At 54.5% G+C, this 56,995-nt stretch carries 56 protein-coding genes (1 of these 56 cut by a window edge); 29 read left to right on the forward strand and 27 right to left on the reverse strand.

Going from position 1 to position 56,995, the window contains the following annotated elements:
* Positions 1-266: 266 nt before the first annotated feature.
* Both mobB and mobA read right to left on the reverse strand, forming a co-directional pair.
* Positions 267-776, reverse strand: coding sequence for a molybdopterin-guanine dinucleotide biosynthesis protein MobB (gene mobB, locus AC22LX_RS23290; protein ID WP_049059986.1), 510 nt, complete (start codon positions 774-776; stop codon positions 267-269).
* Positions 773-1,354: a molybdenum cofactor guanylyltransferase MobA gene (gene mobA / locus AC22LX_RS23295; protein WP_047078394.1), complete on the reverse strand. Its 582-nt coding sequence runs from the start codon at positions 1,352-1,354 to the stop codon at positions 773-775. Before mobA ends, mobB begins: the two co-directional genes overlap by 4 nt.
* 71 nt (positions 1,355-1,425) lie before the next feature.
* Between mobA and AC22LX_RS23300 the strand changes: the two genes are divergently transcribed.
* From AC22LX_RS23300 to dsbA, 3 genes are all read left to right on the forward strand, one after another.
* Entirely contained in the window at positions 1,426-1,695 is a 270-nt protein-coding gene (locus AC22LX_RS23300) for a YihD family protein (protein WP_015368982.1), read from the forward strand.
* Between the two features lie 75 nt (positions 1,696-1,770).
* On the forward strand, positions 1,771-2,757 hold the full coding sequence (locus tag AC22LX_RS23305) for a serine/threonine protein kinase (RefSeq protein ID WP_045395243.1): 987 nt from the start codon (positions 1,771-1,773) through the stop codon (positions 2,755-2,757).
* Positions 2,758-2,783: 26 nt separating this feature from the next.
* On the forward strand, positions 2,784-3,407 hold the full coding sequence (dsbA, locus tag AC22LX_RS23310; RefSeq protein ID WP_045395245.1) for a thiol:disulfide interchange protein DsbA: 624 nt from the start codon (positions 2,784-2,786) through the stop codon (positions 3,405-3,407).
* Between the two features lie 44 nt (positions 3,408-3,451).
* Here dsbA and yihG read toward each other — a convergent pair whose 3' ends face one another.
* On the reverse strand, positions 3,452-4,354 hold the full coding sequence (gene yihG, locus AC22LX_RS23315; protein WP_045395247.1) for a 1-acylglycerol-3-phosphate O-acyltransferase, YihG family: 903 nt from the start codon (positions 4,352-4,354) through the stop codon (positions 3,452-3,454).
* A 396-nt stretch (positions 4,355-4,750) separates the two neighbouring features.
* Here yihG and polA point away from each other — a divergent pair, with 396 nt between their 5' ends.
* Positions 4,751-7,531 (forward strand): DNA polymerase I, encoded by a 2,781-nt coding sequence (polA, locus tag AC22LX_RS23320; RefSeq protein ID WP_049060478.1) that lies wholly within the window; start codon positions 4,751-4,753, stop codon positions 7,529-7,531.
* 165 nt (positions 7,532-7,696) lie between these two features.
* The gene (spfP, locus tag AC22LX_RS23325; protein WP_071892919.1) at positions 7,697-7,744 is read left to right on the forward strand and encodes a small protein SpfP; all 48 of its coding nucleotides are present in this window, start codon (positions 7,697-7,699) and stop codon (positions 7,742-7,744) included.
* A 134-nt stretch (positions 7,745-7,878) separates the two neighbouring features.
* Here the strand turns inward: spfP and yihA are convergent, their stop codons facing one another.
* Positions 7,879-8,511, reverse strand: a complete 633-nt coding sequence (yihA, locus tag AC22LX_RS23330; RefSeq protein WP_045395252.1) for a ribosome biogenesis GTP-binding protein YihA/YsxC — start codon at positions 8,509-8,511, stop codon at positions 7,879-7,881.
* Positions 8,512-9,092: 581 nt separating this feature from the next.
* Here yihA and yihI point away from each other — a divergent pair.
* Both yihI and hemN read left to right on the forward strand, forming a co-directional pair.
* Positions 9,093-9,599, forward strand: coding sequence for a Der GTPase-activating protein YihI (gene yihI, locus AC22LX_RS23335; protein WP_045395254.1), 507 nt, complete (start codon positions 9,093-9,095; stop codon positions 9,597-9,599).
* Between the two features lie 188 nt (positions 9,600-9,787).
* Positions 9,788-11,161: an oxygen-independent coproporphyrinogen III oxidase gene (gene hemN / locus AC22LX_RS23340; RefSeq protein WP_049061662.1), complete on the forward strand. Its 1,374-nt coding sequence runs from the start codon at positions 9,788-9,790 to the stop codon at positions 11,159-11,161.
* Positions 11,162-11,215: 54 nt separating this feature from the next.
* Here hemN and glnG read toward each other — a convergent pair whose 3' ends face one another.
* From glnG to glnA, 3 genes are all read right to left on the reverse strand, one after another.
* Positions 11,216-12,625: a nitrogen regulation protein NR(I) gene (glnG, locus tag AC22LX_RS23345; RefSeq protein ID WP_015368973.1), complete on the reverse strand. Its 1,410-nt coding sequence runs from the start codon at positions 12,623-12,625 to the stop codon at positions 11,216-11,218.
* 8 nt (positions 12,626-12,633) lie between these two features.
* Positions 12,634-13,683 (reverse strand): nitrogen regulation protein NR(II), encoded by a 1,050-nt coding sequence (gene glnL, locus AC22LX_RS23350; RefSeq protein WP_015368972.1) that lies wholly within the window; start codon positions 13,681-13,683, stop codon positions 12,634-12,636.
* 188 nt (positions 13,684-13,871) lie between these two features.
* A complete protein-coding gene (gene glnA / locus AC22LX_RS23355; RefSeq protein WP_015368971.1) occupies positions 13,872-15,281 on the reverse strand; it encodes a glutamate--ammonia ligase in 1,410 nt (469 codons plus the stop codon).
* Between the two features lie 376 nt (positions 15,282-15,657).
* On the opposite strand from glnA, the gene typA reads away from it, so the two are divergent.
* The 8 genes from typA (at position 15,658) to fabY (ending at position 23,768) form a co-directional block, all read left to right on the forward strand.
* Positions 15,658-17,481 (forward strand): ribosome-dependent GTPase TypA, encoded by a 1,824-nt coding sequence (gene typA / locus AC22LX_RS23360; RefSeq protein ID WP_045378776.1) that lies wholly within the window; start codon positions 15,658-15,660, stop codon positions 17,479-17,481.
* Positions 17,482-17,686: 205 nt separating this feature from the next.
* Positions 17,687-18,397, forward strand: a complete 711-nt coding sequence (locus tag AC22LX_RS23365; protein ID WP_020077565.1) for a GntR family transcriptional regulator — start codon at positions 17,687-17,689, stop codon at positions 18,395-18,397.
* A 7-nt stretch (positions 18,398-18,404) separates the two neighbouring features.
* The gene (locus AC22LX_RS23370) at positions 18,405-19,385 is read left to right on the forward strand and encodes a sugar phosphate isomerase/epimerase family protein (RefSeq protein WP_487334236.1); all 981 of its coding nucleotides are present in this window, start codon (positions 18,405-18,407) and stop codon (positions 19,383-19,385) included.
* A gap of 97 nt (positions 19,386-19,482) precedes the next feature.
* Entirely contained in the window at positions 19,483-20,742 is a 1,260-nt protein-coding gene (locus AC22LX_RS23375) for an MFS transporter (RefSeq protein ID WP_487334237.1), read from the forward strand.
* A gap of 152 nt (positions 20,743-20,894) precedes the next feature.
* Entirely contained in the window at positions 20,895-21,494 is a 600-nt protein-coding gene (gene yihX, locus AC22LX_RS23380; RefSeq protein ID WP_032715399.1) for a glucose-1-phosphatase, read from the forward strand.
* A complete protein-coding gene (locus AC22LX_RS23385) occupies positions 21,488-22,348 on the forward strand; it encodes a virulence factor BrkB family protein (RefSeq protein ID WP_015368968.1) in 861 nt (286 codons plus the stop codon). The genes yihX and AC22LX_RS23385 overlap by 7 nt, the downstream gene beginning before the upstream one ends.
* The gene (gene dtd, locus AC22LX_RS23390; RefSeq protein WP_015368967.1) at positions 22,345-22,782 is read left to right on the forward strand and encodes a D-aminoacyl-tRNA deacylase; all 438 of its coding nucleotides are present in this window, start codon (positions 22,345-22,347) and stop codon (positions 22,780-22,782) included. Before AC22LX_RS23385 ends, dtd begins: the two co-directional genes overlap by 4 nt.
* Positions 22,783-22,826: 44 nt before the next feature.
* The gene (gene fabY / locus AC22LX_RS23395; protein ID WP_015368966.1) at positions 22,827-23,768 is read left to right on the forward strand and encodes a fatty acid biosynthesis protein FabY; all 942 of its coding nucleotides are present in this window, start codon (positions 22,827-22,829) and stop codon (positions 23,766-23,768) included.
* Positions 23,769-23,784: 16 nt separating this feature from the next.
* On the opposite strand, the gene AC22LX_RS23400 is transcribed toward fabY, so the two are convergent.
* The 5 genes from AC22LX_RS23400 to fdnG all read right to left on the reverse strand — a co-directional run bounded on the left by AC22LX_RS23400 (position 23,785) and on the right by fdnG (position 30,475).
* Complete coding sequence (locus AC22LX_RS23400) at positions 23,785-24,702, reverse strand: alpha/beta hydrolase (protein WP_063447505.1); 918 nt, start codon at positions 24,700-24,702, stop codon at positions 23,785-23,787.
* A gap of 249 nt (positions 24,703-24,951) precedes the next feature.
* Positions 24,952-25,881, reverse strand: a complete 930-nt coding sequence (gene fdhE, locus AC22LX_RS23405; RefSeq protein WP_015368963.1) for a formate dehydrogenase accessory protein FdhE — start codon at positions 25,879-25,881, stop codon at positions 24,952-24,954.
* Positions 25,882-25,886: 5 nt separating this feature from the next.
* Positions 25,887-26,513, reverse strand: coding sequence for a formate dehydrogenase cytochrome b556 subunit (fdoI, locus tag AC22LX_RS23410; protein WP_015368962.1), 627 nt, complete (start codon positions 26,511-26,513; stop codon positions 25,887-25,889).
* Positions 26,510-27,412: a formate dehydrogenase subunit beta gene (fdxH, locus tag AC22LX_RS23415; protein WP_015368961.1), complete on the reverse strand. Its 903-nt coding sequence runs from the start codon at positions 27,410-27,412 to the stop codon at positions 26,510-26,512. The genes fdoI and fdxH overlap by 4 nt, the downstream gene beginning before the upstream one ends.
* Before the next feature lie 12 nt (positions 27,413-27,424).
* Positions 27,425-30,475, reverse strand: a complete 3,051-nt coding sequence (gene fdnG, locus AC22LX_RS23420) for a formate dehydrogenase-N subunit alpha (protein ID WP_113771572.1) — start codon at positions 30,473-30,475, stop codon at positions 27,425-27,427.
* 157 nt (positions 30,476-30,632) lie between these two features.
* Here fdnG and fdhD point away from each other — a divergent pair, with 157 nt between their 5' ends.
* Both fdhD and AC22LX_RS23430 read left to right on the forward strand, forming a co-directional pair.
* Entirely contained in the window at positions 30,633-31,469 is an 837-nt protein-coding gene (gene fdhD / locus AC22LX_RS23425; RefSeq protein WP_049059551.1) for a formate dehydrogenase accessory sulfurtransferase FdhD, read from the forward strand.
* A 128-nt stretch (positions 31,470-31,597) separates the two neighbouring features.
* Positions 31,598-31,810: a YdgH/BhsA/McbA-like domain containing protein gene (locus AC22LX_RS23430; RefSeq protein WP_015368957.1), complete on the forward strand. Its 213-nt coding sequence runs from the start codon at positions 31,598-31,600 to the stop codon at positions 31,808-31,810.
* Between the two features lie 44 nt (positions 31,811-31,854).
* On the opposite strand, the gene AC22LX_RS23435 is transcribed toward AC22LX_RS23430, so the two are convergent.
* Together AC22LX_RS23435 and AC22LX_RS23440 are read right to left on the reverse strand one after the other, a co-directional pair.
* A complete protein-coding gene (locus AC22LX_RS23435; RefSeq protein WP_045395272.1) occupies positions 31,855-32,178 on the reverse strand; it encodes an AzlD domain-containing protein in 324 nt (107 codons plus the stop codon).
* Positions 32,178-32,837 (reverse strand): AzlC family ABC transporter permease, encoded by a 660-nt coding sequence (locus AC22LX_RS23440; protein WP_045395274.1) that lies wholly within the window; start codon positions 32,835-32,837, stop codon positions 32,178-32,180. Before AC22LX_RS23440 ends, AC22LX_RS23435 begins: the two co-directional genes overlap by 1 nt.
* Before the next feature lie 100 nt (positions 32,838-32,937).
* On the opposite strand from AC22LX_RS23440, the gene AC22LX_RS23445 reads away from it, so the two are divergent.
* From AC22LX_RS23445 to AC22LX_RS23465, 5 genes are all read left to right on the forward strand, one after another.
* On the forward strand, positions 32,938-33,486 hold the full coding sequence (locus AC22LX_RS23445; RefSeq protein WP_015368954.1) for a helix-turn-helix domain-containing protein: 549 nt from the start codon (positions 32,938-32,940) through the stop codon (positions 33,484-33,486).
* 200 nt (positions 33,487-33,686) lie between these two features.
* The gene (locus tag AC22LX_RS23450; RefSeq protein WP_100279398.1) at positions 33,687-34,898 is read left to right on the forward strand and encodes a PfkB family carbohydrate kinase; all 1,212 of its coding nucleotides are present in this window, start codon (positions 33,687-33,689) and stop codon (positions 34,896-34,898) included.
* Between the two features lie 15 nt (positions 34,899-34,913).
* On the forward strand, positions 34,914-35,837 hold the full coding sequence (locus AC22LX_RS23455; RefSeq protein WP_487334238.1) for a dihydrodipicolinate synthase family protein: 924 nt from the start codon (positions 34,914-34,916) through the stop codon (positions 35,835-35,837).
* 13 nt (positions 35,838-35,850) lie between these two features.
* On the forward strand, positions 35,851-36,342 hold the full coding sequence (locus AC22LX_RS23460; protein ID WP_047041910.1) for a NanQ anomerase/TabA/YiaL family protein: 492 nt from the start codon (positions 35,851-35,853) through the stop codon (positions 36,340-36,342).
* Positions 36,339-37,610 (forward strand): MFS transporter, encoded by a 1,272-nt coding sequence (locus AC22LX_RS23465; protein WP_045395280.1) that lies wholly within the window; start codon positions 36,339-36,341, stop codon positions 37,608-37,610. Before AC22LX_RS23460 ends, AC22LX_RS23465 begins: the two co-directional genes overlap by 4 nt.
* A gap of 45 nt (positions 37,611-37,655) precedes the next feature.
* Here AC22LX_RS23465 and rhaM read toward each other — a convergent pair whose 3' ends face one another.
* The 5 genes from rhaM to rhaB all read right to left on the reverse strand — a co-directional run bounded on the left by rhaM (position 37,656) and on the right by rhaB (position 42,775).
* Positions 37,656-37,970 (reverse strand): L-rhamnose mutarotase, encoded by a 315-nt coding sequence (gene rhaM, locus AC22LX_RS23470; protein WP_045389360.1) that lies wholly within the window; start codon positions 37,968-37,970, stop codon positions 37,656-37,658.
* Positions 37,967-39,115, reverse strand: coding sequence for a lactaldehyde reductase (gene fucO / locus AC22LX_RS23475; protein ID WP_032712970.1), 1,149 nt, complete (start codon positions 39,113-39,115; stop codon positions 37,967-37,969). Before fucO ends, rhaM begins: the two co-directional genes overlap by 4 nt.
* 30 nt (positions 39,116-39,145) lie before the next feature.
* Entirely contained in the window at positions 39,146-39,970 is an 825-nt protein-coding gene (gene rhaD / locus AC22LX_RS23480) for a rhamnulose-1-phosphate aldolase (protein ID WP_015368947.1), read from the reverse strand.
* 82 nt (positions 39,971-40,052) lie between these two features.
* Positions 40,053-41,312: an L-rhamnose isomerase gene (gene rhaA / locus AC22LX_RS23485; RefSeq protein WP_045395283.1), complete on the reverse strand. Its 1,260-nt coding sequence runs from the start codon at positions 41,310-41,312 to the stop codon at positions 40,053-40,055.
* Entirely contained in the window at positions 41,309-42,775 is a 1,467-nt protein-coding gene (gene rhaB, locus AC22LX_RS23490; protein ID WP_487334239.1) for a rhamnulokinase, read from the reverse strand. The genes rhaA and rhaB overlap by 4 nt, the downstream gene beginning before the upstream one ends.
* Positions 42,776-43,086: 311 nt before the next feature.
* On the opposite strand from rhaB, the gene rhaS reads away from it, so the two are divergent.
* Together rhaS and rhaR are read left to right on the forward strand one after the other, a co-directional pair.
* The gene (gene rhaS, locus AC22LX_RS23495) at positions 43,087-43,923 is read left to right on the forward strand and encodes an HTH-type transcriptional activator RhaS (protein WP_045395289.1); all 837 of its coding nucleotides are present in this window, start codon (positions 43,087-43,089) and stop codon (positions 43,921-43,923) included.
* 72 nt (positions 43,924-43,995) lie between these two features.
* Positions 43,996-44,844: an HTH-type transcriptional activator RhaR gene (rhaR, locus tag AC22LX_RS23500; protein WP_487334240.1), complete on the forward strand. Its 849-nt coding sequence runs from the start codon at positions 43,996-43,998 to the stop codon at positions 44,842-44,844.
* Positions 44,845-44,851: 7 nt separating this feature from the next.
* Here rhaR and rhaT read toward each other — a convergent pair whose 3' ends face one another.
* A complete protein-coding gene (rhaT, locus tag AC22LX_RS23505) occupies positions 44,852-45,886 on the reverse strand; it encodes an L-rhamnose/proton symporter RhaT (RefSeq protein ID WP_032706783.1) in 1,035 nt (344 codons plus the stop codon).
* Positions 45,887-46,177: 291 nt separating this feature from the next.
* On the opposite strand from rhaT, the gene sodA reads away from it, so the two are divergent.
* A complete protein-coding gene (gene sodA, locus AC22LX_RS23510; protein ID WP_015368940.1) occupies positions 46,178-46,798 on the forward strand; it encodes a superoxide dismutase [Mn] in 621 nt (206 codons plus the stop codon).
* A 72-nt stretch (positions 46,799-46,870) separates the two neighbouring features.
* Positions 46,871-47,545: a 6-hydroxyaminopurine reductase gene (gene yiiM, locus AC22LX_RS23515; protein ID WP_045395291.1), complete on the forward strand. Its 675-nt coding sequence runs from the start codon at positions 46,871-46,873 to the stop codon at positions 47,543-47,545.
* A gap of 62 nt (positions 47,546-47,607) precedes the next feature.
* Here yiiM and cpxA read toward each other — a convergent pair whose 3' ends face one another.
* Both cpxA and cpxR read right to left on the reverse strand, forming a co-directional pair.
* On the reverse strand, positions 47,608-48,981 hold the full coding sequence (gene cpxA / locus AC22LX_RS23520) for an envelope stress sensor histidine kinase CpxA (protein ID WP_015368938.1): 1,374 nt from the start codon (positions 48,979-48,981) through the stop codon (positions 47,608-47,610).
* Complete coding sequence (gene cpxR / locus AC22LX_RS23525) at positions 48,978-49,676, reverse strand: envelope stress response regulator transcription factor CpxR (protein ID WP_015368937.1); 699 nt, start codon at positions 49,674-49,676, stop codon at positions 48,978-48,980. The genes cpxA and cpxR overlap by 4 nt, the downstream gene beginning before the upstream one ends.
* A 149-nt stretch (positions 49,677-49,825) precedes the next feature.
* Here cpxR and cpxP point away from each other — a divergent pair, with 149 nt between their 5' ends.
* The 3 genes from cpxP (at position 49,826) to pfkA (ending at position 52,550) form a co-directional block, all read left to right on the forward strand.
* Entirely contained in the window at positions 49,826-50,329 is a 504-nt protein-coding gene (gene cpxP / locus AC22LX_RS23530) for a cell-envelope stress modulator CpxP (RefSeq protein WP_015368936.1), read from the forward strand.
* A 158-nt stretch (positions 50,330-50,487) separates the two neighbouring features.
* Complete coding sequence (gene fieF, locus AC22LX_RS23535) at positions 50,488-51,384, forward strand: CDF family cation-efflux transporter FieF (protein WP_045395293.1); 897 nt, start codon at positions 50,488-50,490, stop codon at positions 51,382-51,384.
* 203 nt (positions 51,385-51,587) lie between these two features.
* Positions 51,588-52,550, forward strand: a complete 963-nt coding sequence (gene pfkA, locus AC22LX_RS23540; RefSeq protein WP_015368934.1) for a 6-phosphofructokinase — start codon at positions 51,588-51,590, stop codon at positions 52,548-52,550.
* 67 nt (positions 52,551-52,617) lie between these two features.
* Here the strand turns inward: pfkA and rraA are convergent, their stop codons facing one another.
* The 5 genes from rraA to ftsN all read right to left on the reverse strand — a co-directional run.
* Positions 52,618-53,103 (reverse strand): ribonuclease E activity regulator RraA, encoded by a 486-nt coding sequence (gene rraA, locus AC22LX_RS23545; protein WP_015703948.1) that lies wholly within the window; start codon positions 53,101-53,103, stop codon positions 52,618-52,620.
* A 92-nt stretch (positions 53,104-53,195) separates the two neighbouring features.
* Positions 53,196-54,122: a 1,4-dihydroxy-2-naphthoate polyprenyltransferase gene (menA, locus tag AC22LX_RS23550; protein WP_045395332.1), complete on the reverse strand. Its 927-nt coding sequence runs from the start codon at positions 54,120-54,122 to the stop codon at positions 53,196-53,198.
* 67 nt (positions 54,123-54,189) lie between these two features.
* On the reverse strand, positions 54,190-55,524 hold the full coding sequence (gene hslU, locus AC22LX_RS23555; protein WP_045395296.1) for an ATP-dependent protease ATPase subunit HslU: 1,335 nt from the start codon (positions 55,522-55,524) through the stop codon (positions 54,190-54,192).
* A 9-nt stretch (positions 55,525-55,533) separates the two neighbouring features.
* Positions 55,534-56,064 carry an ATP-dependent protease subunit HslV gene (gene hslV / locus AC22LX_RS23560; RefSeq protein WP_015368930.1) on the reverse strand — a complete coding sequence of 177 codons (531 nt, stop codon included), beginning with the start codon at positions 56,062-56,064 and terminating at the stop codon, positions 55,534-55,536.
* A gap of 91 nt (positions 56,065-56,155) precedes the next feature.
* A protein-coding gene (ftsN, locus tag AC22LX_RS23565; protein ID WP_072048011.1) for a cell division protein FtsN crosses the window boundary here: on the reverse strand, positions 56,156-56,995 show its 3' portion. The gene runs 129 nt beyond the window's last position; only the last 840 of its 969 coding nucleotides appear in the window; the start codon falls outside the window, past its right edge; it ends in the stop codon at positions 56,156-56,158.

Raw genomic sequence — 56,995 nt, forward strand, 5'->3', positions numbered from 1 at the left:
TGCGGGGTTTTTTGCTGTGTGGCGTATAGCTCCCCCGGTGGCGCTGCGCTTACCGGGGCTACCAACCCGTAGCCCGGAAAAGGTGCGCAGCACCGCCTCCGGGGAAAGCCGCTGCCATATCAACGTAAACAAAGGCTCAGTCGGAAGACCGGGCCTTTTGTTTTGGTGTTTTATGGCCAGACGCGCCGCTATCTTCCCCGGTGGCGCTGCGCTTACCGCTCCTTCCCCGGGCTACACCGCCTCCGGGAAAACATCCTATCTCTAAACTACGATTGCTTTTCTAACCAACTCGCAATAAACGTCGCGATCTGTGGGATATTATTTAAATCCAACAGCGGAAGTGACGTCGCGATGGGCACATCGCTGGCCACGGCGATCGTATGTTCATCAATCACCAACTCTTCTACACGATGTCCGCTGTTTTGCCGGAAAAGAAGGATCTTCGGCACAGGTTCATGCTTAAAACCCTCCACCAAAACAAAATCCGACTTGTTCGAATCCATTCTACTTACCAGCCATTGAAGGTCTAATTCAGCCTCATCTGGGGTTTCTGTCATCAGCGCCCAGCGCTGCTTACTGGCGACAATGGTTTGTGAAGCGCCAGCTTTACGCAACTCATAACTATCCTTGCCCGGCTTATCGACATCCATATCGTGATGAGTGTGCTTAATCAACCCCGGCCGCAACCCTTTGGCGCAGAGTTCAGGAATAAGACGCTTTAATAATGTTGTTTTCCCGGTACCGCTCCATGCGGCGATCGCTAGTAAGGGGATCATGATGGCTCCTGCATTTGCTGCAACTCATCCAGCGTATTCACATTGATGAATGCTGATTTCACATCGCTGAAATTCACCGGGCGCCCACCTACCTGGCGCATAAAGACCATCACCCGGCGTTCTCCATGAGCAAGATAAGTCTCCAGTTCCGGGATGATTTGACGATGAACTAATGCAACGGCGGGATGATCGCGCTCGCCATCGTGTGCCCAAACCACCGATGACGAGGCTTTCTGTTGTACAAAACGCTCGACCAGAAAAGAGGGGATGAACGGCGTGTCGCAGGGGCAAAAAACAAACCAGGGGCTATCTACCTGCTGCATAACGGCAAGCATTCCGGCCAGTGGACCTGGGTAATCATTCTGCGTATCGCGATATACCGGATATCCGCTGGCATGCCAGCGCTCAAGATGACGGTTAGCGCTAATCACTAACCTTGCTACCTGCGGCTCTAATGTATCCGCAACGTGACGCCAGAGAGGACGACCATTCAGCAGCTGCAATCCCTTATCCACACCGCCCATGCGCGTAGCTCTTCCACCCGCCAGCACGACGCCGGTTATTGCCTCGCTTTGCATATTAATATCGCCTCTTTCATTGTGGGATTGACCCTGTTAACTTGTCCCTATCAAGAGTAAGGAGCATTACTATGAAATGTAAACGCCTGAATGAAGTAATTGAGCTTCTCCAGCCTGCCTGGCAAAAAGAACCTGAACTGAACCTGATGCAATTCTTGCAGAAACTGGCGGCTGAAGCAGGTTACAAAGGTGAACTGGCCGATCTTTCTGATGATATTCTGATTTATCACCTGAAGATGCGTGATTCATCGAAAGAGGCCGTCATCCCAGGTATACAGAAAGATTATGAAGAGGATTTCAAAACCGCACTACTACGTGCGCGCGGTGTTATTAAAGAGTAAAAGGTTGTAAGTGCTGCCGCGAAACCGGCTACGAGATGATATCCTGAAGCATTCGTACGATTATCGGATGTCAGGATGCACGATAAGGCTTTTACTTTTCAGACGCTTCACCCGGATACCATCATTGATGGATTATTCGATCTGGGAATGCGGGTCGACTCCGGTCTGACTCCGCTTAATAGCTATGAGAACCGTGTTTACCAGTTTCAGGACGAAGATCGCCGCCGCTACGTGGTGAAGTTCTATCGTCCTGAACGCTGGTCTGCAGAACAGATCCTCGAAGAACACCAGTTTGCGCTTCAGCTCGTAGAGGATGAAGTGCCCGTTGCCGCGCCGCTCTTATTTAACGACAGCACGCTACATCAACATCAGGGATTCTTCTTTGCCGTCTTCCCAAGCCTCGGCGGCCGCCAGTTCGAAGCAGATAATCTTGACCAAATAGAATGGGTCGGGCGCTATCTTGGCCGCCTGCACCAGACCGGTCGTAAGCAGCGTTTTAATGCGCGTCCGGAAATTGGCGTACAAGAATATCTGTTGGAACCACGCCAGGTATTTGAACAGGCGACGCTTATTCCATCTGGCCTGAAGGCTGATTTCCTGGGTGCGGCTGATAAACTCATCGATGCCGTCCGGTCGCAGTGGCACGGGCGTGCGGATACGCTTCGTCTGCATGGCGACTGCCACGCCGGCAATATCCTGTGGCGCGATGGGCCGCTGTTTGTTGATTTAGATGATGCCCGCACCGGCCCGGCAGTACAGGATCTCTGGATGCTGCTGAATGGCGATAAAGCCGAACAGCGCATGCAGCTGGAGACCATCATTGAGGCCTATGAAGAATTCAGTCCCTTCAACACGGACGAAATCGCTCTCATCGAACCTTTACGCGCCATGCGTTTAGTTTATTATCTGGCGTGGCTGCTCAGGCGTTGGGACGATCCTGCTTTCCCTATAAATTTCCCATGGTTAACCGGGGAAGATTATTGGCGCGGGCAGACTGCAACATTTCTTGAGCAGGTGAAGGTTCTGCAGGAACCCCCTCTTCAGTTAACGCCAATGTATTAATGTGATATATCAGGAGAGAAATAATCATGAAAAAAATTTGGCTGGCGCTGGCTGGTATGATTCTGGCTTTCAGTGCATCCGCTGCCCAGATCACCGACGGCAAGCAGTACACCACCCTTGATAAGCCGGTTGCAGGCGAACCTCAGGTCCTTGAGTTCTTCTCATTCTACTGCCCGCACTGCTATCAGTTTGAAGAAGTGCTGCACGTTTCCGACAACGTACGTCAGAAACTGCCGGAAGGCACCAAAATGACCAAGTATCACGTTGAATTCCTGGGCCCGTTGGGTAAAGACCTGACCCAAGCGTGGGCTGTGGCGATCGCGCTGGGCGTTGAAGATAAAATTACCGCGCCGATGTTTGAAGCGGTACAGAAAACTCAAACCGTTCAGTCCACTGCTGACATCCGTAAAGTCTTCGTTGATGCGGGCGTTAAAGGTGAAGATTACGACGCGGCATGGAACAGCTTTGTGGTGAAGTCTCTGGTCGCACAGCAAGAGAAAGCCGCAGCCGATTTACAGCTGCAGGGCGTTCCGGCGATGTTTGTTAATGGTAAATACCAGCTGAACCCGCAGGGTATGGATACCAGCAACATGGACGCGTTTGTTTCTCAGTACGCAGATACTGTGAAACAACTGGTTGAAAAGAAATAAAAAAAATGCCGGTCACTGACCGGCTTTTTTTATCGACTAAATAGTTACGACTTTTCGTTACCCTGCATAATGTCAGTGAGCTGACGATCTTTTTCTTCCCAAAGCCCATTCAGCCAGCGCTGGAAACCACGCTTAAAGTTTTTATCATTGACGTAATCACCGTGTAATTCCTCGCCAATCGGCACCAGATTAATACGTACCACGATACGCGTCAGGCGACCGCTTAACATATCGTAAAACGGCCTGGTATTATTGTCCGGATAGCACAGCGTAACGTTCAGTAGCTTATCGAACTGTGCGCCGAGGACGTTTAACGCCATTGCTATGCCCGCAGCTTTAGGCGGCAGTAGGTTGTGGTAAGGCGAGCGCGTCTCGCGCTTCTTTTCTGCGGTAAACCTTGAGCCTTCGACGAAATTGACGATGGTAGTCGGATGAGAACGGAATTTTTCACATGAGCGGCGAGTCGTTTCGACGTCTTTACCGCGGCGTTCCGGATGGCGCAGTAAGTAGCCGCGCGAATAACGGCGCATAAAAGGCATATCAAGCGCCCAGCAGGCCAGGCCGATAAACGGTACCCAGGCCAACTGCTGCTTGAGAAAATACTTATTCATTGGGATATGTTTGCGAAACAGGACGCAAAGTACCACGATATCCGCCCAGCTGTGATGATTGCTGATAAGCAGATACCAGTTCTTTTTATTCAGCCCTTCCAGCCCCTGAACATCCCATTTCAACCATGGGTTGAGATGCAGCAGCAGCGCCAGTCCTTCGCACCAGCAATACATCATGAAATTGCAAAAAACAGAAATAGAACGCCAAACCGCCGGGATAGGTACCAGCAGTTTAATCAGCCCGGCGATGATAATCGGCACGGAACAGATAATGGTGACTAAGATGGTAAGGGCGATACTCAGCGGGAGTGTTATCGCAGCGAGAAATCTCGACATAGTTAGTTTATTCAGAAAGTTAGGCCGGCAAAGAACGTTCTTAAACCGCGCAAGGGGCTGATTTTACCAGAAAACGCGGCAAATAACGGGTCTTACCAGAACAGAAAAAAACGCGAATCTTATATCCACATGGAACATTGAGTCATCATGAAGCATATATAGCCTTGGGTGCATAATTAATGCATTGATATATAATGATTTATAAGATTCTTTGTTACATGGTTTAGGCTTTTTTGGCTGAGGCGATAAAACTATGCACAAAGTTATCCACAGATAATATTGTGCAGCGATTCACCTCTGCGATGAATCTTTTCGGCTAAATGCGGGAAAAATTCAGGATTTCATGCCCGTCTGTGGCATCCTTTACCCATAATCTGATAAACAGGCACGGAAATTATGGTTCAGATCCCAGAAAACCCTCTCATCCTCGTCGACGGCTCCTCTTATCTATACCGGGCTTACCACGCCTTCCCGCCGCTAACCAATAGCGCAGGGGAGCCTACCGGCGCAATGTACGGCGTGCTGAATATGCTGCGTAGCCTGATCCTGCAGTATCAGCCGACGCATGCCGTCGTGGTATTTGATGCCAAAGGGAAAACCTTCCGTGACGAATTGTTTGAGCACTACAAATCACATCGTCCGCCGATGCCGGACGATCTACGCGCGCAGATCGAACCTCTGCACAAGATGGTGAAGGCGATGGGGCTGCCGCTGATGGCGGTGCCTGGCGTTGAAGCGGATGACGTTATCGGCACACTGGCTCGCGAAGCGGAAAAAGTGGGCCGTCCGGTACTGATCAGCACCGGCGATAAAGATATGGCTCAGCTGGTGACACCGGGCATTACCTTAATCAACACCATGACCAACACTATTCTCGGCCCGGAAGAGGTCGTGAATAAGTACGGCGTACCGCCGGAACTGATTATTGATTTCCTGGCGCTGATGGGCGACTCCTCAGATAACATACCTGGCGTCCCGGGCGTTGGGGAAAAAACGGCGCAGGCGCTACTGCAGGGATTGGGTGGTCTGGATGCGCTCTATGCGGAACCAGAAAAAATCGCCGGGCTGACCTTCCGCGGCGCGAAAACGATGGCGGCGAAGCTGGAGCAGAACAAAGAGGTGGCCTACCTCTCTTATCAACTCGCCACAATAAAAACCGATGTGGAGCTGGATCTCGGCTGCGAAGAGCTGTTAGTTGCGCAGCCGGCGGCAGATGAGCTGCTGGCGTTGTTTAAGCAATATGAATTCAAACGTTGGATCACCGATGTCGAATCCGGCAAATGGCTACAGGGGAAAGGCGCTAAACCAGCGGCGAAACCAGCTGAAGCTGCGGTGATTGTGGAAGAAGAGGCCGCCGCGACGCTCTCTGCCGAGCACTATGTGACGATCCTGGATGAAGCGACGCTGGTTGAATGGATTGCCAAACTGAAGAAAGCGCCGCTATTCGCTTTTGATACCGAAACGGATAGCCTCGATAACATTTCCGCCAATATGGTTGGTCTGTCATTCGCGATTGAGCCTGGCGTCGCGGCTTATGTGCCGGTGGCCCATGATTATCTCGACGCGCCGGATCAGATCCCACGTGAACGCGTGCTGGAGCTGCTCAAGCCGCTGCTGGAAGATGACAAGGTGCTAAAAGTAGGGCAAAACCTGAAGTACGATCGCGGCATCCTGGCCAACTACGACATTGAACTGCGTGGTATTGCTTTCGACACCATGCTGGAATCCTACACCCTCGACAGCGTCGCGGGTCGACATGATATGGATAGCCTGTCCGATCGCTGGTTGAAACACAAAACTATCACCTTTGAAGAGATTGCCGGTAAGGGAAAAAATCAGCTTACCTTCAATCAGATCGCCCTGGAAGAGGCCGGTCGTTACGCCGCGGAGGATGCTGACGTGACGCTGCAACTGCATCTGAAAATGTGGCCGCAGCTGCAGCAGCATGAAGGCCCGCTGAATATCTTTAAAAATATCGAGATGCCGCTGGTGCCGGTGCTGTCGCGGGTTGAGCGCAACGGCGTGAAGATCGATCCGGCGGTGCTACATGCGCATTCGCAGGAGATCGCGAAGCGTCTGGTTGAGCTGGAACAACGCGCCCATGAGATTGCCGGTGAGGAGTTCAACCTCTCTTCTACCAAACAGTTACAAACCATCCTGTTTGAAAAGCAGGGCATCAAGCCGCTGAAGAAAACGCCAGGCGGCGCGCCGTCGACTTCTGAAGAGGTGCTGGAGGAACTGGCGCTGGATTATCCGCTGCCGAAGGTGATCCTCGAGTATCGCGGGCTGGCGAAGCTGAAATCGACTTATACCGATAAGCTGCCGCTGATGATTAACCCAAAAACCGGCCGTGTTCATACCTCGTATCATCAGGCGGTAACGGCGACCGGGCGGCTCTCTTCGACCGATCCTAACCTGCAGAACATTCCGGTGCGTAATGACGAAGGTCGCCGCATTCGTCAGGCGTTTATTGCGCCTGAGGATTACCTGATTGTGTCTGCCGACTATTCGCAGATTGAGCTGCGCATCATGGCGCACCTGTCGCGCGATGAAGGGCTGCTGAAGGCTTTTGCGGAAGGTAAGGATATTCACCGCGCCACCGCGGCAGAGGTGTTTGGCCTACCGCTGGAAAGCGTCAGTAATGAACAGCGCCGTAGCGCTAAGGCGATTAACTTCGGCCTGATTTACGGCATGAGCGCATTTGGGCTGGCGCGTCAGCTGAATATTCCGCGTAAAGAAGCGCAGAAGTATATGGACCTCTATTTCGAGCGCTATCCGGGCGTACTGGACTATATGGAACGTACCCGCGCGCAGGCGAAAGAGCAGGGCTATGTCGAAACGCTGGAAGGGCGCCGTCTGTACCTGCCGGATATCAAATCCAGCAATGGCGCCCGCCGCGCGGGCGCGGAACGAGCGGCTATCAACGCTCCGATGCAGGGAACGGCGGCGGATATTATTAAGCGGGCGATGATTGCCGTTGATGACTGGCTGCTGAGCGAAAAACCGCGCGTGCGGATGATCATGCAGGTGCACGATGAACTGGTGTTTGAAGTGCACAAAGACGATCTGGACAGCGTATCGAAGAAGGTGCATGAGTTAATGGAAAACAGTACCACCCTGGCCGTGCCGTTATTAGTGGAAGTCGGTAGCGGCGAAAACTGGGATCAAGCGCACTAAGTGGGCAATCTGTAAGGCTCTTTTTTGTAAGTAAGCAACATAACTTATAGATTTTTGTGATGGTCATTTGAATTTGTTATGTAAATAGTGAAAAAAAACTACAAAAAGTGCTTTATCCATAACCGAAAGAAGAGTAAAGTTATTCGCGTAGGGTACAGAGGTAAGATGTTCTATCTTTCAGACCTTTTACTTCACGTAATCGGATTTGGCTGAATATTTTAGCCGCCCCGGTCATTTATGACCGGGGCGTTTTTTATTGCGCGAAAGAAAAGTTTTACGTGCTGACAACAGCGCAAAATGAACGTCCGGATAGGGCGCTGGGCGCCATTATCCGGAAAAAGCGGGGGTTACTCTGCGTCTTCGGCGGCTTCTTGCGGCGGGATTTCGTTAAACCAGCTATCCAGCTTCTGACGCAACTTATCCACGCCAGATTTTTTCAGCGAAGAGAAAGGTTCAACCTGGATATCGCCATTGAAGGCCAGTACCGCTTCACGCACCATATTGACCTGCGCTTTACGCGCGCCGCTGGCGAGCTTATCGGCTTTGGTTAGCAGCACCAGCACCTGAATATCGCTTTCTACCGCCCACTCGATCATCTGCTGATCGAGATCTTTCAGCGGATGACGAATATCCATCAATACCACCAGGCCTTTCAGGCACAGACGTTTTTCAAGATACTCACCCAGCGCTTTCTGCCATTTGATTTTCATCTCTTCCGGCACCTGCGCGTAGCCATAACCCGGCAAGTCGACCAGGCGTTTACCTTCCGCAACCTCAAACAGGTTGATAAGCTGGGTACGACCCGGCGTTTTTGACGTACGCGCCAGGCTTTTCTGGTTAGTCAGCGTATTAAGGGCGCTGGATTTGCCCGCATTTGAGCGGCCAGCGAATGCCACTTCGATTCCGGTATCGGATGGAAGATGGCGGATATCAGGCGCGCTCGTAACGAAATGCGTCTGTTGATAATTCCAGTTGGTCAAGACTGTCGTCTCCGTAAAATCAGGCTATGGCGGGGATTATACCTGAAAGGCAGAAAAAGGCTGTTTTTACCGCACGCCGTTACTGTAAGTAAAAACCATACGCTTTGTGAGATATTGCCCATAAGGACTATACGAAATTTGTGAGAAAAACCTGACGTCAAATTCATAGATCACCGTTAAATCATGCTGTTACAGGAAACTCCACATCCTTAAGCTATCTTTTCATCCTACAGGTGGTTGTCGATTTCCGGCAAAACGGTAAAGTAGTGGGCAAAGGCGAGGAAGCCAGAGGATTACGACTCAGGACGAGGGGTCAGGAGCGCCAGGAGGCGAAGACCAGGATTGTCAGGATGACAAACGTCTGGAGACGTTTTAAAAGGGAAAGGGATAGAACAAGGACCGTTGGAAGCTAAGGGAAAGACAGGGTAAGTCGATAGCTGACATGGAAAGTGGAAACCCGTTAAGGGTTGTGAGTGCGGAAAAAGGCGACAGATTAATCTGTCGCCTTTTTTCTTTGCTTGCTTTCTGCTAGATTCCGCCTCAATTCTATACTGAAGAAAACTGTCTGAAGATCACACATCATGAAAAAACCGGCATCCGCATCGCGCGGTAAAGCACGTGGTAAGTCGCGTGAAGAGTTGAACCAGGAAGCACGCGACCGTAAACGTCAGAAAAAACACCGCGGCCATGCCGCAGGCAGCCGCGCCAGCGGCGGCGATGCTGCTTCAGCAAGCAAAGGTCGCAGCCAGCAGCAGGACCCACGTATTGGCAGCAAAAAACCGATCCCGCTGGGCGTGACTGAAAGCACCCCGGCCGTTAAGCAGCACAAACCGAAGAGCGAGAAACCTATGCTTTCACCGCAGGCTGAGCTGGATTTGCTGGAGAATGATGAGCGCCTGGACGCGCTGCTGGAACGTCTGGAAGAGGGCGGTACCCTGAATGCTGAAGAGCAGGCCTGGGTCGATGCCAAACTGGATCGTATTGACGCGCTGATGCAGCAGCTTGGCCTCTCCTATGATGACGACGAGGACGAGGAAGAAGAAGAGCGTCAGGAAGATATGATGCGTCTGCTGAAGGGTGGAAACTAACGTTTGCATCCCATCGGATTCCCGGTCCTGCTTATAACCCTTCTGGTTATATGTTATCTGCTGTGGTTATTCGTTAAACTAAGACGGTTGTCGCGGCGTCAAAAATGGCTGCGCAACCGGCTCATGACCCGAGGTGCGGTTGGGCCGGCACGACGTACCCGTCGGCGGCATCATCGGAAGGAGTGAGCATGTCTGAGCAGTTAATCGACTGGGATCTGGCCCTTATCCAGAAATATAACTATTCCGGGCCGCGATATACCTCGTATCCCACCGCGCTGGAGTTTTCTCCGGCGTTCGGCGCTGCTGATTTTGCCGCCGCCGTCGCCCGCTACCCGCAGCGCCCGCTGTCGCTGTACGTCCATATCCCGTTCTGCCATAAGCTCTGCTATTTCTGCGGCTGTAATAAGATTGTCACCCGTCAGCAGCATAAGGCCGATCAGTATCTTGATGTCCTTGAGCAGGAAATTATTCACCGCGCGCCGCTTTTTGCCGGCCGTCAGGTTAGCCAGCTGCACTGGGGCGGCGGTACGCCAACCTATCTCAACAAAGCGCAAATCAGCCGCTTGATGAATCTGCTGCGCGACCACTTTAACTTCAACGCCGATGCGGAAATCTCAATTGAGGTCGATCCGCGTGAAATCGAACTGGATGTACTGGATCATTTACGATCCGCAGGGTTCAACCGTCTGAGCATGGGGGTGCAGGATTTCAATAAAGAAGTACAGCGCCTGGTGAACCGTGAACAAGATGAAGAATTCATCTTTGCGCTGCTGCGTCATGCGCGTGAGATTGGCTTCACATCGACCAACATCGATTTGATTTACGGTCTGCCGAAGCAAACGCCGGAAAGCTTTGCCTTCACGCTGCAGAAAGTGGCTGAACTCAACCCGGACCGTCTGAGCGTCTTTAACTACGCGCATCTGCCAACGTTATTCGCTGCGCAGCGCAAAATTAAAGACGCGGATTTACCGAGCGCAGAGCAGAAACTGGATATCCTGCAGGAAACCATCGCTTCGCTTACCGACGCTGGCTATCAGTTTATCGGCATGGACCACTTTGCCCGGCCGGACGATGAACTGGCGATTGCCCAGCGCGAAGGCGTGCTGCACCGCAACTTCCAGGGATACACCACCCAGGGCGATACCGATCTGCTCGGAATGGGCGTGTCGGCGATCAGTATGATTGGCGACTGCTACGCGCAGAACCAGAAAGAGCTGAAACAGTATTACCAACAGGTCGATGAAAGCGGTACCGCGCTGTGGCGGGGTATTGCGTTAACCCGCGATGATTGTATCCGCCGGGATGTCATTAAGGCCCTGATTTGCAACTTCCGTCTTGAGTTCGCGGCGGTTGAAGCGCAGTGGGATCTTATCTTCAACGATTACTTTGCCGAAGATATGAAATTGCTGGCGCCGCTGGCGAAAGACGGGCTGGTGGATGTGGATGAAAAAGGAATACAGGTCACGGCAAAAGGCCGTCTGTTGATTCGTAACATCTGTATGTGCTTCGATGCCTATCTGCGGCAGAAAGCGCGCCTGCAGCAGTTCTCTCGCGTTATTTAAGCGAATCCCGGTGAGCCAGCTCACCGGGCGTTCATTTCGTCGCTAAGACCGGTGTTATTCCATTCCCAGCTCTTTTAGCTTCCGTGTTAACGTATTTCGCCCCCAGCCCAGCAGGCGAGCGGCTTCCTGCTTATGCCCTTGCGTATGACGCAGCGCGGTGGTGAGCAATGCACGCTCCATCTCCGGCTGCGCTTCTGATAGCAGGTTTTGATGACCGGAACGCAGGGCACGGTCAGCCCATTGCCCCAGCAGCGTCGCCCAGCTATCCGGTTGGATCTGCGTTGGGCTATCGGGAATCGACGTTTCGAACAGCTCAGACGGCAGATCCTGGGTCAATACCTCCTGGCCTGCTGCCATCACCGTTAGCCAGCGACAGGTGTTCTCCAGCTGTCGTACGTTACCGGGCCAGGCCAACCGCGTCAGCGCCGCTTCCGTTTCCGGATGCAGCTGCTTGGCTTCGACGCCCAGTTCGCGGGCGGCAATCTGCAGGAAGTGGCGCGCCAGGCGCGGAATATCTTCCCGGCGTTCGCGCAGCGGCGGCAAATGTACGCGAATCACGTTCAGGCGATGGAACAAATCTTCACGGAATTTTCCTTCCTGCACGCGTAGCTCAAGGTTCTGGTGGGTAGCGGCAATAATCCGCACATCGACTTTCACCGGCGCATAACCGCCAACGCGATAAAATTGACCGTCAGCCAGCACGCGCAGCAGTCGCGTCTGAACATCCAGCGGCATATCGCCAATTTCATCAAGGAACAGCGTACCGCCATCGGCCTGCTCAAAACGCCCCTGACGGACGGTATTGGCGCCGGTAAAAGCTCCTTTTTCATGGCCGAACAGCTCCGATTCAATCAAATCTTTCGGAATGGCCGCCATGTTAAGGGCGATAAACGGCGATTTGGCGCGTGGACTGTGGCGATGCAGCGCGTGGGCGACCAGCTCTTTACCGGTACCTGATTCGCCGTTGATCAGTACGCTGATTGAGGAGCGTGACAGTCGGCCAATGATGCGAAACACATCCTGCATCGCCGGCGCTTCGCCAATAATATCGGCCGTCGGGCTGCTGACCGGCGTATTACGCGGCTGCTGCTGCTCCTGATAATGGCTAATCGCACGGTCAACCAGCGCGACAGCCTCATCGATATCAAAAGGTTTCGGCAGGTAATCAAAGGCCCCCTGCTGATAGGCGCTGACGGCGGCATCGAGATCCGAGTGCGCGGTCATAATGATGACCGGAAGCATCGGATGGCGTTGTTTAATCTGCTTTAACAGCGCCAGGCCGTCCATCCCAGGCATGCGAATGTCGGAAAGTAAAACGTCCGGCGTTTTGGTAGTGAGGGCATCAAGCACCTCATTGCCGCTCTCAAACGTGGTGCAGCTTAAACCCGCTCCGGTGAGTGCGCGTTCAAGCACCCAACGGATGGAGCTATCGTCATCGACTACCCAGGCTATCCCTCGTTGCATAAACACCTCTATTTCCGAATAGGCAGGTATACCGAGAACTCGGTATGGCCTGGCCAACTGGTAAATTCAATTTTGCCGGAGTGCTGATCGATAAGACTGCGGGCGATGGAAAGCCCAAGACCGGTACCGCCTTCGCGGCCGCTAACCATGGGGTAAAACAGCGTATCCTGCAGATGGGGCGGGATACCGGGCCCGTTATCTTCCACGTCGATACGCGCCGCCAGACGGTAACGTACGCCGTGGAGCGTGAGCTGAAAGGCGGTTCGGGTGCGCAGGATGATTTCACCGCCCTCGGGCCCCAGGGCCTGCAGCGCGTTGCGCACGATATTCAGCAGCACTTGCTCGATTTGTTCCGGGTCGTGGGCCAGCTCAGGCAGGCTCGGGTCGTAATCGCGGATCAATTTGACGTTATCCGGCAGCTCCATGGAGACCAGCGCCACCACGCGCTCCGCGACTTTATGAATGCTTTCCGTGATGTGCATACCGGGATGCTGCGGCCCCAGCAGGCGATCGACCAGATTACGTAACCTGTCGGCCTGTTCAATAATCACCTGGGTATATTCCATCAGCGCGGGGTCCGGTAGCGCTTTACTCAATAGCTGCGCCGCGCCGCGCAGGCCGCCGAGCGGGTTTTTAATCTCATGCGCCAGACCGCGCACTAAATCGCGCGCCGCCACCTGCTGAGCATGCTGCAGCTGTTCCTGGCTCAAACGACGCTGATTATCCATCGGCGACATCTCAAGCAGGATATAGCCTTCAGGCAGGCGCTGAGCGGTGAGGGAGAGAATGTGCGAGCGGCCGTCAATCACCAGCGTCACTTCGTTATCCGTGAAGCCCTGACCCGCCTGCAGGCTCTCCTGCATCAGGCCAATGTTTAACGAAAAGTAGCTCAGCAATTCTGGCAGCGGCGTACCGAATAATTTACGCGAGCTTTGCGCCAGTAACTGCTGGGCTGCCGGGTTGGCATAATGCACCGCGAGGTCGTCATCGACTAATAAGATACTGTGGATCAGCGAGTTGAGGATCTGCCCAGCATCGGGCTGTGTGCCTGTTGCCATCTGACAGTCTCCTGAAATGGTTGCACTATTTTAGTGCAGTATAGCTTTTTATTGGTAAAAAGCGCGAGAGATCAGCGTGTTGCTGGTGAAAAAAGCCCATCCTGAGATGGGCTGAAAGTTTCCACGGCAACAAAACATCCCTGGTATCCCGTGCCACAACACGGGAACACCATGGATTTACAGCAAAATCAGACGCTGTAGTACAGTTCGAACTCAACCGGGTGCGGAGTCATACGTACGCGGTCGTTTTCTTCAATGCGCAGGGCGATGTAAGCATCGATAGCTTCGTCAGTGAAGACGCCGCCTGCGGTCAGGAACTCGCGGTCTGCATCCAGAGCCTGCAGGGCTTCTTCCAGAGAACCGGCAACCTGCGGGATTTCTTTCGCTTCTTCCGGCGGCAGATCGTACAGGTTTTTGTCCATCGCATCGCCAGGATGGATTTTGTTTTTAATACCGTCGAGGCCGGCCATCAGCAGCGCGGCAAAGCACAGGTACGGGTTGGCAGCCGGGTCCGGGAAGCGTACTTCGATACGACGCGCTTTCGGAGAGGCGACCACTGGAATACGGATGGAAGCAGAGCGGTTACGGGCGGAGTAAGCCAGCATGACCGGCGCTTCGTAACCCGGGACCAGACGCTTGTAGGAGTTGGTGGTCGGGTTCGCCAGGGCGTTGATCGCTTTAGCGTGCTTGATAACGCCGCCGATGTAGTGCAGCGCTTGCTCAGACAGGCCCGCGTATTTGTCGCCGGAGAACAGGTTTACGCCGTTCTTGGACAGGGACATGTGGCAGTGCATGCCGGAACCGTTATCGCCAAACATTGGTTTTGGCATGAAGGTCGCGGTTTTACCGAAACGGTGAGCGACGTTGTGTACAACGTATTTGTAGATCTGAATTTCGTCCGCTTTTTTGGTCATGGTGTTGAAGCGGGTGGCGATTTCGTTCTGACCTGCAGTTGCCACTTCGTGGTGGTGAGCTTCAACAACCAGGCCCATCTCTTCCATGATCATACACATGGTAGAACGGATGTCCTGAGAGGAGTCTACCGGCGGAACCGGGAAGTAACCGCCTTTCACGCCCGGACGGTGGCCTTTGTTGCCGCCTTCGTATTTGGTAGAAGAGTTCCATGCGCCTTCGATATCGTCAATGGCTACGTGGGAACCAGAGATGGATGCGCCAAAGCGGATGTCATCGAACAGGAAGAATTCTGGTTCCGGCCCGAACAGAACGGTGTCGGCGATGCCGGTGGCGCGCAGGTATTCTTCAGCGCGCTTGGCGATAGAGCGCGGGTCGCGGTCGTAGCCCTGCAGGGTGCCTGGTTCCAGGATATCGCAGCGGATGATCAGCGTAGGTTCTTCGTAGAACGGGTCGATCAGCGCCGTGGTGGCATCCGGCATCAGGACCATGTCGGATTCGTTAATACCTTTCCAACCGCCAATCGAGGAGCCATCAAACATTTTGCCTTCTTCAAAGAATTCGGCATTTACCTGATGGGAAGGAATCGTGACGTGCTGTTCTTTACCTTTGGTATCGGTGAAGCGCAGATCGACAAACTTCACTTCGTGCTCGTTCAGCATCGTCAAAACGTGTTCAGCGGACATACTTAAACTCTCCCGGATTGGTCATTGTCGTCGTGGTAACGAACTTCTTACTACTTAAAAGTGGCGTTGTTGCCTTAAAAAATATAAAGCGAAATCTGTGCCAACTTTTAAAAGTACGGTAAAACGCTGTATCATGCGCACCATAGTGCAAAAGGACTGCACCATGATGGAGATAATGCACCAAAATAGTGCCTCGATGTGAACATTGAGCACCATTTTGGTGCAATTTTTATTACGGTGCCCTTTTATCGCTCCGTGAAAGCGATCACAAACAAACTCTGCAATACTTGTTTGCGGAGGATCTTTGTGATCCTGTTCAGTCCTTCGCTTAATACGTGTACAATAACGCGCTATTTCTAATGCCTGAGGCAAAGTTGTGATCGAAAATCTGCGTAATATCGCCATCATCGCGCACGTCGACCATGGTAAAACTACCCTGGTTGATAAGCTGCTACAGCAATCCGGTACGTTCGACGCACGTACTGAAGCACAAGAACGTGTGATGGACTCCAACGATTTGGAGAAAGAGCGTGGGATTACCATCCTCGCTAAAAACACTGCAATCAAATGGAATGATTACCGTATCAACATCGTTGATACCCCAGGGCACGCCGACTTCGGAGGTGAAGTTGAGCGTGTTATGTCCATGGTTGACTCTGTGCTGCTGGTGGTTGATGCCTTTGATGGCCCGATGCCGCAGACGCGCTTTGTTACCAAAAAAGCGTTTGCTCACGGTCTGAAGCCGATCGTGGTCATCAACAAAGTTGACCGTCCGGGCGCGCGTCCGGATTGGGTTGTCGACCAGGTATTCGACCTGTTCGTTAACCTCGACGCGACCGACGAACAGCTGGACTTCCCGATCGTTTACGCTTCCGCGCTGAACGGTATCGCGGGTCTGGACCACGAAGACATGGCTGACGACATGACCCCGCTGTACCAGGCGATTGTTGACCGTGTACCGGCGCCGGACGTTGACCTTGACGGTCCGCTGCAGATGCAAATCTCCCAGCTCGACTACAACAACTACGTTGGCGTAATCGGCATTGGTCGCATCAAGCGCGGTAAAGTGAAGCCGAACCAGCAGATCACTATCATCGATAGCGAAGGGAAAACCCGCAACGGTAAAGTTGGTAAAGTACTGACTCACCTGGGTCTCGAGCGTATCGAGAGCGACGTAGCCGAAGCTGGCGACATCATCGCGATCACCGGTCTGGGCGAGCTGAACATCTCCGACACCATCTGCGACCCGCAGAACGTCGAAGCGCTGCCGGCGCTGTCTGTTGATGAGCCGACCGTATCTATGTTCTTCAACGTCAACACCTCTCCGTTCTGCGGTAAAGAAGGTAAGTTCGTTACCTCTCGCCAGATCCTGGACCGTCTGAACAAAGAGCTGGTGCACAACGTTGCGCTGCGCGTTGAAGAAACCGAAGACGCCGATGCGTTCCGCGTTTCTGGTCGTGGTGAACTGCACCTGTCCGTTCTGATTGAAAACATGCGTCGTGAAGGTTTCGAGATGGCGGTTTCCCGTCCGAAAGTTATCTTCCGCGAAATCGATGGCCGTAAACAAGAGCCGTTCGAGAACGTGACGCTGGACGTCGAAGAGCAGCACCAGGGTTCTGTCATGCAGGCGCTGGGTGAGCGTAAAGGCGACCTGAAAAACATGAATCCAGACGGCAAAGGCCGCGTACGTCTCGACTACGTGATCCCAAGCCGTGGTCTGATCGGCTTCCGTTCAGAGTTCATGACCATGACTTCCGGTACCGGTCTGCTGTACTCCACCTTCAGCCACTACGACGACGTTCGTCCGGGCGAAGTGGGCCAGCGTAACAACGGCGTACTGATCTCTAACGGTCAGGGTAAAGCGGTTGCGTTCGCACTGTTCGGCCTGCAGGATCGCGGTAAGCTGTTCCTCGGCCACGGCGCTGAAGTTTACGAAGGTCAAATTATCGGTATTCACAGCCGTTCTAATGACCTGACGGTAAACTGCCTGACCGGTAAGAAACTGACTAACATGCGTGCGTCCGGTACTGACGAAGCAACGGTTCTGGTTCCGCCGGTTAAGATGACCCTGGAGCAGGCTCTGGAGTTCATCGATGACGACGAACTGGTAGAAGTTACTCCGACGTCTATCCGTATCCGTAAACGTCACCTGACCGAGAACGACCGTAAACGCGCTATGCGCGGTGCAAAAGAAGAGTAATTACCCTTCTTGCTACCCTTCAAACCTCGCCTCTCCGGCGGGGTTTTTTTATGCCTGTTCCTCATGCTTATCACCTGGGCGGCGCCAGTGTCGCTCCGGGAGAGAGCTCGGTCACAATTATTCTTAAAGCTTGCGACAGCAATTGCTTTCTTTTTTTGCTCAAGAGTAAGATGAGTTATCTGGTTTAAACCAAATGGATTAAACAATGACGAATAACCCATCCACTGTGGAAAATGCGAAAGAGAAACTGGACCTGTGGTTAAAGCAGGGGCTGACGGTATCGGGTGGAAAATTGCCGTCCGAGCGCGAGCTGGGCGAGTTGCTCGGTATCAAGCGTATGACCCTGCGCCAGGCGCTGCTCAGCCTGGAGGCGGAATCAAGAATATTTCGTAAAGACCGTAAAGGCTGGTTTGTCGCCCAGCCGCGTTTTAACTATAGCCCGGAGCTTTCCGCCAGCTTTCAGCGGGCAGCGATTGAACAGGGCAGAGAACCGTCGTGGGGTTTTATCGAAAAGGTACGGACGACGGAGTATCCCGACGTCGCAGAAGCTCTTGTGGCCACCTGTCCTGCGCATGATTTATATCTGATAACCGGCTGGGGGGCATTAGAAGGACATAAAGTTTTTTATCATGAAACGTTTATCAACCCGAATGTTGCGCCAGAGTTTATTACCAGGCTAAAGAACCAATCTTTTTCTTCCGTTTGGGAGAATAATTATCATAAAAATGTTGTTATTAAAAAATTAGCCTTCAGGCCAGTAAGAATGCCCGGCGATGTAAGTAAATTCATTGGCGGCTCTGCTGGTATGCCCGCTATTCTGATAGAAAAACATCGTGCCGATAGTGCAGGTAATATCGTGCAAATAGATCTCGAGTATTGGCGATTTGAGGCTGTGGATCTCTTTATTAACTTGTAGGTATTTTATGCTCACTAAAGATAACGCTGAGAAGATCCTTTCTCGCATTGATAATATTCCTCTTTATCTTCATGCTTATGCATATCACCTGAATATGCGGCTGGAGAGAATTTTACCGACTGATTTACTGAAAATTGCGAATAGCCATCATTTAAAAGGTGTGAAAATTCATGTCCTCGATGGCGAGCGTTACTCTCTTAGCTGTATGGATAATATGCAATTGGCCGCTTTTGGCGAGCAGGCAAAAGCGTTACGGTTGTATATCCATATAGAAACCAGCGCCTCCGATAAAGAGACCATCGATCAAGCCGTCGCTATCGCATTAAAGACCGGGGCAACCTCCGTTCGTTTTTATCCTCGTTACGAAGGGCCTTTACAAGAAGTTTTAGCAAGAATTACGGCTGATATTCAATATATTAAAGAGACATATAGCCAATCTGGACTTACTTTTACCATTGAACAACATGAAGATTTAAAAAGCGCCGAGTTGGTCAATCTGGTTAAACAAAGCGAGATGCCGTCGCTATCGCTGCTGTTTGATTTTGCCAATATGATCAATGCTAATGAGCGACCGCTTGAGGCGTTGGCAGTGATGTCACCCTATGTCACTCAGGTTCACATTAAAGATGCCTGTATTATTGCGGAAAATGGCGGGCTGGGGCACCGGGCCTGTAACTCAGGTCTGGGTGATATGCCGTTTAAGGCGCTGCTGACTGAGTTAATTTGTCTGGGCCAGGAGCAACCACAGGTGATGGCGTACGGACTGGAAGAAGAAGTTGATTATTACGCGCCACCTTTCCGCTTTGCGACTGAAGGCGATAACCCGTGGATCCCGTGGCGACAAATGAGCGAAACGCCTCTGCCTGATACAACGCAACTTGAAACCCGGCTGGATAAAGAAAAACAGGATGCGATCGCCCAGTTAAATTTTGTCATGGACACTTTACGCGATATAAAAAATGATGCACTGAAAGTTCTTGCACGCTAACTTTTAATTACATTTGGTATTTATGATCGCTATTTTTTAGAATGGCGAAATGTTCCATGTCCTTAAATAAAATGATGTTAAGTCATCAGGGGATCTTATGCTCACAAGAAAGAAATGGGCTATATTTAGCCTGTTAACGCTTTGTGGTGGTACCATTTATAAACTGCCTTCATTAAAAGACGCATTTTATATACCGATGCAGGATTATTTTCATTTGACCAACGGTCAGATTGGTAATGCCATGTCGGTAAACTCAGTAGTGACAACCATCGGTTTTTTCTTGTCAATTTACTTTGCTGATAAACTTCCGCGTCGCTATACCATGTCATTTTCACTGATAGCGACGGGATTATTAGGTATCTATCTGACAACGATGCCTGGCTATTGGGGCATTCTATTTGTCTGGGCATTATTTGGCGTCACCTGCGACATGATGAACTGGCCGGTATTGTTAAAATCGGTGAGTCGGTTAGGGAATAGCGAACAGCAGGGGCGTTTATTTGGCTTCTTCGAAACGGGGCGCGGAATTGTCGATACCGTTATCGCATTTTCCGCATTAGCTATTTTCACCTGGTTTGGCAGTGGCTTACTGGGTTTTAAAGCCGGGATTTGGTTCTATGCCATTATTGTCATTGTTGTAGGCGTCTTGCTGTTTTTCATGCTTAAGCAGAAGGATGAGCCGACGCCCGTCGCGGATGAAGGCACCACCAGGCAACAAACCAGTATCTCTTCGGTGCTGAAAGACAAAACTATCTGGCTGATTGCCTTCAATGTGTTCTTTGTTTACGCCGTTTACTGTGGACTCACCTTCTTTATCCCGTTCCTGAAGAACATCTACATGCTGCCGGTAGCCCTGGTTGGCGCCTACGGCATTATTAACCAGTACTGTTTAAAAATGATCGGTGGTCCAATTGGCGGTTTAATTGCCGATAAGATCCTCAAATCGCCAAGTAAATATCTCTTTTATACCTTCTGTATCAGTACGATGGCTTTAGTCGCGTTAATTCTGTTACCGCACGAAAGTATGCCGGTCTATCTGGGTATGGTGTGTACTCTCGGGTTCGGCGCAATTGTTTTTACGCAACGAGCCGTGTTTTTTGCCCCGATTGGGGAAGCGAAAATCGCTGAAAACCAGACGGGCGCGGCGATGGCGCTGGGGAGCTTCATTGGCTATGCACCGGCGATGTTTTGCTACAGCCTGTACGGCTACATTCTCGATCTCAATCCGGGTCTGGTGGGGTACAAGATAGTCTTTGGCATCATGGCCTGCTTCGCTTGCGCTGGCGCGTTCGTTTCGGTGATGCTGGTTAAACGCATCAACCGCAGAAAGAATATGTTGGAAACCGCATTGGTCTGATTTTAAGGGATCTGCCATTTCACCAAAGCCGCAGATATGCGGCTTTGGTCGTTTTTGCGCCTGAGATGTCTTGAATCGTTTCCGGTTTGTTCATAGTCAAACCTCTTCTTTCCCGCTACAGTTAATCTTCAACGGCGCGGAAGGAGACAAAAATGCTCTATATCTTTGATTTAGGTAATGTGATTGTCGACATTGACTTCAACCGGGTGCTCGGAACGTGGAGCGATTTGACCCGCATCCCGCTGGCGACGCTAAAGCAAGACTTTGTCATGGGCGATGCCTTCCACCAGCATGAACGCGGGGAGATCAGCGACGAAGAGTTTGCCGCCGCGATGTGCCACGAAATGAACATGCCGCTGAGCTATGAACAGTTCGCCCACGGCTGGCAGGCCGTTTTTGTCGCCTTGCGTCCAGAAGTTACCGACATCATGCAAAAACTTCGCGACCAGGGGCATCGCGTGGTAGTGCTCTCGAACACCAACCGATTACATACCACTTTCTGGCCAAGTGAATATCCGCAAGTGCGTGCTGCCGCCGATCATGTGTACCTCTCACAAGAGATGGGGATGCGTAAACCCGAAACGCGTATCTATCAAAGCGTGCTGCAGGCAGAAGGATTTTCGCCGCAAGAAGCGGTCTTTTTTGACGATAACGCCGATAATATAGCTGGGGCTAATCAGTTGGGGATCACCAGTATTCTGGTCACGGGTAAGGAGACCATCCCCAATTACTTTGCGAAGCAGCTATGCTAAAAAGCGTTCATCAAAAAACCAAATACCATACCAGGCCGCTGGTGGCCTGGCTTAAGCTGCTGTGGCGGCGAATTGAAGAAGACAACATGACGACGTTGGCGGGGAATCTGGCCTACGTGTCTTTACTTGCGCTGGTGCCGCTGATCGCCGTGGTTTTTGCCCTGTTTGCCGCCTTCCCGATGTTCTCCGACGTCAGCGTGCAGATCCGCCATTTTATCTTTGCCAACTTCATTCCGGCGACCGGTGATGTCATTCAGGGGTATATCGAACAGTTTGTGGCGAACTCCAGCAGGATGACAGCCGTCGGTGCCTTCGGGTTAATCGTCACCTCATTACTGCTGATGTACTCGATTGATAGCGCGTTGAACACCATCTGGCGCAGCAGTCGGACGCGGCCAAAAATCTATTCATTTGCGGTCTACTGGATGATCCTGACTCTTGGTCCGCTGTTGGCCGGCGCCAGTCTGGCAATCAGTTCCTATCTTCTCTCACTGCGCTGGGCCAGCGATCTCAATAGCGTCATTGACGATGTACTACGTATATTCCCGCTAATCTTATCGTGGGCGGCGTTCTGGATGCTTTATAGCATCGTGCCCACCACCCAGGTGCGCAATCGCGATGCGGTAATCGGTTCGCTGGTGGCGGCACTGCTTTTTGAAGCCGGTAAAAAGGCTTTTGCTCTATATATCACCATGTTTCCGTCATACCAGTTGATTTATGGCGTGATAGCGGTAGTGCCCATTTTATTTGTCTGGGTTTACTGGACCTGGTGTATCGTCTTGCTTGGCGCTGAAATAACTGTCACTCTCGGTGAATACCGCAAACTCAAAAAAGAAGAAACAGAACAACCATGATTGCATTAATTCAACGCGTATCCCGTGCAAGCGTTACCGTGGAGGGTGAAGTGACGGGTGAAATCGGTCCGGGATTGCTGGTGCTGCTGGGCGTCGAGAAAGACGATGACGAACAGAAGGCCAATCGTCTGTGTGAACGGGTGCTCGGCTATCGCATTTTCAGCGACGCCGAAGGCAAAATGAATCTTAATGTCCAGCAGGCGGGCGGCAGCGTGCTGGTGGTTTCGCAATTTACGCTGGCGGCCGATACCGAGCGCGGCATGCGCCCGAGTTTTTCCAAAGGCGCGGCGCCGGACAGAGCGGAAGCGCTGTATGAATACTTTGTTGAGCGCTGCCGTCAGCAAGAGATGAATACTCAGACCGGGAGATTCGCTGCGGATATGCAGGTCTCGCTGGTAAACGATGGTCCCGTGACCTTTTGGTTGCAGGTATGAGTCAGCTTCCGGGCAGGCTGCGGGTAACAAAAGAGAGTACAGCTATGTATCACCTTCGTGTACCGCAAACAGAAGAAGAGTTAGAAAGCTATTATCAGTTCCGCTGGGAGATGCTGCGTAAGCCGCTGCATCAGCCTAAAGGGTCGGAACGCGACGCCTGGGATGCCATGGCGCATCACCAGATGGTCGTCGATGAAGAGGGCAATCTGGTTGCCGTCGGTCGGCTGTATATCAATGCGGAGAATGAAGCCTCGATCCGTTTTATGGCCGTTCATCCTTCCGTTCAGGATAAAGGTTTAGGCACCCTTATGGCGATGACTCTTGAGTCAGTCGCCCGTCAGGAAGGGGTGAAGCGGGTGACCTGTAGCGCCCGTGAAGACGCGATGGAGTTTTTCTCTAAGCTGGGCTTTGTGAACCAGGGAGAAATCACCACGCCGACAACCACGCCGATTCGCCACTTTTTGATGATTAAACCCATTGCTTCACTGGATGATATCCTGCACCGCGGTGACTGGTGCGGCCAGCTGCAGCAGGCCTGGTATCAGCACATTCCGCTGAGCGAAAAGATGGGCGTGCGCATTCAGCAGTACACCGGGCAAAAATTTATCACCACCATGCCCGAAGCGGGGAATCAGAATCCACATCATACGTTGTTTGCCGGCAGCCTGTTTTCGCTCGCCACCTTAACCGGCTGGGGGCTTATTTGGTTAATGCTGCGCGAGCGGCACCTTGGCGGCACGATTATCCTTGCCGATGCGCATATCCGTTACAGCAAGCCTATTAGCGGACGCCCGAATGCGGTGGCCGATTTGGGCTCGCTAAGCGGCGATCTCGATCGCCTGGCGCGAGGGCGCAAGGCTCGAGTACAGCTTCAGGTCGAACTGTTCGGTAACGATAAGCTGGGCGCTGTTTTTGAGGGTACCTATATCGTATTGCCCGCAAAGCCGTTTGGTTCTTATGAAGAGGGCGGGAACGAGGAAGAGTAACCCGCCTCCGGCATTATTATTGGCCTGGCGTTTGCGTACGCCAGGCGATATCGCGCATCGCCTGCCTTGCCGCGAGGCTTATCCCGCCTAACTGAAAGAAACCGTGAATGACGCCCAGATAGCGCTGACAGGTGCTTTCTATTCCCTGTGCTATTAGCCGCTGGTACAGCGCTTCTCCCTCATCGCGCAAAGGGTCAAATTCGGCCGTCAGGATATGAACCGGCGGCAGCCCGCTAAAATCTTCGCGCCACAGCGGACTGGCTTCCGGATGGGTAGCGGGTGTGGCCGCTAAATACATTTCGTAGCCGCTAAGCAGCGTATCCCGGGTAATGATGTAATCCTCGCCGTTGCTGGCGTAGCTTGCCATGCTGGCGGTAGCGTCGAGCATAGGGTAAATCAGGATAACCTGCGCAGGTTGCCATGCTCCCGCCGCTTTCAGGCGCAGAGCCGTGACCAGGGCGAGGTGGCCGCCGGCGCTGTCGCCGGCCAGCGTGATGCGCGCGGCGTCAACGCCAAGCCGCCGCGCATACCGATGGATAATGTTGGCGCCTCGTTCCGTATCATCGTGCGCCGCCGGAAAAGGGTACTCCGGGGCCAGGCGATACTGCACGGCGATCACCCGGCACCCACTGCACCAGGCAAGCTGGCGCAATTGGTTGTCATGGGTGGCAAAGCCGCCGCTCACAAAACAGCCGCCGTGGTAATACACCATGGTGGGTAGCAAGCCGTTGCTTTTTGGCGGCGAGACGACGCGAAAGGTTATGCCATCGAGCGTGATGTCTTCAACCTGCACACGCGTTTCCGTTTCCCCTGCGAGAACGGCGCTGGCGAGATAGCCGTTTCTCCGGTCATCAATACTCTGTTCTCGTGCTGATGGCCGCCCCGCAGCAATAAACTCCTCAACCAGCGAAGCAATACCTTTTTCCAACGTCATGGTAAGTCCCTTTTACTGGATTAATATCCAGTGTTATAGCCTGGTTTTTGCGAAAAAGATATACCGAATAAAGCCGCGATCGCATTGTGGAAAGCGGCTCGCAAAAGCGTATTTCTCAGCAAAGATCTGCTTCTTCTGTTGAACAATATCTGGAGAAGCAGGATCGGGATAAGGAGAGCATTTCCGGCGTGGTCACGCCGTATGAATGATAACGAGCGACCTGAGTCGCCCGTTACAGGAGCGCAGAACTTACTCCCCTTCGCCGGGGAACATGAACGGGTTAATTGAGCTTCTGGCGAAGCCTTCCTGTTCCATGCGAGCATCGAGTACCAGCGAGGCTAAATCGTCGGCAACGGCTTCGACTTTCGGGTCTTTCTCCTGATACATAATCTTCAGGTAGCTCCCGCAGTCGCCGCAGCTTTCGGCTTTCACCGCCGCCTGCTCGTTATCCAGCGACCAGTAGTGCAGGTCGCGGCTCTGTTCGCAGTTGCTGCATTTTACGCGCACCACATGCCATTCGGTTTCACACAAGTTGCAGTGCAGATAGCGCAGCCCCTGAGTGGTGCCGATTTGCACGATGCTGGAGACCGGCATCGAGCCGCAAACCGGGCAGAACTGGCGATGCTCGCCGTATTCGGCGCGCGCTTTCCCCGGGATCAGGCTGGCCATTTGCGCCCAGTACAGCGACAGCGCGGCCCAGATAAACGGCGCTTTGTCGCTGCTGACCGAGGCGAAATCGGAAGCAAACAGCGCGCTGGCCATCTCTTCCAGTTCCGGCCCGGAAGCTTTTTCCAGGTTCTCGATAACCGACAGCGCCGGGCCGCTCATCTCCGGTTTCAGCTCGGCGATCAGTGAATGCAGCAGCTTGTGCCAGTGTTTATCACGCGGCAATACGTGAATATCCAGCGGAGGCTTGCCCTGATCGTTGGCCTCTTTAATGCGGGCAGTCAGATCCATCTGCAACGGATGGTCGTACAGCACCACTTCCTGCGCATGAGCGATCAGCGCGGCAAAGCGCAGGTAATCGCCCAGCGGGTTATTGGCGGCCAGCTCGCGCAGGCGCTCCGCGCGGCGGTTATACAGATTCTTCAGTCTGGGGAACAGTAGCGGCGGAATTGCTTCCGCCGTGCGTTTCTCGCTCGAACCCAGCTCGTCTTGCGGGATTATGCGAATACTCATGCAGTCTATTTTTCCTGTTTCTGGCGGACTTCACGGTACCAGCGCGGGTGATGTTTCTTCGCCCACGTTTTGGTAACCCAGCCTTCCACCATCGCGGTAATGGTGCCTTTCACCCAGAGGGCGGCGTAGATATGCACCATGATAACCACAATTAACGCGACTGCGGCAAAAGAATGCAGCATCAGCGCGAATCGGATCACCGGGATTGAGAATGCAGGCGCAAAGTACGGACGCCAGATGATCACACCGCTTACCAGCAGCAGCACCAGGAAAATAATTGCCGCCCAGAATACGCATTTCTGGCCGAAGTTATAACGCCCGGTATCGCCTACCTCCTCGTTGACGACGATCTTACGAATATTCTTCGCCCAAAAGATATCATCCCGATTGATTAGGTTATGGTGCCAGTAACGGAAAAACATGATGATAAACGACGCGAACATCACCACCCCGACGAACGGGTGGAGAATACGCGCCAGCTGCGGCGTACCGAGAATATGCATCAGCCAGTTAAACGACGGGAAGAAAAAGCCTAACCCGCTTACCGCCGCCAGAATAAAGCAGAAGGCGGTTATCCAGTGGTTGATGCGTTCCGGCGCCGTGTAGCGCACGATGGTGTCACGTTTTCTCATTTGCGCACCTCGTCTTTCTCTTCATGCAGGTTGTCTTCTTCCTCATCTGCGCGGTTTGGACCGACGCCGACGTAGTGGAAGATGCTGGCTGCGAAGGTCGCAGCAAAGCCGACCGCCGCCAGCGGTTTCCAGATACCTTTCCAGAATTTCACCGTTTGGCTGATTTCCGGATTCTCCGGCAGACCGTGGTACAGATTCGGTTTATCGGCATGGTGCAACACGTACATCACGTGGGTGCCGCCGACGCCAGCCGGATCGTACAGGCCCGCCTTGTCGTAACCGCGGGTTTTCAGCTCTGCGACGCGCTCGCCGGCCAGCGTTTTCATATCCTCTTTCGAACCAAAGTGGATAGCGCCGGTCGGACAGGTTTTCACGCAGGCCGGTTCCTGGCCGACGGTCACGCGGTCTACGCACAGCGTACATTTGTAGACGCGGTTGTCTTCCGGGTTCAGGCGCGGTACATCGAACGGGCAACCTGCGATGCAGTAGCCGCAGCCGATACACTGCTCAGACTGGAAGTCGACGATGCCGTTAGCGTACTGAATGATCGCGCCTTCTGACGGACAGGCCTTCAGGCAGCCCGGGTCAGCGCAGTGCATGCAGCCATCTTTACGAATAAGCCATTCCAGCTTGTCGTTTTGTTCCACTTCCGAGAAGCGCATGACCGTCCATGACTTGGCGGTCAGGTCCGCCGGGTTGTCATACACCCCGACGTTGTTACCCACTTCGTCACGAAGGTCGTTCCATTCGGAACAGGCCACCTGGCAGGCTTTACAGCCGATGCAGGTGGTAACGTCGATAAGCTTCGCCACTTCCTGCTGGTGGTCCCGCGCCTGAGGCGCGGGAGTGAAACCGTTAGTCGCGGAACGACGAATAATATCTTGCGATTGATAAGCCATAAGTCGTCTCCGTTACACCTTTTCCACGTTCACGAGGAAGGCCTTAAACTCCGGCGTCTGCGTGTTGGCGTCGCCGACGAACGGCGTCAGCGTATTGGCGATAAAGCCTTTTTTCGCCACGCCTTCGTAGCCCCAGTGAATAGGAATACCGATGGTATCCACCTCTTTACCATGAACCTGCAGCGTACGAATACGCTTGGTCACCACCGCCTTGGCTTTGATATAGCCGCGGTTAGAGGAGACCTTCACGGTATCGCCGTGGCCGATGCCGAGCTTATTCGCCAGTTTTTCGCCGATCTCCACAAACTGTTCCGGCTGCGCGATGGCGTTAAGCAGCGCGTGTTTGGTCCAGTAGTGGAAGTGTTCGGTCAGGCGGTAAGTGGTGCCGACGTACGGGAACTTCTCGGCCTTGCCCATCTGCTCGAGATCGCCTTTAAAGACGCGAGCGGCCGGGTTCGAGACCACGTTTGGATGCAGCGGGTTAGTCCCCAGCGGCGTTTCAAACGGTTCGTAGTGTTCCGGGAACGGCCCTTCAGCCATCTTATCGATAGCGAACAGACGCCCCATCCCTTCAGGCTGCATGATAAACGGACCGACGTCGCTACCAGGGGCGGCGGCGCTGTAATCCGGAATATCCACACCGCCCCATTTCGCACCGTCCCATTTCAGCAACTGACGCTTCGGATCCCACGGTTTACCCTGCGGATCCGCGGAGGCGCGGTTATACAGAATGCGGCGGTTCAGCGGCCATGCCCAGGCCCAGCCCAGCGTATTGCCGAGGCCTGACGGGTCGGCGTTATCGCGGCGCGCCATCTGGTTGCCTTCCGGCGTCCAGCTACCGGCGAAGATCCAGCAGCCGCTGGAAGTCGTGCCGTCATCGCGTAGCTGTGCGAAGGAGCTCAACTGCTGCCCTTTCTTAACGATTACCGCGCCGGTTGCCGGATCGGTAATATCCGCCAGCGCTTTACCGTTGCTTTCCATCGCCACTTCTTCAGATGCCGGCTCGTGCGGCGTGGAGTAGTTCCACGTCATGTTGAGCACCGGCTCCGGCGTCGGGCCGCCTTCTTCGGCATACATCTTACGCAGACGCGAGAAGATACCGGCGAGGATTTCGCCATCGGTCACGGCGATCCCCGGGGCGTCCGCGCCTTTCCAGTGCCACTGCAGCCAGCGGCCGGAGTTGACGATAGAACCGTTTTCTTCGGCGAAGCAGGTGGACGGCAGACGGAATACTTCGGTCTGGATTTTTGACGGGTCAACATCGTTGGACTCACCGTGGTTTTGCCAGAAGGTGGACGTTTCGGTGTTGAGCGGGTCGATGGTTACAAGGAACTTCAGCTTCGACAGGGAAGCCACTACCTTGTTTTTGTTCGGGAACGAGGCGACCGGGTTAAAGCCCTGGCAAATATAGCCATTCACTTTGCCCTGATTCATCATCTCGAAATACTGCAGAACGTCGTAGCTCTTATCCCACTTCGGCAACCAGTCAAAGCCCCAGCTATTCTCGGCCGTAGCTTTATCGCCGAAGAAGGCTTTCATCATGGAGACGAAGAACTTCGGATAGTTGCCCCAGTAGTTCACCTGGTCTTTCAACAGCGGTTTCGGCGTGTTGGCGCTCAGGTAGGTCTGCAGGTCGGCCTGTTTTTCATTAGGCAGCGACATGTATCCCGGCAGGCTGGTTGAGAGCAGGCCGAGGTCGGTCAGACCCTGGATGTTGGAGTGACCGCGCAGGGCATTGACGCCGCCGCCTGCCATCCCCATGTTGCCAAGCAGCAGCTGGATCATCGCCATGGTGCGAATGTTCTGCGCGCCGATGGAGTGCTGGGTCCAGCCGAGGGCATACAGGAACGACGCGGTTTTATCGTGCGCGCTGGTTTCTGCAATATATTCGCAAACTTTAAGGAAATCGGCCTTCGGCGTACCACAGATGTTTTCAACCACATCCGGCGTATAGCGGGAAACGTGCTGTTTTAGCAGATTCCAGACGCAGCGTGGATGCTGTAGCGTGGTATCGCGTTTGGCGAAGCCGTTTTCATCCAGCTCGTAGTTCCAGCTGGTTTTGTCATACTGGCGTTTTTCGGCATCGTAGCCGCTGAACAGACCATCATCAAAGCTGTAGTCCTCACGCACGATCAGGCTGGCGTTGGTATAGGCTTCGGTGTATTCACGGTTGAATTTTTCGTTATTCAGCAGGTACAGGATGACGCCCGACAGGAAGGTTATGTCGGTACCGGAACGAATCGGGGTATAGAAATCAGCCACCGACGCCGTACGCGTAAAGCGCGGATCGATAACGATGAGCTTGGCGCCGTTATGAATTTTGGCTTCCATCGCCCAGCGGAACCCCACCGGATGCGCTTCTGCGGCGTTACCGCCCATCACCACGATCAGGTTGGCGTTTTTAATATCAACCCAGTGGTTGGTCATCGCACCGCGACCAAATGTTGGAGCAAGACTTGCTACCGTTGGTCCGTGTCAGACACGCGCCTGGTTATCCACCGCCAGCATCCCGAGGGCGCGGGTGAATTTCTGTGTTAAATAGCCGGTTTCGTTACTGGAAGCGGAGGCGCACAGCATACCGGTGGTCAGCCAACGGTTAACGGTGGTGCCGGCGCTGTTTTGGGCGATAAAGTTGGCGTCACGGTCCTCTTTCATCAGCTTCGCGATGCGATCGAACGCTTCATCCCAGCTGATTTGTTGCCATTTATCAGAACCTGGCGCACGATATTCCGGGAATTTCAGGCGGCTTTCAGAATGGATAAAGTCCACCAGACCGGCCCCTTTCGGGCAGAGCGCACCACGGTTTACCGGATGGTCCGGATCGCCTTCGATATGAAAAATGGATGCTTTGGCGTTTTTCGCACCGTCGCCGAGGCTATACATCAATAGCCCGCAGCCAACGGAACAGTACGTACAGGTGTTGCGGGTTTCGCGAGTACGCAGCAGTTTGTACTGCCGTGTTTCCGCGAGCGCAGTAGCCGGGGCAAAGCCCAGCGCTGCTGCCGTCGTGCCTGCCATACCGCCAGCGCAGATCTTAAAGAACTGCCTTCTGCTGACCTGCATGGTTCGCTCCTTGTTTCGACATTGTCACATGTAGTTATTTACTTTGCGGTGAAGGCCGCAAAGGTTCAGAATTGAGTTAATTTCCCTCGGTCCTGGAGGGATATAAAAACAGAATACCACATTGTGTGTATGCCTGTTCCAATACGGTTAAATGAAAGTGAATAAGAACCTTCCTGAACAAATCAAAAATGTGACAGATGTCACAGGTTATCGCCAGATTACCCTCTGGAAACGCGAGGATTTACAACATCCTCAGCCAGACGAGGTAGCTGAAGAGGTACCCGTCGCTCTGGTCTATAACGGCATCTCGCACGTTGTCATGATGGCGACGCCACGTGACCTGGAACATTTCGCCGTCGGTTTTTCCCTGTCGGAAGGGATTATTCAAAGTCGACAAGAGATCTACGGGATGGACGTGGTGCAGGCCTGTAACGGGGTAGAAGTGCAAATCGAACTCTCCAGCCGCCGGTTTATGGGGCTGAAAGAGCGCCGCCGGGCGCTCGCCGGGCGTACCGGCTGTGGAGTATGTGGCGTCGAGCAGCTAAATGATATCGGTAAGCCCGTCGAGCCGCTGCCCTTTAGACAGACCTTTGCGCTCTCTCATCTCGATCGCGCGCTCAAACAGTTAAATGAGGTTCAGCCTATCGGCCGTCTGACCGGCTGTACGCACGCCGCCGCGTGGGTGCGCCCTGATGGCGAACTGGCGGGCGGGCATGAAGATGTAGGCCGTCACGTTGCGCTGGATAAACTGCTGGGGCGCCGTAGTGAAGAAGGAGAGGGCTGGCAGCAGGGCGCGGCCTTAGTCTCCAGCCGCGCCAGTTATGAGATGGTACAGAAGGCCGCAATGTGTGGGGTGGAAATTCTGTTTGCCGTTTCCGCGGCGACGACCCTGGCGGTTGAAGTCGCCGAGCGTTGTAATCTGACGCTGGTGGGCTTCTGCAGGCCAGGCAGAGCGACGATTTATACTCATCCGCAGCGCCTGATTGCAGGTTAATTGTTGGTCAGTTTTTTTGAAAGATGACAGCAAATCCTTCCGCTTTTAGTTACGGGATGTGAAGACTATTATTTATCACATCAAGGCACGGCGCCTTATCCAAACAACTAAATGAAAGGGTTTATATCATGAAAAGCATCAAAACTTTTGTCGCTGTTATCGCTCTGGCCGCTTCTTTCGGTTCTTTCGCCGCGCAATCCGTGACCGCCACCGCTTCCACCATGGACGCCGCGGAAGCGAAAATCGCCGCTCAGGCGCAGGCTGCCGGCGCGTCTTCTTACACCATTACCGAAGCATTTAACGGTAACCGCGTGCATATGACCGCTGAGCTGAACAAATAAGCTAGCAACCCACTACCGTCGAAAGAGCGCCTCAGGGCGCTTTTTTAGTTTATACCCGCCAGGCGCAGCAGCGCCGTCACCACCGCCGCGGCGATAATCACCACGATAAGCGGCATCTTGCGCCAGGCAAGGAACACGGCAAAACCGACGCCCAGTACCCGCGCCATGCCGGAAAAATGCTCGCTTTCATAAAAGGTGGTCGCCAGCGCCACGGAAAAAAGCAATACCGTCGCGGCATCAGAAAGCAGCGCCTGCGAGCGCTCGGAAAACGCTAAACGGCTGCCAAGCTTTGCCCCGCCCAAACGCATCAGATATGTGCCGATCGACAGAATCGCGATCCCGGCGATAAACAGCGTCATATTAGCCATTATTTTTTCCTCGCCAGTAAACCAAACAATGAGAGCAGAACCGGTAATCCAACCGGCGCGAAGGGCACGGCGGCAAGCGAAATAACCGCGCCGCTGCAGGCACGAATCAGTGTGGTACGTTTTTTAAAAGCCGGTACCACCAGCGCCAGCAGGATAGCCGGGAATACTGCATCCAGGCCGATGGTTTCCGGTGCGGGTAATAATTTACCGACGCCGGCGCCCAGCAGGGTACCGAGCGGCCAGATGAGCGCCACGCCCAGCCCGCAGAGCCAGTAGGCGGCTTTACGCTGCTCCGGGGTTTTCTGCGACAGGCCGAACACCACGCTCTCATCATTCATAATATGGCAGCCGAGCAGGCTGGCGGCGCGGGCGCCGACCAGATCGCGCACGGTGACGCCAAAAGGAACGTGGCGGGCGTTCACCAGTAAACCTGCCGCCGCCGCGGCGAGCGGGTTACCGCCGCTGGCGACAATACCGATAAACATAAACTCAGAGGCGCCGGCCAGCACCGTAATGGAAAGGACAAACGGCACCCACAGTGGAAAACCGTAGGCCATCGCTAATGAACCGTAAGACATGCCAACCACGCCGACCGCCAGGCATACCAGAATGATTGCTTTAATGGTGTCTCCACTGAGACAGGAAAATTTGTAACGCATACGCTTTAGCCATATCGAACGAATTTCCATTATAATGAACGCAACAGAATGGTTTTTCAAGACGAACGATTCGTTCGATATAAAATACGAGGAGCGGTGTATGACACAGCCCATCAGCGTAATTGCTAAAAGCCTGACGCGCGAGCGCTCGCGCACCGGGCTCTCACTGGCGGAGGTGGCGCGCCGCGCCGGGATAGCCAAATCGACCCTGTCACAGCTGGAATCCGGCAATGGCAACCCTAGCCTGGAAACATTGTGGGCGCTGTGCGTGGCGCTGGACATTCCCTTCGCCCGCTTACTGGAGCCGCAGGCCAACCAGACCCAGGTGATTCGCCGCGGCGAAGGCACCAAAGTGGTTGCTGAGCAGGCCAACTATCAGGCCATTTTGCTGGCGGCTTGTCCCCCCGGCGCGCGTCGCGACATCTATCTGCTGTTGACGCAGCCCGGCGCCGATCGGATCTCGCACCCGCACCCGCCCGGGTCGGTCGAACATATTATTATCACTCAGGGGCGCGCGCGCGTTGGTCTTACCGAAGCGCCGGAAGAGCTGGGAGAAGGGGATTACATCTGCTACCCGGCCGATCGGGAACACCTCTTTCAGGCGCTGGAGCCAGATACCCAGGCGCTGCTGGTGGCAGAGCAAAATTAGTCAGAATCTGCGCATTTTATTCTGATGCGCAGAAGATTATTTCATTTCCCATTAATGATTGAGTGAATTATTTATTCACTCAATTTCTTCATTGTTTTTCCATTTTTGTTTCCTTCCGTTTTGCCTGAAAACATGGGATTGATGTCACTCTTCCTTCCGGAAGGGGTTCGTATACTTAATTCGTGACATTGGGGCCTATTATGTTTTTAGAAGAACGTAGAAAGCATATCCTGAAATATTTAAACGATCATGAGCGTGGTTTTGTTAATTATTTTGCTGCTTATTTTAGTGTTTCAAAAGAAACCATTCGCAGTGATTTAAATATTCTTGCAGAAATGGGGTTGGTGCAACGTTGTTATGGCGGAGCGATTATTTCCCGGCACAATTTAAAGGCTGAACTTATTTCTGAAACCGGTGATAGTTTCGGCGTGCTGCTGCAGCCGATTAACCATCGGAAACCTACGGCGAGCGGTCAGCAGAAAGGAAAATCGATGAACGGCAAAGTGTGTGTATTCGGCTCATTTAATGTGGATATCGTGGCTCGAGTGGAGCGTTTTCCGCGCGGCGGAGAATCGCTACTGGCGCTCGCCAGCAGCCTTGGGCCCGGTGGCAAGGGGGCGAATCAGGCGACGGCGGCCAGTAAAGCCGGCGCGCAGGTCCATTTTGTCGCTAAGGTGGGCAAGGATCAGTTTAGTCACCTGGCGGCCGATCATCTCACTCGTTCAGAAATACACTCCTATACGCTTTATCAATCTGAGAGCGAACCTACCGGCAATGCCATTATTTATGTTTCGCAGGAAAATGGCGAAAATATGATTGCTATTTACTCTGGCGCCAATACTACAATAACGCATAATGAGATTGAGGCGATTATTCCAGAGTTGTCCGCCTCCGACGTTTTACTTGTTCAGCTTGAGAATAATTTTGACGCCACCCATTCGCTAATAAAAATCGCCAGGGAACTCGGTAAGACAGTCATTCTCAATCCGGCGCCATACTCGGCGGAAATAATCAAAAGCATCCCTTATATCGATGTGATTACACCGAATGAAACCGAGGCTTCATTATTATCCGGTATCGACATTCACGATGTTGATACTGCCAAAGAAGCCGCGCTGCGCATCGCTGAATTAGGTGTAAAGAAAGTTCTGATTACCATGGGGTCGCGCGGAGCGCTGCTGCTGGATAATCGCCAGTTTAGCCAAATTCGCGCCTTTCCGGCGGTCACCGTCGATACCACCGGCGCTGGCGATGCGTTTAATGGCGCGCTCGCCGCCTCGCTGGCTGCCGGCAACACCCTGGTTCAGGCTGCGACCTGGGCCTCTGCTTTCGCCTCTCTGGCCGTCGAGCTGGAGGGGGCTTCCAACATGCCTGACTTTGCGCAGGCAAATGCCCGACTCCGTACCCTCTAATCCAGGAAAAATAAGATGAAAACGATTAACGGTGTTGTACCCGTCATGCTGACCCCTTTTACCGCTGACGACCAGATTGATTATCCGGCGCTGGCGAAGCTGATTGATTGGTATCTGGCAAAGGGCGTGGATGCGCTTTTTGCCGTCTGCCAGTCCAGCGAAATGCAATATCTCAGCCTACAGGAGCGTGTCGAGCAGGCGCGTTTCGTGGTGCAACGCGTGGCGGGACGCATTCCAGTCATTGCCTCGGGCCATATCAGCGATGATCTGGCGGCGCAAAAAGAGGAGTTGCTGGCAATGGCGCAGACCGGCATTGATGCGCTGGTGTTGGTCACTAATCATCTTGATCCGCGTAATGAGGGCAGTGAAGTCTTTTTCGCTACCCTGCAATCGCTGTTGGCGGCTTTACCTTCTTCCATGCCGCTGGGGCTGTACGAGTGCCCGGCGCCGTATCGCCGCCTGCTTAGCGACGACGAGTTCGCCTGGTGCGCTAACAGCGGTCGTTTCGTGGTGCTGAAAGATGTGAGCTGCGATCTGCCTACCGTTGAGCGCCGTGTGCGTCTGGCGCAGGGAACCCCGCTGAAGGTCATTAACGCCAATGCCGCGATTGCCTGGCCGGCGATGCTGGCGGGCGCCGAAGGTTTCAGCGGCGTGTTCACCAACTTCCATCCCGAACTGTACGGCTGGCTGTGGCGGGAAGGCAAAAATCAGCGGGCGCTGGCCGATGAACTGGCGATATTTCTGTCGCTGGGTGCGGTAACCGAAACGCTGGGCTACCCGAAAAACGCCAAAATTTACCATCAACGGCTGGGGACCTTCGACAGCGATGCCTGCCGGGTTAATAAAGACGATGTGCTGAGCAAATTCTGGGGGCTGACGGTGATCCTCGACCAGATCCGCGCCGGGACTGAACTGTGGCAGCAGCGGATCGCCGGCTAAGGGAGGGATCGTTATGATCGTATCGAGTCTGCAGGCGTGGTCTGCGCAACAGGCCGCGTTTCATCCGGCGATCCGCCAGGCGCTGGCGTTTATCGCCAGCCAGGATTTCCAGCGCTTCGCGCCGGGGAAAATCGACCTGATCCCGGGGAAACTTTTCTGCCTGCTACAGGAGATGGAGAGCGTGCCTTTCGCGCAGGCGCGGCCGGAGTCGCACAAGCAGTTCATTGATATTCAGTATCTGATTTCCGGCGAGGAGCGGATGGGTGTCAGCCGCGCTGAAAGCGGCAGTCATTGCGTTACCGAGGATCGGACGCCGCAGCAGGACATCCTGTTCTGGCAGGTTGAAGAAGAGGAGACGCAGATAACCCTGAAGCCTGGCATGTTCGCCATTTTCTTTCCACAGGACATCCATCGTCCGTGCTGCCATCCGCGCGATGGCGAGCGGCAACATATCCGTAAAGCGGTGATGAAAATCGATCGCGCCTTGCTGGAGGAGGGTTTATGAGTTCGCTTAATCAAACGGCGGCTGAAGCGATTGCGGCGCCGAAACTCTCGCGTCGACGTTGGGGCATTATTTTAATCCTGCTGCTGGCCGCGGTGGTCAATTACCTCGATCGCGCCAACCTGAGTATCGCGAACACCACCATCGCCAGGGAGTTTGGCTTCTCTGGTACTGAAATGGGGCTGTTATTGTCAGCGTTTCTCTGGCCCTATGCGCTGGCGAATTTACCCGCCGGCTGGCTGGTAGACCGCTTTGGCGCGAAGAAAATGTTCAGCGGCGCGCTGGGGTTATGGTCAGCGGTGACGTTCTTAATGGGCTTCGTGAACACCTATAGCTTCTTCTATGGTTTGCGCATGCTGCTGGGCGTGGCGGAGTCACCGTTCTTCACTTCCGGTATCAAGATCACCCAGAGCTGGTTTGCGGAGAAAGAACGCGGTTTGCCAACGTCAATTATCAATACCGGTTCGCAAATCGCCAATGCGATAGCGCCGCCGGTGCTGACTATTTTGCTGTTATGGATCGGCTGGCGCGGCATGTTCATGGTTGTCGGCCTGCTCGGACTGCCATTGTTGCTGGCGTGGCTTAAGTTTTATCGCGACCCGGACGCGCGCGAGGCGATGCTGATACATACCGGGAAAGTCATACGTCCCGAAGGTGAGCAGCCGAAGGTCAGCTGGGGAGAACTGTTTCGCCGGAAAACCACCTGGTTCATGATTGCCGGTAACTTCTGCATCATGTTTACCATTTGGGTTTATCTGACATGGCTGCCGGGATATCTGGAAACCTCGCTGGGCTTTAGCCTCAAGCAGACCGGTTTTATCGCCTCGATACCTTTCTTTGCCGGTATTATCGGCGTGCTGTGCGGCGGGATGCTTTCTGACAGACTGGTGCGTAGAGGAATGAACGCTGTTACCGCGCGTAAAGTGCCGATTGTGGCGGGCGCCGCGCTGGCGGCCTGCTTTGTGATGCCGATTCCGTTTGTTGATAATAGCGGCGTTGCGATCGCGCTACTGACGCTGGGCTACTTCTGTTCACAAATGCCTTCCGGCGTGATCTGGACGTTAGCGACCGATATGGCGCCGAAAGAACAGGTCGCCTCATTGGGTGCTATCCAGAACTTTGGCGGCTTTCTCGGCGCGGCGCTGGCGCCGATTATCACCGGCATTATTCTTGATGCTACCGGGCACTTTACCAACGTATTTATTCTCGGCGGGATACTGCTGTTTATGGGGGCCTGCTGCTACGGTTTCTTTGTGCGCAAAAATGCCTAATCCCTCTGGTAGCAAAAACGCCTGATTGCTCAGGCGTTTTCTTTATTACGCAAGGTAAAACACGTCACTCAGTTCAGCGCTCAACGGGCTGTTATCCGGATTCGTCGGCATCACCTCGCGCATATAGCGCCACCAGCGTTGGCAGACCTCGGTTTCCGCCACCGCATTCCAGCGGGCTTCCGATTCAATTTCCACCGTGGCGAATAGCAGATGGCGCTGTTTGTCGAGGTAGATTGCATAGTGGTGCGCGCCATGCGCTTTCAGCGTCGCTTCCAGTTCCGGCCAGATGGGATTATGACGGCGCCGATACTCCTCGTGGGCGTCGGGATTGACCTGCATCACGAAGGCTTTGCGGATCATAACGCCTCCAGGTACAGCTCGCGTACCTCGTCGCGGCTGGCGCTGCGCGGGTTACAGGGCGCGCAGGGGTCGGCCAGCGCTTTATCCAGCCAGCCTTCGATATCAGCCTTACTCACGCCAAGCTGGCTAAAACCTTCAGGAATACCGACTCGTTTGCTCAACGCGCGAATCGCGTTAATCGCCGCCATGCTGGCGGTTTCATCGCTCATTTCGCGCGTATCGACGCCCATCGCCTGGGCGATGCGGGCAAAACGCGCCACCGCGTTCGGGCGGTTAAAGTTTTCGATGATCGGCAGCAGGATGGCATTACAAACGCCGTGCGGCAGATTGTGGGTCGCGCCCGGCTGGTGCGCCAGCGCGTGCACCAGACCAAGACCTGCGCTGTTGAACGCCATGCCTGCCAGATACTGACCGTATGCCATCTGCTCGCGGGCCTGCAGATTGTGCCCGTCATCAACGGCCAGCGGCAGCCACTGGTGAATTAAGCGAATCGCTTCCAGCGCGTTGGCGTCGGTCAGCGGATGGGCGCCAACTGAGACAAACGCCTCGATAGCGTGGGTTAACGCATCCATACCGGTCGCGGCGGTAACCGACGGCGGAATATCCAGCATGACGCTGGCATCGTCGACGGCAATATCCGGGATGATGTTCGGGTCGATGATGACCTCTTTCACCTGACGTTCGCTATCGATAATCACCGCGTTGCTGGTCATTTCGGCGGCGGTTCCGGCGGTGGTGTTAATTGCCACCAGCGGCACGCCGGCATTTTTCACTTTGCCCACGCCGGAATAGGCCGTCGACGGCGCTGGGTTAGCGCTGAGGATTTTCACCGCCTTAGCGGTATCGATCGGGCTGCCGCCGCCGAAGGCGATAATATAGTCACACTGCGCCGCACGGAATGCGGCGATACCTTGCTGAACCAGCGCTTCGGTTGGGTTCGGAAAGACGTTATCGAACAGATGATAAGACAGTTGATGCGCTTCCAGCGCCTGAAAAAGGCTATCGAGCAGTCCCATTTCCACCAGATGACCGTCGGTGACAATCAGCGCTTTTCCCCATTGCTTGTCCGCCACCAGGTTCACCATATCGCCGATCGCGCCCGCGCCATGCAGGCTGATTTTCGGCAGTGCCAACATAAAGCTCATGATTATTCTCCTTAAAGGGCGCTCGCTTTCTTAGAGCGCCAGCGCGCTGGCCAGCGGCGTGACGCCAAAGCGTTGGCCTAACGCAATCAACTCTTCGCGGCTTATCGTCTGTTTCATGCCGCCCATCGAATAGACTTTCACCAATACCTCAGCGGACTTCTCGGCGGTATCGATCAGGCCGAAAGTTTCATCCAGCGTCGGGCCGCTGCCGAAGACGCCGTGGAATGGCCACAGCACCAGAGAATGTTTCTGCATTTCGCCGGCAGTCGCCTGGCCAATCTCGTCGGTACCCGGCACCATCCACGGCAGAATGCCAACGCCGTCCGGGAACACCACCAGGCATTCGGTGCTGCCTTCCCATAGCTTGCGGGTGAACAGATCGCTGTTGTTCTCCAGCACGTAGGTCAGGGCGATCAGGTTGGTGGCATGGCAGTGCATGATCACGCGATCTTTGCCGCCGGTGGCTTTGATGCGCTCGCAGTGCGACAGGAAATGCGCCGGTAGTTCCGACGTCGGCACGGCTTCTTCCGTCAGCCCCCACAGGATGAAGTAGCCCGCGCCGTCGTTGTCCACTTTCACCACCCCAAGGTTGGCGGCGGGATCGAGCTGCACGTTACGGAAGAATTTACCGGAACCGGTGACGATAAACGGCTGATTAGCCAGTTCCGGCATCGGCTGGCTTAAGGCGATATAGCGCGGCTGGGGGTGAAAATCGGCTTTGAAGGGCGCGATATCCGCTTCATCCAGGCGCAGCGTCAGATTGCCGCCGTTACGTTCGTCCCAGCCTTTAAGCCAGGCGTCGGAGGTGGCTTTGATCATGCCCTGAACGAACCATGAATTGATGATGTTGTGCATAGTCTTGTCTTTCCTGTTGATTCGTAATAGGTGTGACTCCCCGAATAAACCCCATACGGCGCAATCCGGGGAAAGTCAGGCATTAGCCGCGCTGGCTCAGCACGTCTTTTTCATAGGCCCGCACGTTTTCCAGCCACTGGCTGCCTGCCGGCGTATCGTGACGCTGGCAGTACATTTCCCAGATCGCCTGCCACGGCAGCGATTTCTGCTCTTCGAGCAGCGCCAGCCGGGCGGTGTAATCGCCGTCGTTTTCCAGCTGGCGCAGCAGTGCCGTCGGCTCCAGCAGCGCGCGCAGCAGGGCTTTTTTCATGTTGCGGGTGCCGATAACCCACGCCGCGATGCGGTTGATGGAGGCATCAAAGAAGTCGAGGCCGATATGCACGCGGTCGAACAGGTTGTGGCGGATAATTTCGCTGGCGATGGCCTGGGTTTCGTCATCCAGCAGCACCACGTGATCGCTGTCCCAGCGTACCGGGCGGCTGACGTGCAGCAGCAGGCGCGGGATATAGAGCATGGCGGCGGAGATTTTGTCGGAGATGACTTCCGTCGGATGGAAGTGGCCGGCATCCAGGCACAACGCGGTCTGACGGCTGGCGGCGTAGCCCATATAGAATTCATTGGAGCCAACGGTATAGCTTTCGGCGCCGATACCGAACAGCTTGCTCTCAACGGCGTCGATATGGTGCGCCGGATCGAGCTTTTCACTGATGACCTCATCCAGCGCGTTCAGCAGACGCTGGCGCGGGGCGAAGCGGTCGACGGTAATATCTTTCATGCCGTCCGGCACCCAGATATTCATTACCGATGGCGTCCCAAGCTGCTCGCCGAAATAAGCGGAGATACGGCGGCTGGCTTTACAGTGATCGATCCAGAACTGACGAATCTCCGGGTTGGCGTGCGACAGCGTAAAGCCGTCGGCGCTGAGCGGATGCGAGAAGCAGGAAGGGTTAAAATCGAGCCCCAACTGGTGGCGTTTGGCCCATTCCACCCAGTGCTTAAAGTGTTCCGGCCTGATTTCATTACGCGCTACCGGCGTGGCGGATTCGAGATAAATCGCGTGCAGATTAAGGCGCTTCGGCCCCGGTATCAGGCTGAGCGCCTGTTCGAGATCGGCGCGTAGTTCCTGGGCATTGCGCGCTTTGCCGGGATAGTTGCCGGTGGCCTGAATGCCGCCGGTTAAGTTGCCTTCCGGGTTTTCAAAGCCCGCCACGTCATCGCCCTGCCAGCAGTGCATTGATACCGGCAGGCGGTCCAGCTGACGCAGAGCTTCCTCGGCATCTACGCCGACGGCGGCATAGCGCTGCTTAGCAATTTCCCAGGCTTGTTCAAGTTGAGTGGTCATGCGCAAAGCTCCTTTGTAGGTTGTGGCTGAAATTGCGCGACGAAGCGGGCAATTTCGCTATCTGAATGCGGGGCGAAAGTGATGAGCGACGCGTTGTCGCGTACCACCTGACGGAATTCATCGACGTTTTGGAGTTCATCCAGCGCCATCAACTGGATGCCGATATTGCCAAGCGTGGAGGCTTCAATGGGGCCCGCCACCACCGGCAGGCCGCAGGCATCGGCGCACAGCTGGTTAAGCAGCGCGTTCTGGCAGCCGCCGCCGACGATATGCAGCTGGCTGAAAGGGTGGCCGCGGAGTGCGGCCAGTTCGTCCAATACCCGGGCATACAGCAGCGCCAGGCTGTCGAAAATGCAGCGCGCCAGTTCGGCGGGAGTGACCGGGATCGGCAGAGCGGACTCCGCGCAGGCGGCTTGAATTTCGGCGCTCATATTGGCCGGGTTGATAAAGCGATCGTTATTGCAATCAATCAGGTAACGACAGGCCGGCAGCTGCTCCGTGTCGACAATCAGCGCCTGCAGATCGCTAATGTTGTGCTCCTGCAGTACCCGCTGCAGCAGCCATAGGCCCATGATATTTTTCAGCACCCGATAGCGCCCCTCGGCGCCGCCTTCATTAGTGATATTCGCCTTCAGCGCCTGCTGGCTGGTGTAAGGCGTTTTACTTTCAAAGCCCATCAGCGACCAGGTGCCCGATGAGAGATAGGCAGCATTTTTATCCGCCAGCGGCGAGGCGATGACGGCGCTGGCCGTATCGTGGCTGGCGACGGCAACCACCGGGATGCGGTTACCCTGCGGGCAGATCCAGTGGCCGATAACATTGCCCGGATGCGTCGGCGTACCGAACCAGTCCGGCTGCGCGCCGCTCCAGCGGAGCAGCTCGTCATCCCAGCTATCGCTATTAATATTGACCAGTTGCGTGGTGGTGGCGTTGGTGTATTCCCAGTTCATTGCGCCGGTCAGGCGGTAGCTGAAGTAGTCCGGGATCAGCAGCGCGTGGGCGACCTGTTCCGCCAGCGCCGGCTGCTGGTTGACCAGCGCCCGCAGCTGATAAAGGGTGTTAAACGGCAGAAACTGGATGCCGCTGCGGCAGTAGATACTGGCGCGGCCGAGGTGTTCGATTGCCTGCGCCATCAGGCCGTGAGTGCGGCTATCGCGATAGGAAACCGGCAGGCCGACGCGCTGGCCGTGCTTATCCAGCAAGACGAAATCGACGCCCCAGGTGTCGATACCGATGCTGTCGATCAGGATCCCCTGTTCGCACACCTTCACCAGCCCGCGGCGGATTTCCGCTTCCAGGCTATCGATATCCCAGCAATCGTAGCCATCCACTTTCTGCAGGCGGTTAGTGAAACGATGAACCTCGCGCAGCGTCAGCGTTCGCGTCGCGGTTGCATAATTCGCGAGCATGACCCGACCGCTGGAAGCGCCTAAATCAACGGCGACACAATGACGAATACTCATGGCACGACCCTTCTTAAAATCATTACAGGCAGTCTAAAAAAGGCGTCTCTGCGTCACCTTCTCGCTACTGACAGCGAAAGCGGGTGGCTGGCAACAAAGCAAAGGTGACCGTGAGAAGCGTCACAGTTTCGTTTTATAGGCGGCGTGAGGCGGGGTGTGATGCTGGCCGCAGTTCCGGATATTTCCGGCTGGTTCTTGAAAAAACGGCAGGCTTTACGCGGTTTGCGGTCAAAAATTGAAGGCCGGATTGCCAGCCCTTAATTACTATTTGCGACGACGGTTGATAATTTTTCTCATTCGTGGAGGCTGCTATGACCGTGTTGCACTGTACGGATTTTTTTAAGGCCGGCGTCTCGGCGGTGGCGATTGAACCGCGCCTTCCACAAGCGGCCTTTCCAGAGCATCATCATGATTTTCATGAAATTGTTATCGTTGAGCAGGGGACGGGCATCCACGTTTTCAACGGCCAGCCCTATACCATCAGCGGCGGTTCGGTCTGCTTTATTCGCGATCACGATCGCCATCTTTACGAACACACCAATAACCTGTGTCTGACCAACGTGCTTTACCGCGCGCCGGATGCTTTTCGTTTTCTGACCGGCGTGAACCAGCTGCTGCCACAAGAACAGGACGGCAACTATCTTTCACACTGGCGGGTCAACCAAACGGTGCTACAGCAGGTGCGGCAAATCGTCGGTCAGATGGAAAAGATCGGCCCGGGCGTCGAGCCGCATACCATCGCCAGCCGTGAGATCCTTTTTATGCAGCTACTGGTGCTGCTGCACAGCAACAGCCTGGCGGAAGGCGCCGGCAACCACGAGGCGCGGCTGAATCAACTAATGGCCTGGCTGGAAGACCATTTTGCCGAAGAGATATGCTGGGAGGAGGTGGCGGCGCAGTTTTCGCTCTCTTTACGCACCCTGCATCGTCAGTTAAAGCTGCAAACCGGGCTGACGCCCCAGCGCTATCTCAACCGGGTGCGCCTGATGAAAGCGCGGCACCTGCTGCGCCACAGCGATGATAGCGTGACAGAAATCGCTTATCGCTGCGGTTTCGGCGACAGTAACCATTTTTCGACGCTATTTCGCCGTGAATTCGACTGGTCGCCGCGCGATATTCGCCAGGGGCGCGACGCTATTCTTCAGTAACGCGAGAAGAGTCAACGTATTGCCTCACCAAAATGCGAATAATGGTTGGTTTCCGCGTCGGGAGTGAAAGTTGTGGCAGGTCAGCTGGTGCTTCGCAAAGATGAGTTTTTTGCCTCCCCCACGCAGGCGGTGGCGGTGGCTGACCGCTACCCGCAAAACGTCTTCGCCGAGCATACCCATGAATTTTGCGAGCTGGTGCTGGTGTGGCGCGGCAACGGTCTGCATATCCTCAACGATCGCCCGTGGCGGATTACCCGCGGCGATCTCTTTTATATCCGCGCGGAAGATAAACACTCTTATGCGTCGGTCAATGACCTGGTGCTGCAGAATATTATTTATTGTCCGGATCGGCTGCGGCTCAATTTTGACTGGGCGGCGCATATTCCGGGATTATTCGGCACGCCGTGGCAGCCGCACTGGCGGATCGGCAGCAGCGGCATGGCGCAGGTCAGGCAGGTGATTAACCAGCTGGAGCACGAAAGCGCGCGGCAGGATGCGCAGGCGGATAGCATGGCGGAGCTGCTGTTCGCCCAACTGGTGTTGACGCTCCAGCGCTATCGCTACGCCACTGATAACCTGGCGGCGACGCAAAGCGAAACACAGCTCGATAAACTGCTAACGGCGCTGGCCGGAAGTCTGAATCGCCCCTTTAATCTGGATAGCTTCTGTCTGCATGAAGGCTGCAGCGAACGTGCGTTACGCCAGCAGTTTCGCCAGCAAACGGGAATGACGATAACTCACTATTTGCGCCAGCTGCGGATCTGCCATGCGCAGTATTTACTGCAGCATACCGAGCGGTTAATCGGCGAGATCGCCATGCAGTGCGGGTTTGAGGACAGTAACTATTTTTCGGTGGTGTTTAATCGGGAAATTGGCATGACGCCGGGACAGTGGCGGCAGCGCAGTCGCGCCGCCGCGTAAGGGGAAATCAGTTAGCCATTCCCAGGCCGACGATATTCGCGGCGATGATAATCACCACGCAGCCGAGGCTGAGCACGCTGACCGGGCGGCGTCCGGCGTTGTTCCACTCTTTCAGCACCAGCCCAACCAGCCCGCCACACAGTACGTAGAAGCTCATATGCAGCATCCAGCTCATGTAGTCATACTGCGCCGGGATACTGGCGTGGCCCCAGGCATAGAAGAAGAACTGTAGATACCACATTAGCCCGCCCAATGCGGAAAGCAGAATGTTGCTGATGATAAGCGGTTTTGCCAGTGAGAAGTCGGCTTTTAGCGACAAATCCTTCACTTTGGCGAGGCGAATAAAGCAGAAGCCGAGGTTAACCAGCGCGCCGCCGCCCATGATCACCACGTAGCTTGGCAGCGCGGTATACAGCGGGTCGACGCCCAGCGCCGCGGCGGCTTCATGCATTGGTTTAGCGGCGTTCATCGCAAATGACATGCCGGCGGAGAAAATACCGCACATTACCGCCAGCATCAGCCCTTTTTTCAGGTTGAACTCTTCCGCTTTGATGCCCATTTTGCGCTCTTTAAGCTGGCCGGCGCGGGTGACGATACCCACGCCAATTACCGCCACCAGCACGCCGAGCAGGGTCATTTGTCCGCCTTTGGTGTGAATCAACACATCAAAGTGGCCGTTGAGGATCGGCGTCATTAAGGTGCCGACGATAAGCGTAATGCCGATAGCGATACCGATCCCCATCGACATCCCCAGATAGCGCATGGTCAGGCCATAGTTGATGTTACCGATGCCCCACATCGCGCCGAACAAAAACACCGGCAGCAGCGTGGAAGCGCTAAATGAGCGATAGTAGGCCCAGAAATCGGGCAGCAGCATGGCGCTTATCGCCCACGGCAGAATTAGCCAGGAAACAATCCCGCCGATCGACCACATGGTTTCCCACGACCAGTGTTTCACCTTCTTGAAAGGGGCATAAAAACAGGCGGCACTGGCGGCGCCGATTAAATGCCAAAAAATTCCCATCGTAATCGCATGATTCATTGCCTTTACCCTCATCTGTTTTTGGGTTGGATAGACTCTCTCCGATGCGATGAGTGTAAAAATTGCGCAGTTTTTACGCCTTTGAGCTGTTGCCACGCCAGGCGAAACTCTGGCAATCAGGGGCTTAATGAGTTGTTTTGGCTCACAAACTGGGGTGTATCTATTTTGGGTATAACCTTAGTAAAACTACGGCATTGATAATCATTTTCAATATCATTTAATTAACTATAATGAACCGACTGCTTACGCGGCGTTAACACCCTCTGCCGCCCGATAATAATGGAGATGATTATGAGTTATACACTGCCATCCCTGCCGTACGCTTACGATGCTCTGGAACCGCATTTCGACAAGCAGACGATGGAGATCCATCATACTAAGCATCACCAGACCTACGTTAACAACGCTAACGCAGCGCTGGAAAGCCTGCCGGAATTCGCTAACCTGTCCGCGGAAGAGCTGATCACCAAACTGGATCAACTGCCGGCTGACAAAAAAACCGTACTGCGTAACAACGCGGGCGGCCACGCTAACCACAGCCTGTTCTGGAAAGGCCTGAAAACCGGCACCACCCTGCAGGGCGACCTGAAAGCCGCTATCGAGCGTGATTTCGGTTCCGTGGACAATTTCAAAGCTGAATTCGAAAAAGCGGCAGCAACCCGCTTTGGTTCCGGCTGGGCGTGGCTGGTGCTGAAAGGCGACAAACTGGCCGTCGTTTCTACCGCTAACCAGGACTCCCCGCTGATGGGCGAAGCCATTTCCGGCGCTTCCGGTTTCCCGATTATCGGCCTGGATGTGTGGGAACACGCTTACTACCTGAAATTCCAGAACCGTCGCCCGGACTACATCAAAGCCTTCTGGGACGTGGTTAACTGGGACGAAGCAGCAGCGCGTTTTGCCGCCAAAAAATAAGGTTGCATTGTGCTAAGAGAGAAGCGAGTCTGATGACTCGCTTTTTTTATATCCGTAGCAAGGAGAGCAGCAATGCATTATCCGGTGAATGTCTTTGTCGGCAAAATCAGGGACTACGACGGTAGCCGCCCCAGCGCAATTGGTAAAATCCAGGTCGATGGCGAATTACAGCTCGGCGAGCTCGGACTGGAAGGGGACGAGCAGGCGGAAAAGAAAATTCACGGCGGGCCGGATCGTGCGTTGTGCCACTACCCCCGCGAGCATTATCTCGACTGGATCCGCGAATTCCCGCAGCAGGCCGATCTGTTCTGCGCACCCGCATTCGGCGAAAACCTTTCTACCGAAGGGCTAACGGAAAAAAACGTCTATATCGGCGATATCTTTCGTTGGGGCGAGGCGCTGATTCAGGTCACTCAACCGCGCTCTCCCTGCTTCAAACTGAATTACCATTTCGGTATTAGCGACATGGCGCAACTGATGCAAAACAGCGGCAAGGTTGGCTGGCTCTACCGCATTATCGCCGGCGGCCAGGTCTCCAGCGATGCGCCGCTGGAGCTGGTATCGCGACTAAGCGATGTGAGCGTACATGAGGCCGGAGCAATTGCCTGGCATATGCCGTTTGACGACGACCAGTATCACCGTCTGTTATCGGCGGCGGGCCTGTCGGTAAGCTGGAGCAGAACGATGCAGAAGCGGCGTTTAAGCGGGCAAATCGAGGATAATTCGCGGAGATTATGGGGGAAATAATTCCCCCATATTGAACGTTGCAACCCGTAGCCCGGCTCAGCGTAGCGCAAGCCGGGACAGGCTCAGGTGCGTTTATACAGCGGCAGCCAGATTGTTAAACGCAGACCACCCAGCGGGCTATCGTCGGCTTTAACCCAGCCGCGATGTTGCTGGATCGCCGTTTCGACAATCGCCAGCCCCAGACCGGTGCCGCCGGACTCGCGATCGCGAGCTTCGTCGGTACGATAGAACGGACGGAAAATCTGTTCGCGATCTTCCGGGCTGACGCCCGGGCCGTCATCATCGACGTTGACCGTGATTCCATCTTTATCCACCGAGAAGCTGACCGAAATTTTCGTGTGCGAGTAGCGCAGCGCGTTGCGCACGATATTTTCCAGCGCGCTTTCCAGCGCATTGGGGTTACCGTATAGCGGCCAGGGGCCCGGCGGATACTCAACGGTAAAGGATTTCCCCATCTGCTCGGCTTCAAATGCCGCGTTGTCCAGCACTTCGCCCCACAGCTGATTCGCTTTCACCGTCTCGCTGACCAGCGCGTTTTTCGCCTGATTACGCGACATCACCAGCAGGTCGTTGATCATGCTGTCCAGCCGATGCGCTTCGGTTTCGATCCGCTCCAGCTCTTTGCTTTCACCGCTGCGGCGGCGCAGCAGCGCGGTGCCTAACTGCAGACGGGTTAACGGCGTGCGTAGCTCGTGCGAGATATCCGACAGCAGCCGCTGCTGGCTGGTCATCATTCGCTCAAGCGCGGTCACCATCTGGTTAAAGCTGGCCCCGGCGGCCAGAAACTCCTGCGGACCGGCTTCCAGTTCCGGATGCTGCCGCAGGTTACCCTGGGCCACTTCATCGGCGGCGTTTTTCAGCTTGCGCGCCGGTTTCGCCAGGCTCCACGCCAGCCATAGCAGCAGCGGGGCGCTGACCAGCATCGTCACGATAAGCAGTAATAGCGGGCGGTCAAAAAGCAGGTTGATGAAGTCGGATTGTGAAGTGCTGGCAGGGCGGATGAGATAAAGTTGATAATTATCTTCACCATCCCTGACGGAAAACGGCCCGACCATCTCCAGGCGTCCGTAACGCTTTTTCTGCGGATGATCGGCGTTATCGGCCTGGCCGATAAAGTTACGAATGATCTGCATTTCGTTGCGTTCTGCGCCGATCACGCGGCCTTCGCTGGTGACCAACAACAGCCGCTGCCCAGGCGGCGCCCACTTATCGATGGCGCGAAACAGGCGTCGCCACCACATCAGGTCGTTAGGTGGGTCGTTCGCCAGTTCGGCCTCGACGTGTTGCTCAATCATGATGCCCTGACGTTGCTCGCTTTCCAGCAGCTCGGTCATCTGGCGCGAGTCCAGCTTGGGCAACATCAGTACCAGCATCAACACCAGCGCCAGCGTGAGCCAGAAGATGGCAAAGATGCGTGCGGTTAAACTTCCAATCATGAAGCAGAAACCATCAGATAGCCGCGTCCGCGCAACGTTTTAAACCACGGATGGCCGTCTTTACGCTCCGGCAGCTTACGCCGCAGGTTGGAAATATGCATATCGATAGCGCGGTCGAACGGCGTCAGCCGCTTGCCCAGCACTTCCTGGCTTAAGTGTTCACGTGACACCACCTGACCAAGATGCTGCGCCAGCAGATACAGCAGAGTGAACTCGGTGCCGGTCAGCTCCAGCGTTTGCCCATCAAAATTGGCCTCCTGACGGCCCGGGTTGAGGCTTAACGCATCCACTTCCAGGGTCGGAGAACCGGATTCGGTGGTCTGCTGCTGCTCGCTCCAGTGAGAACGACGCAGAATCGCGCGTATACGCGCCACCAGCTCGCGATCGTTAAACGGCTTAGGCAAATAGTCATCCGCCCCGAGTTCGAGGCCGAGAACGCGATCCAGCTCGCTTCCGCGCGCCGTTAGCATGATAACCGGGGTCTGGTGTGTCTGACGTAATTCTTTAAGCGTGTCGATACCGTTTTTCTTCGGCATCATCACATCAAGCAAAAGGAGATCAATGCTGTCGTCAAGAAGCGCCAGCGCCTGTTCACCGTCATGGGCAACGAGCACATTAAAACCTTCCATATCGAGCAGCTCTTTTAACAGGGAGGTGAGCTCCCGGTCATCATCAACTAACAGGATTTTATTCATTGTTTAAATACCTCCGAGGCAGAAATTACGTCATCAAGGCTCGCTAATCCATGACTTTACGTTGTTTTACACCCCCTGACGCATGTTTGCAGCCTGAATCGTAAACTGTCTCTCGTTGAATCGCGACACAAACGTTTTGGGAGTATGTGATGCGCAATGTTATCGCTGCCGTCATGGCCTCAACGCTGGCGCTAAGTGCTACTAGCCAAGCCGCTGAAGTCGTTACCGGCGTTAACTGGCTCCACGGTGAAGAGGGAGCCCAGCGCAGCGGCCAGAGCCATATGTTTGACGGCATAAGTCTAACCGAACAGCAACGACAGCAGTTACGGGATCTTATGCAACGGGCGCGCCATGACCGGCTCCCTGTTAATGTTAGCGAACTGGAGACAATGCATAGCCTTGTCACCGCAGATAAATTTGATGAAAGCGCTGTGCGCGCTCAGGCAGAAAAGATGGCGCAGGAACAGGTTGCCCGCCAGGTAGAAATGGCGAAAGTCCGCAACCAGATGTACCACCTGCTAACCCCTGAGCAGCAAGCGGTTTTAAATGCTAAGCACCAGCAGCGTATGGATCAGTTGCGTGAGGTTGCAAGGATGCAGAAAGGCTCAGCCATGATGCTTTCCAGTAGTAGCAGTACCGTGCAACCCAAGTAACAAACCCTGTTTTCCTTGCCATAGACACCATCCCTGTCTTCCCCCACATGATGTGGGGGTTTTTTTTGTCTTTTTTTCGCCTCAGCCGCCGCATGCCCGTTCATCTTCCGGGTAAAAGTTCAGGTTATACTAAGCGCATCGCCGGAAAAGGAGCGTTTATGAATCAATCTTATGGGCGGCTGGTAAGTCGCGCGGCTATTGCCGCGACGGCGATGGCCTCCGTGTTACTTTTGATCAAAATTTTTGCGTGGTGGTATACCGGTTCGGTGAGTATTCTGGCGGCGCTGGTGGATTCACTGGTGGATATTGCCGCCTCGCTGACCAACCTGCTGGTGGTGCGTTACTCGCTACAACCCGCTGATGAAGAACATACTTTTGGCCATGGGAAAGCGGAATCGCTGGCGGCGCTGGCGCAGAGCATGTTTATCTCCGGTTCGGCATTGTTTCTGTTCCTGACCGGGATCCAGCATCTGATTCGCCCTGAACCGATGCAGGCGGCAGGCGTCGGGATGGTGGTGACGCTGATCGCCTTGATAAGCACCCTGATGCTGGTGACCTTTCAGCGCTGGGTGGTCAGAAAAACCCAGAGCCAGGCCGTGCGCGCGGATATGCTTCATTATCAGTCTGATGTTATGATGAACGGCGCTATTCTTATCGCCCTCGGCCTCTCCTGGTACGGCTGGCACCGTGCCGATGCGCTGTTTGCATTAGGGATTGGCATCTATATTTTATATAGCGCGCTGCGTATGGGTTACGACGCGGTGCAATCGTTATTAGACCGCGCGCTTCCGGATGAGGAACGTCAGGAAATCATCAGTATCGTGAACAGCTGGCCCGGCGTCAGCGGCGCGCACGATCTACGAACGCGGCAGTCAGGGCCGACTCGCTTTATTCAAATACATTTGGAAATGGAAGATAACCTCCCGCTGGTGCAGGCGCACGTGATCGCCGACCAGGTGGAGCAGGCTATTTTGCGCCGTTTCCCGGGATCGGATGTGATTATCCATCAGGATCCCTGTTCTGTGGTGCCGCCGGCGCAGCAGGGCGTTTTTTGAGCTTTCGGTTATAGTCTGTAAACTCGATGTAAAAATGTGGGGCGGGTAGGCATTTTTTGTATAAATTACCGCCATTTGGTCTGACCTGAATCAATTCAGCCAGAAGCGTTTGATATACTATTGCAATTATCGTCGTGCACTCCTGGTATGGGAGCGCTTCAGGCAACAGGATTATTTTTTGCTTCCTAAGTTCAGAGGTAGTCATGATTAAGAAAATCGGTGTGTTGACAAGTGGCGGTGATGCGCCGGGCATGAACGCAGCAATTCGCGGCGTTGTGCGCGCGGCATTAACGGAAGGTCTGGAAGTTTTTGGAATCTATGACGGTTACCTCGGCCTGTATGAAGATCGTATGGTTCAGCTTGACCGTTACAGCGTGTCAGACATGATCAACCGTGGCGGTACCTTCCTCGGCTCCGCTCGCTTCCCGGAATTCCGCGAAGAGCATATTCGCGCAGTCGCCATTGAAAATATGAAAAAGCGCGGCCTGGACGCGCTGGTTGTTATCGGCGGCGACGGTTCCTATATGGGTGCGATGCGTCTGACTGAGATGGGTTTCCCTTGCATCGGCCTGCCGGGCACCATCGACAACGACATCAAAGGTACTGACTACACTATCGGTTTCTTTACCGCGCTGAGCACCGTTGTTGAAGCTATTGACCGCCTGCGTGACACCTCCTCTTCGCACCAGCGTATCTCTGTGGTGGAAGTGATGGGCCGCTACTGTGGCGATCTGACGCTGGCGGCGGCGATTGCCGGCGGCTGTGAGTTCATCATGGTGCCGGAAGTAGAATATACCCGCGACGATCTGGTGGCTGAAATCAAAGCCGGCATCGCAAAAGGTAAGAAACACGCGATCGTGGCCATCACCGAGCACATGTGCGACGTTGACGAACTGGCTAGCTTCATTGAGAAAGAAACGGGCCGTGAAACTCGTGCGACCGTGCTGGGTCACATTCAGCGCGGCGGCTCTCCGGTTCCTTACGACCGTATTCTGGCTTCCCGCATGGGCGCATATGCTATTGAACTGCTGCTGCAGGGCTTTGGCGGCCGCTGTGTCGGTATCCAGAACGAGAAGCTGGTTCACCACGACATCATCGATGCTATCGAAAATATGAAGCGTCCGTTCAAGTCTGACTGGATGGATTGCGCGAAGAAACTGTACTAAGTTTCTCGGCATAGCAAAAAGGCCTTCTCAGTGAGAAGGCCTTTTTTATTACGGCGTAGCCGAAGCGTTATTCGATATCCAGCGCATCCTCGGAAAGGATGATACCGGTATTGTCGGCATACAGATGATCGCCGGAGAAGAAGGTGACGCCGCCGAAATTGACGCGCACGTCGCTTTCGCCGATACCTTCCCCTGCAGCGGCCACTGGAATGGCGGCTAACGCCTGGATACCGATATCTAAATCTTCCAGGTCGTCAACCTGGCGCACCGCGCCATAGACCACCAGCCCTTCCCATTCGTTTTGTACCGCCAGACGCGCCAGGTCTGCGTCAATTAACGCGCGTCGCACGGAACCGCCGCCGTCGATGAGGAGAATATGACCACGGCCATTCTGCTCGAGCAGATCGTAGAGCAACCCGTTATCCTCGAAACATTTTACCGTAATGATCTGTCCACCAAACGACGACCGCCCTCCAAAGTTGGAAAACAGCGGTTCCACGACATTGACATCTTCCTGGTAGATGTCGCAAAGCTCGGAAGTATCGTATTTCATAGGCTTAACGTTCAGTTGCTGCGAGAATTTTTAGTATATCCCGTGAACTGCATTGTTTGCAAAATCATCAATTGTTAATTGATATTTGTCAGTTATGCCGCAAGCTTACTGCCGATAATCCCGATGACAAACAGCAGGTTGGTTAATAATGCCGCTTTGACCGTGCGTTCGAGCATCGGACGCATCGCCACCGGTTCGCGCTCACGCATGACGAAACGCGCCTGTTTCACCAGTAGCGGAATGGCGAGAATAAACAGCCAGCCCCACAGGCTGCGCAGCGCCAGCAGGTTAAACAGCGCCAGGCACAGCGGAGCGCCGAGCAGCAGGACGCTGTGATAACGGCGAGCGTTAATTGGCCCCAGACGGACCGCCAACGTATTTTTACCGTTCGAACGGTCGCTATCGATATCGCGCAGGTTATTGATATTCAGCACCGCGGCGGCCAGCAGGCCACAGGCGGTAGCGGGCAGGAAAATAACCGCGTCGATGCTGTGCGCCTGCAGATACCAACTGCCGACGACGCTCAGCCAGCCGAAGAAAACCAGCACCGAGATATCGCCAAGGCCAATATAGCCGTAAGGACGCGTGCCAACGGTATAAGTGATAGCCGCAATAATCGACAACCCGCCGAGCACCATAAAGCCGATGAAGTCCGCCATTGTCTGCCAGGCGGAGAACAGCAACGCCAGGCCGGAAAGGCAAATCAGCGCTACCGTTACGATCAGCGCGCGTTTCATCTGCGATTGGGTGATGGCGCCTTTTTGCATTCCGCGCAGCGGCCCAATACGGTCAGGTTTATCGCTGCCTTTAACGGCGTCGCCATAATCATTGGCGAGATTAGATAAAATTTGCAGCAAACCGGCGGTGATGAGCGCCAGCAGCGCGACCAGCGGATCGAAGTGGCCTTGCTGCCACGCCAACGCGGTGCCGACGACGATAGCGGCGAACGCCAGAGGTAATGTTTTGGGACGCAGGCTTTCAAGCCAGGCCCTGGTGCGTGTTATCGGTTGTTCAGTCATTTCTTTCAGCCAAAAAAATGGGGCTATCATAGCCCCATCGTGTGTGATGAAAATGCATTGAACCGGATTATAGGATAAAACGGCTCAGATCTTCATCTGCCACCAGAACATCCAGGTGTTTACCGACATAATCACCGTCGATGGTCACCGTCTGGCCGTTCATTTCGCTGGCATCATAAGAGATATCTTCGATCAGACGTTCCAGCACCGTGTGCAGGCGACGCGCGCCAATGTTTTCGGTGGTTTCGTTAACCTGCCATGCGGCCTGAGCGATACGCTTGATACCATCTTCGGTGAATTCGATATTCACGCCTTCGGTGGCCATCAGCGCTTTGTACTGCACGGTGATGGAAGCATTCGGCTCGGTCAGAATACGTTCGAAATCATGGGTGGTCAGCGCTTTCAGCTCAACGCGGATCGGCAGACGGCCCTGCAGTTCCGGGATCAGATCGGATGGGCTGGCGACCTGGAACGCGCCGGAGGCGATAAACAGAATGTGATCGGTTTTCACCATCCCGTGTTTAGTGGAGACGGTGCAGCCTTCAACCAGCGGCAGCAGGTCGCGCTGAACGCCTTCACGAGACACATCCGGGCCGGAGGAGTTGCCGCCGCGCTTACAGATTTTGTCGATTTCGTCGATAAACACGATACCGTGCTGTTCAACGGCGTCGATAGCTTCTTGCTTCAGTTCTTCCGGGTTCACCAGCTTCGCTGCTTCTTCTTCGATAAGCAGCTTCATCGCGTCTTTGATTTTCAGCTTACGCGGTTTCTGTTTCTGGCCGCCCAGGTTCTGGAACATGGACTGCAGCTGGCTGGTCATCTCTTCCATGCCCGGAGGGGACATGATTTCAACGCCCATTGGCGCCGCGGCGAGGTCGATTTCGATCTCTTTGTCGTCAAGCTGGCCTTCGCGCAATTTCTTGCGGAATGCCTGACGCGCAGCTGAAGGCTCCTGCGGCTGTTCAGCCTGGCCCCAGTTGTTTTTCGCCGGCGGGATCAGAACGTCGAGGATACGCTCTTCGGCCATTTCTTCGGCGCGATAGCGGTTTTTATCGATGGACTGCATGCGGACCATTTTGATCGCGGCGTCGGTCAGATCGCGGATGATAGAGTCCACTTCTTTACCAACATAGCCCACTTCGGTGAACTTGGTCGCTTCAACTTTGATGAACGGCGCGTTGGCCAGTTTCGCCAGACGACGGGCGATTTCGGTTTTACCGACGCCGGTCGGGCCAATCATCAGAATGTTTTTCGGTGTGACTTCATGACGCAGCTCTTCATTAAGCTGCATACGGCGCCAGCGGTTACGCAGGGCGATAGCAACAGAACGCTTGGCTGCGTCCTGGCCGATAATATGTTTGTCCAGTTCGCTGACAATTTCGCGTGGGGTCATTTCAGACATGGGAGATCCTTACGCTTTAGAAGGTAATTCTTCGATGGTGTGGAAGTGGTTGGTATAGATGCAGATATCCCCTGCAATATCCAACGCTTTCTCGGCGATGTCGCGAGCGCCCATTTCGGTGTTTTCCAGCAGCGCGCGAGCGGCGGCCTGGGCATATGGCCCGCCGGAGCCAATCGCAATCAAATCGTTTTCTGGCTGAACCACGTCACCGTTACCGGTAATGATAAGCGACGCGTTTTCGTCAGCGACGGCGAGCAGCGCTTCCAGCTTGCGCAGCATGCGGTCGGTACGCCAGTCTTTCGCCAGCTCAACGGCGGCTTTCACCAGATGGCCCTGATGCATCTCCAGCTTACGTTCGAAAAGTTCGAACAGGGTGAAGGCGTCAGCGGTGCCGCCAGCGAAACCAGCGATCACTTTGTCGTTGTACAGACGACGCACTTTCTTCACGTTGCCTTTCATCACGGTGTTGCCCAGCGTGGCCTGGCCATCACCGGCGATAACGACATGGCCGTTACGGCGAACACTAACTATTGTTGTCACGAGCAGACCCCTTGGTTGCAAAAGCGGAATAGGGGCCCCGCGCGTTACGCGGGGCAGAATGCAATTATAGATGGGGGGGATTTTTGGGGTTTCAACCCCTGGCGGCGAGACGGATGCAGTTTGCGTGTCCGGCCATCTTGAGACGGTTGATCATATCGTTGGCGTTCTCTTTGCCTTTCAGCGGCCCAATTACCACCCGATTCCAGCCGTTATTGGTGGTGATGTGCGAAGCAAAGCCCTCAAAGGCCAACTGAGCGCGCACGGTTTCGGCCTGCTCGGCGCCTTTAAAGGAACCACACTGAACCATCCAGCTGCGATCGTCTTTCTTCTCGGCGGCTGCGGCTTTCGGCGCTTCTTCCACGCGGGCGACCGGCGCGGCGGCCTGAGTTTTCGGCTGCGTGGTGGTGTTATGCGCCGGCGTCTGCAGCAGATCCTGATACGGCTGCTGGTTAGACGCGGTTTGCTTCGGTTGCTGTTGCTGCACCGGCTTCGGCTGCTGGACGCGCGGCTGTTGCTGCGTGGTCTGCTGCTGAGTCTGCGCCCACTGTTGCTGCTGCGCCTGCTGCTGTTGTTGTGCCAGACGTTGACGCTGCAGCGTCTGCTGACGTTGCGCCGGCGTTTGTTCGTTCCACGGCACTTCGGTCAGCTGCGTGGGCTGCTGACGCATATCCGCCTGCATCTGCGCCAACAGTTGGCGCTGCTCGTCGGTTAGCTGCTCGGGTTTCATCACTTCGCCGCCGGCGGTCGGCTCAGTCGGCGCGCGAACGCCCGGCTGGCGGCTTTCCAGCTCTTTAATATAGCGCCAGCGCTCTTCCGGCTTCGGCGGAAGACCGTTGCCTGCCGCCTGGCGGTTTTGCAGCGCTTCCGCTTCTTCTTTCTTGTGATGGGTAATGAAATACAGACCACCGATAAAGGCCACCAGCACGGCCGC

The organism is Klebsiella sp. PK01 (assembly GCF_057624675.1).

What these genes read in the sequence shown, in the direction of transcription:
- mobB (WP_049059986.1), bottom strand. Translation starts at nt 776, where the DNA reads ATGATCCCCTTACTAGCGATCGCCGCATGGAGCGGTACCGGGAAAACA.
- mobA (WP_047078394.1), bottom strand. Translation starts at nt 1,354, where the DNA reads ATGCAAAGCGAGGCAATAACCGGCGTCGTGCTGGCGGGTGGAAGAGCT.
- AC22LX_RS23300 (WP_015368982.1), top strand. Translation starts at nt 1,426, where the DNA reads ATGAAATGTAAACGCCTGAATGAAGTAATTGAGCTTCTCCAGCCTGCC.
- AC22LX_RS23305 (WP_045395243.1), top strand. Translation starts at nt 1,771, where the DNA reads ATGCACGATAAGGCTTTTACTTTTCAGACGCTTCACCCGGATACCATC.
- dsbA (WP_045395245.1), top strand. Translation starts at nt 2,784, where the DNA reads ATGAAAAAAATTTGGCTGGCGCTGGCTGGTATGATTCTGGCTTTCAGT.
- yihG (WP_045395247.1), bottom strand. Translation starts at nt 4,354, where the DNA reads ATGTCGAGATTTCTCGCTGCGATAACACTCCCGCTGAGTATCGCCCTT.
- polA (WP_049060478.1), top strand. Translation starts at nt 4,751, where the DNA reads ATGGTTCAGATCCCAGAAAACCCTCTCATCCTCGTCGACGGCTCCTCT.
- yihI (WP_045395254.1), top strand. Translation starts at nt 9,093, where the DNA reads ATGAAAAAACCGGCATCCGCATCGCGCGGTAAAGCACGTGGTAAGTCG.
- hemN (WP_049061662.1), top strand. Translation starts at nt 9,788, where the DNA reads ATGTCTGAGCAGTTAATCGACTGGGATCTGGCCCTTATCCAGAAATAT.
- glnG (WP_015368973.1), bottom strand. Translation starts at nt 12,625, where the DNA reads ATGCAACGAGGGATAGCCTGGGTAGTCGATGACGATAGCTCCATCCGT.
- glnL (WP_015368972.1), bottom strand. Translation starts at nt 13,683, where the DNA reads ATGGCAACAGGCACACAGCCCGATGCTGGGCAGATCCTCAACTCGCTG.
- glnA (WP_015368971.1), bottom strand. Translation starts at nt 15,281, where the DNA reads ATGTCCGCTGAACACGTTTTGACGATGCTGAACGAGCACGAAGTGAAG.
- AC22LX_RS23365 (WP_020077565.1), top strand. Translation starts at nt 17,687, where the DNA reads ATGACGAATAACCCATCCACTGTGGAAAATGCGAAAGAGAAACTGGAC.
- AC22LX_RS23370 (WP_487334236.1), top strand. Translation starts at nt 18,405, where the DNA reads ATGCTCACTAAAGATAACGCTGAGAAGATCCTTTCTCGCATTGATAAT.
- AC22LX_RS23375 (WP_487334237.1), top strand. Translation starts at nt 19,483, where the DNA reads ATGCTCACAAGAAAGAAATGGGCTATATTTAGCCTGTTAACGCTTTGT.
- yihX (WP_032715399.1), top strand. Translation starts at nt 20,895, where the DNA reads ATGCTCTATATCTTTGATTTAGGTAATGTGATTGTCGACATTGACTTC.
- AC22LX_RS23385 (WP_015368968.1), top strand. Translation starts at nt 21,488, where the DNA reads ATGCTAAAAAGCGTTCATCAAAAAACCAAATACCATACCAGGCCGCTG.
- dtd (WP_015368967.1), top strand. Translation starts at nt 22,345, where the DNA reads ATGATTGCATTAATTCAACGCGTATCCCGTGCAAGCGTTACCGTGGAG.
- fabY (WP_015368966.1), top strand. Translation starts at nt 22,827, where the DNA reads ATGTATCACCTTCGTGTACCGCAAACAGAAGAAGAGTTAGAAAGCTAT.
- AC22LX_RS23400 (WP_063447505.1), bottom strand. Translation starts at nt 24,702, where the DNA reads ATGACGTTGGAAAAAGGTATTGCTTCGCTGGTTGAGGAGTTTATTGCT.
- fdhE (WP_015368963.1), bottom strand. Translation starts at nt 25,881, where the DNA reads ATGAGTATTCGCATAATCCCGCAAGACGAGCTGGGTTCGAGCGAGAAA.
- fdoI (WP_015368962.1), bottom strand. Translation starts at nt 26,513, where the DNA reads ATGAGAAAACGTGACACCATCGTGCGCTACACGGCGCCGGAACGCATC.
- fdxH (WP_015368961.1), bottom strand. Translation starts at nt 27,412, where the DNA reads ATGGCTTATCAATCGCAAGATATTATTCGTCGTTCCGCGACTAACGGT.
- AC22LX_RS23430 (WP_015368957.1), top strand. Translation starts at nt 31,598, where the DNA reads ATGAAAAGCATCAAAACTTTTGTCGCTGTTATCGCTCTGGCCGCTTCT.
- AC22LX_RS23435 (WP_045395272.1), bottom strand. Translation starts at nt 32,178, where the DNA reads ATGGCTAATATGACGCTGTTTATCGCCGGGATCGCGATTCTGTCGATC.
- AC22LX_RS23440 (WP_045395274.1), bottom strand. Translation starts at nt 32,837, where the DNA reads ATGCGTTACAAATTTTCCTGTCTCAGTGGAGACACCATTAAAGCAATC.
- AC22LX_RS23445 (WP_015368954.1), top strand. Translation starts at nt 32,938, where the DNA reads ATGACACAGCCCATCAGCGTAATTGCTAAAAGCCTGACGCGCGAGCGC.
- AC22LX_RS23450 (WP_100279398.1), top strand. Translation starts at nt 33,687, where the DNA reads ATGTTTTTAGAAGAACGTAGAAAGCATATCCTGAAATATTTAAACGAT.
- AC22LX_RS23455 (WP_487334238.1), top strand. Translation starts at nt 34,914, where the DNA reads ATGAAAACGATTAACGGTGTTGTACCCGTCATGCTGACCCCTTTTACC.
- AC22LX_RS23460 (WP_047041910.1), top strand. Translation starts at nt 35,851, where the DNA reads ATGATCGTATCGAGTCTGCAGGCGTGGTCTGCGCAACAGGCCGCGTTT.
- AC22LX_RS23465 (WP_045395280.1), top strand. Translation starts at nt 36,339, where the DNA reads ATGAGTTCGCTTAATCAAACGGCGGCTGAAGCGATTGCGGCGCCGAAA.
- rhaM (WP_045389360.1), bottom strand. Translation starts at nt 37,970, where the DNA reads ATGATCCGCAAAGCCTTCGTGATGCAGGTCAATCCCGACGCCCACGAG.
- fucO (WP_032712970.1), bottom strand. Translation starts at nt 39,115, where the DNA reads ATGAGCTTTATGTTGGCACTGCCGAAAATCAGCCTGCATGGCGCGGGC.
- rhaD (WP_015368947.1), bottom strand. Translation starts at nt 39,970, where the DNA reads ATGCACAACATCATCAATTCATGGTTCGTTCAGGGCATGATCAAAGCC.
- rhaA (WP_045395283.1), bottom strand. Translation starts at nt 41,312, where the DNA reads ATGACCACTCAACTTGAACAAGCCTGGGAAATTGCTAAGCAGCGCTAT.
- rhaB (WP_487334239.1), bottom strand. Translation starts at nt 42,775, where the DNA reads ATGAGTATTCGTCATTGTGTCGCCGTTGATTTAGGCGCTTCCAGCGGT.
- rhaS (WP_045395289.1), top strand. Translation starts at nt 43,087, where the DNA reads ATGACCGTGTTGCACTGTACGGATTTTTTTAAGGCCGGCGTCTCGGCG.
- rhaT (WP_032706783.1), bottom strand. Translation starts at nt 45,886, where the DNA reads ATGAATCATGCGATTACGATGGGAATTTTTTGGCATTTAATCGGCGCC.
- sodA (WP_015368940.1), top strand. Translation starts at nt 46,178, where the DNA reads ATGAGTTATACACTGCCATCCCTGCCGTACGCTTACGATGCTCTGGAA.
- yiiM (WP_045395291.1), top strand. Translation starts at nt 46,871, where the DNA reads ATGCATTATCCGGTGAATGTCTTTGTCGGCAAAATCAGGGACTACGAC.
- cpxA (WP_015368938.1), bottom strand. Translation starts at nt 48,981, where the DNA reads ATGATTGGAAGTTTAACCGCACGCATCTTTGCCATCTTCTGGCTCACG.
- cpxR (WP_015368937.1), bottom strand. Translation starts at nt 49,676, where the DNA reads ATGAATAAAATCCTGTTAGTTGATGATGACCGGGAGCTCACCTCCCTG.
- cpxP (WP_015368936.1), top strand. Translation starts at nt 49,826, where the DNA reads ATGCGCAATGTTATCGCTGCCGTCATGGCCTCAACGCTGGCGCTAAGT.
- fieF (WP_045395293.1), top strand. Translation starts at nt 50,488, where the DNA reads ATGAATCAATCTTATGGGCGGCTGGTAAGTCGCGCGGCTATTGCCGCG.
- pfkA (WP_015368934.1), top strand. Translation starts at nt 51,588, where the DNA reads ATGATTAAGAAAATCGGTGTGTTGACAAGTGGCGGTGATGCGCCGGGC.
- rraA (WP_015703948.1), bottom strand. Translation starts at nt 53,103, where the DNA reads ATGAAATACGATACTTCCGAGCTTTGCGACATCTACCAGGAAGATGTC.
- menA (WP_045395332.1), bottom strand. Translation starts at nt 54,122, where the DNA reads ATGACTGAACAACCGATAACACGCACCAGGGCCTGGCTTGAAAGCCTG.
- hslU (WP_045395296.1), bottom strand. Translation starts at nt 55,524, where the DNA reads ATGTCTGAAATGACCCCACGCGAAATTGTCAGCGAACTGGACAAACAT.